The 54,460-nt window shown below is 67.7% G+C and carries 59 protein-coding genes and 1 pseudogene (2 of these 60 running past the window's edge); 26 read left to right on the top strand and 34 right to left on the bottom strand.

Annotation, left to right across the window (positions count from 1 at the left end):
• From ACJH6I_RS15325 to ACJH6I_RS15365, 9 genes and pseudogenes are all read right to left on the bottom strand, one after another.
• Positions 1-740, bottom strand: the 5' portion of a protein-coding gene (locus ACJH6I_RS15325) for a CPBP family intramembrane glutamic endopeptidase (RefSeq protein ID WP_064857622.1). The gene continues 19 nt to the left of window position 1, outside the view; 740 of the gene's 759 nt are visible here — the first part of the coding sequence; its start codon is at positions 738-740; its stop codon lies off the left edge, out of view.
• Between the two features lie 86 nt (positions 741-826).
• Complete coding sequence (locus tag ACJH6I_RS15330) at positions 827-1,075, bottom strand: Ada metal-binding domain-containing protein (RefSeq protein WP_318984968.1); 249 nt, start codon at positions 1,073-1,075, stop codon at positions 827-829.
• Between the two features lie 2 nt (positions 1,076-1,077).
• Positions 1,078-1,788, bottom strand: a complete 711-nt coding sequence (locus ACJH6I_RS15335) for a 2OG-Fe(II) oxygenase (RefSeq protein ID WP_318984969.1) — start codon at positions 1,786-1,788, stop codon at positions 1,078-1,080.
• On the bottom strand, positions 1,785-2,360 hold the full coding sequence (locus ACJH6I_RS15340) for a methylated-DNA--[protein]-cysteine S-methyltransferase (protein ID WP_318985113.1): 576 nt from the start codon (positions 2,358-2,360) through the stop codon (positions 1,785-1,787). Before ACJH6I_RS15340 ends, ACJH6I_RS15335 begins: the two co-directional genes overlap by 4 nt.
• Positions 2,361-2,391: 31 nt before the next feature.
• Positions 2,392-2,916, bottom strand: a complete 525-nt coding sequence (locus ACJH6I_RS15345) for an RNA polymerase sigma factor (RefSeq protein ID WP_318984970.1) — start codon at positions 2,914-2,916, stop codon at positions 2,392-2,394.
• An 83-nt stretch (positions 2,917-2,999) separates the two neighbouring features.
• Positions 3,000-4,256: pseudogene (locus tag ACJH6I_RS15350) on the bottom strand (HNH endonuclease signature motif containing protein).
• Positions 4,257-4,298: 42 nt separating this feature from the next.
• Positions 4,299-5,531 carry an FAD-dependent oxidoreductase gene (locus ACJH6I_RS15355; protein ID WP_318984971.1) on the bottom strand — a complete coding sequence of 411 codons (1,233 nt, stop codon included), beginning with the start codon at positions 5,529-5,531 and terminating at the stop codon, positions 4,299-4,301.
• A 30-nt stretch (positions 5,532-5,561) separates the two neighbouring features.
• Positions 5,562-6,197 carry an endonuclease gene (locus tag ACJH6I_RS15360; protein WP_318984972.1) on the bottom strand — a complete coding sequence of 212 codons (636 nt, stop codon included), beginning with the start codon at positions 6,195-6,197 and terminating at the stop codon, positions 5,562-5,564.
• A 35-nt stretch (positions 6,198-6,232) separates the two neighbouring features.
• Positions 6,233-6,565, bottom strand: a complete 333-nt coding sequence (locus tag ACJH6I_RS15365; protein ID WP_226518517.1) for a TfoX/Sxy family protein — start codon at positions 6,563-6,565, stop codon at positions 6,233-6,235.
• A gap of 79 nt (positions 6,566-6,644) precedes the next feature.
• On the opposite strand from ACJH6I_RS15365, the gene ACJH6I_RS15370 reads away from it, so the two are divergent.
• Both ACJH6I_RS15370 and ACJH6I_RS15375 read left to right on the top strand, forming a co-directional pair.
• On the top strand, positions 6,645-7,694 hold the full coding sequence (locus ACJH6I_RS15370) for an ABC transporter permease (protein ID WP_226518516.1): 1,050 nt from the start codon (positions 6,645-6,647) through the stop codon (positions 7,692-7,694).
• Positions 7,695-7,697: 3 nt separating this feature from the next.
• Positions 7,698-8,714 (top strand): ATP-binding cassette domain-containing protein, encoded by a 1,017-nt coding sequence (locus tag ACJH6I_RS15375; RefSeq protein WP_226518515.1) that lies wholly within the window; start codon positions 7,698-7,700, stop codon positions 8,712-8,714.
• Between the two features lie 87 nt (positions 8,715-8,801).
• Here ACJH6I_RS15375 and lon read toward each other — a convergent pair whose 3' ends face one another.
• The 4 genes from lon to ACJH6I_RS15395 all read right to left on the bottom strand — a co-directional run bounded on the left by lon (position 8,802) and on the right by ACJH6I_RS15395 (position 13,198).
• Complete coding sequence (gene lon / locus ACJH6I_RS15380; RefSeq protein ID WP_318984973.1) at positions 8,802-11,159, bottom strand: endopeptidase La; 2,358 nt, start codon at positions 11,157-11,159, stop codon at positions 8,802-8,804.
• A 29-nt stretch (positions 11,160-11,188) separates the two neighbouring features.
• On the bottom strand, positions 11,189-11,845 hold the full coding sequence (locus ACJH6I_RS15385; protein WP_346416217.1) for a VC0807 family protein: 657 nt from the start codon (positions 11,843-11,845) through the stop codon (positions 11,189-11,191).
• A gap of 174 nt (positions 11,846-12,019) precedes the next feature.
• On the bottom strand, positions 12,020-12,499 hold the full coding sequence (locus tag ACJH6I_RS15390) for a nucleoside deaminase (protein WP_212811320.1): 480 nt from the start codon (positions 12,497-12,499) through the stop codon (positions 12,020-12,022).
• Between the two features lie 18 nt (positions 12,500-12,517).
• Positions 12,518-13,198, bottom strand: a complete 681-nt coding sequence (locus tag ACJH6I_RS15395; RefSeq protein WP_346416216.1) for a LuxR C-terminal-related transcriptional regulator — start codon at positions 13,196-13,198, stop codon at positions 12,518-12,520.
• Between the two features lie 451 nt (positions 13,199-13,649).
• Here ACJH6I_RS15395 and ACJH6I_RS15400 point away from each other — a divergent pair, with 451 nt between their 5' ends.
• Genes ACJH6I_RS15400 through ACJH6I_RS15410 form a run of 3 tightly spaced genes read left to right on the top strand, consistent with a single transcriptional unit; the run spans position 13,650 to position 15,745 of the window.
• The gene (locus ACJH6I_RS15400) at positions 13,650-14,258 is read left to right on the top strand and encodes a PaaI family thioesterase (protein ID WP_371824572.1); all 609 of its coding nucleotides are present in this window, start codon (positions 13,650-13,652) and stop codon (positions 14,256-14,258) included.
• A gap of 12 nt (positions 14,259-14,270) precedes the next feature.
• Positions 14,271-14,978, top strand: a complete 708-nt coding sequence (locus tag ACJH6I_RS15405; protein ID WP_212811323.1) for an EthD domain-containing protein — start codon at positions 14,271-14,273, stop codon at positions 14,976-14,978.
• A complete protein-coding gene (locus ACJH6I_RS15410) occupies positions 14,975-15,745 on the top strand; it encodes an enoyl-CoA hydratase/isomerase family protein (RefSeq protein ID WP_212811324.1) in 771 nt (256 codons plus the stop codon). The genes ACJH6I_RS15405 and ACJH6I_RS15410 overlap by 4 nt, the downstream gene beginning before the upstream one ends.
• A gap of 2 nt (positions 15,746-15,747) precedes the next feature.
• Here the strand turns inward: ACJH6I_RS15410 and ACJH6I_RS15415 are convergent, their stop codons facing one another.
• Positions 15,748-15,936 carry a bacterioferritin-associated ferredoxin gene (locus ACJH6I_RS15415; protein ID WP_020100208.1) on the bottom strand — a complete coding sequence of 63 codons (189 nt, stop codon included), beginning with the start codon at positions 15,934-15,936 and terminating at the stop codon, positions 15,748-15,750.
• The gene (locus ACJH6I_RS15420; protein WP_212811325.1) at positions 15,936-16,571 is read right to left on the bottom strand and encodes a fatty-acid--CoA ligase; all 636 of its coding nucleotides are present in this window, start codon (positions 16,569-16,571) and stop codon (positions 15,936-15,938) included. Before ACJH6I_RS15420 ends, ACJH6I_RS15415 begins: the two co-directional genes overlap by 1 nt.
• A 271-nt stretch (positions 16,572-16,842) precedes the next feature.
• Here ACJH6I_RS15420 and bfr point away from each other — a divergent pair, with 271 nt between their 5' ends.
• Positions 16,843-17,322: a bacterioferritin gene (bfr, locus tag ACJH6I_RS15425; RefSeq protein ID WP_346416215.1), complete on the top strand. Its 480-nt coding sequence runs from the start codon at positions 16,843-16,845 to the stop codon at positions 17,320-17,322.
• A 113-nt stretch (positions 17,323-17,435) separates the two neighbouring features.
• Positions 17,436-17,918: a carboxymuconolactone decarboxylase family protein gene (locus ACJH6I_RS15430; protein WP_346416214.1), complete on the top strand. Its 483-nt coding sequence runs from the start codon at positions 17,436-17,438 to the stop codon at positions 17,916-17,918.
• Positions 17,919-17,925: 7 nt separating this feature from the next.
• Here ACJH6I_RS15430 and ACJH6I_RS15435 read toward each other — a convergent pair whose 3' ends face one another.
• Positions 17,926-18,369: a nuclear transport factor 2 family protein gene (locus ACJH6I_RS15435; RefSeq protein WP_020100212.1), complete on the bottom strand. Its 444-nt coding sequence runs from the start codon at positions 18,367-18,369 to the stop codon at positions 17,926-17,928.
• Positions 18,359-20,158: an amidohydrolase family protein gene (locus ACJH6I_RS15440; RefSeq protein WP_406784251.1), complete on the bottom strand. Its 1,800-nt coding sequence runs from the start codon at positions 20,156-20,158 to the stop codon at positions 18,359-18,361. Before ACJH6I_RS15440 ends, ACJH6I_RS15435 begins: the two co-directional genes overlap by 11 nt.
• 124 nt (positions 20,159-20,282) lie before the next feature.
• On the opposite strand from ACJH6I_RS15440, the gene ACJH6I_RS15445 reads away from it, so the two are divergent.
• Together ACJH6I_RS15445 and ACJH6I_RS15450 are read left to right on the top strand one after the other, a co-directional pair.
• Positions 20,283-21,194, top strand: a complete 912-nt coding sequence (locus ACJH6I_RS15445) for a dienelactone hydrolase family protein (RefSeq protein WP_406784252.1) — start codon at positions 20,283-20,285, stop codon at positions 21,192-21,194.
• Positions 21,191-21,577, top strand: coding sequence for a cupredoxin domain-containing protein (locus ACJH6I_RS15450; RefSeq protein WP_406784253.1), 387 nt, complete (start codon positions 21,191-21,193; stop codon positions 21,575-21,577). Before ACJH6I_RS15445 ends, ACJH6I_RS15450 begins: the two co-directional genes overlap by 4 nt.
• A gap of 4 nt (positions 21,578-21,581) precedes the next feature.
• On the opposite strand, the gene ACJH6I_RS15455 is transcribed toward ACJH6I_RS15450, so the two are convergent.
• Complete coding sequence (locus tag ACJH6I_RS15455; RefSeq protein ID WP_293019883.1) at positions 21,582-22,865, bottom strand: cytochrome P450; 1,284 nt, start codon at positions 22,863-22,865, stop codon at positions 21,582-21,584.
• Positions 22,866-22,946: 81 nt separating this feature from the next.
• On the opposite strand from ACJH6I_RS15455, the gene ACJH6I_RS15460 reads away from it, so the two are divergent.
• The gene (locus tag ACJH6I_RS15460) at positions 22,947-24,875 is read left to right on the top strand and encodes a flavin-containing monooxygenase (protein WP_406784254.1); all 1,929 of its coding nucleotides are present in this window, start codon (positions 22,947-22,949) and stop codon (positions 24,873-24,875) included.
• Between the two features lie 13 nt (positions 24,876-24,888).
• On the opposite strand, the gene ACJH6I_RS15465 is transcribed toward ACJH6I_RS15460, so the two are convergent.
• The gene (locus tag ACJH6I_RS15465; RefSeq protein WP_064859370.1) at positions 24,889-25,305 is read right to left on the bottom strand and encodes a DUF6188 family protein; all 417 of its coding nucleotides are present in this window, start codon (positions 25,303-25,305) and stop codon (positions 24,889-24,891) included.
• Between the two features lie 191 nt (positions 25,306-25,496).
• Between ACJH6I_RS15465 and ACJH6I_RS15470 the strand changes: the two genes are divergently transcribed.
• Entirely contained in the window at positions 25,497-25,949 is a 453-nt protein-coding gene (locus ACJH6I_RS15470) for a redoxin domain-containing protein (protein ID WP_064859373.1), read from the top strand.
• Positions 25,946-26,803, top strand: coding sequence for a cytochrome c biogenesis CcdA family protein (locus tag ACJH6I_RS15475; protein ID WP_226518499.1), 858 nt, complete (start codon positions 25,946-25,948; stop codon positions 26,801-26,803). Before ACJH6I_RS15470 ends, ACJH6I_RS15475 begins: the two co-directional genes overlap by 4 nt.
• 3 nt (positions 26,804-26,806) lie before the next feature.
• Here the strand turns inward: ACJH6I_RS15475 and ACJH6I_RS15480 are convergent, their stop codons facing one another.
• On the bottom strand, positions 26,807-27,013 hold the full coding sequence (locus ACJH6I_RS15480; protein ID WP_226518498.1) for a hypothetical protein: 207 nt from the start codon (positions 27,011-27,013) through the stop codon (positions 26,807-26,809).
• A 381-nt stretch (positions 27,014-27,394) separates the two neighbouring features.
• Between ACJH6I_RS15480 and ACJH6I_RS15485 the strand changes: the two genes are divergently transcribed.
• A complete protein-coding gene (locus ACJH6I_RS15485; protein ID WP_226518497.1) occupies positions 27,395-28,696 on the top strand; it encodes a hypothetical protein in 1,302 nt (433 codons plus the stop codon).
• Between the two features lie 104 nt (positions 28,697-28,800).
• Entirely contained in the window at positions 28,801-29,565 is a 765-nt protein-coding gene (locus ACJH6I_RS15490; RefSeq protein ID WP_406774817.1) for a L,D-transpeptidase family protein, read from the top strand.
• Here the strand turns inward: ACJH6I_RS15490 and ACJH6I_RS15495 are convergent.
• The gene (locus ACJH6I_RS15495; RefSeq protein ID WP_226522171.1) at positions 29,555-30,292 is read right to left on the bottom strand and encodes a helix-turn-helix domain-containing protein; all 738 of its coding nucleotides are present in this window, start codon (positions 30,290-30,292) and stop codon (positions 29,555-29,557) included. The two genes, ACJH6I_RS15490 and ACJH6I_RS15495, sit on opposite strands and share 11 nt — an antisense overlap.
• 139 nt (positions 30,293-30,431) lie before the next feature.
• On the opposite strand from ACJH6I_RS15495, the gene ACJH6I_RS15500 reads away from it, so the two are divergent.
• Complete coding sequence (locus ACJH6I_RS15500) at positions 30,432-30,773, top strand: hypothetical protein (RefSeq protein WP_226518496.1); 342 nt, start codon at positions 30,432-30,434, stop codon at positions 30,771-30,773.
• On the opposite strand, the gene ACJH6I_RS15505 is transcribed toward ACJH6I_RS15500, so the two are convergent.
• Positions 30,745-32,004: a cytochrome P450 gene (locus ACJH6I_RS15505; RefSeq protein WP_226518495.1), complete on the bottom strand. Its 1,260-nt coding sequence runs from the start codon at positions 32,002-32,004 to the stop codon at positions 30,745-30,747. The two genes, ACJH6I_RS15500 and ACJH6I_RS15505, sit on opposite strands and share 29 nt — an antisense overlap.
• A 282-nt stretch (positions 32,005-32,286) precedes the next feature.
• On the opposite strand from ACJH6I_RS15505, the gene ACJH6I_RS15510 reads away from it, so the two are divergent.
• Positions 32,287-32,751, top strand: a complete 465-nt coding sequence (locus ACJH6I_RS15510) for a hypothetical protein (RefSeq protein WP_226518494.1) — start codon at positions 32,287-32,289, stop codon at positions 32,749-32,751.
• On the opposite strand, the gene ACJH6I_RS15515 is transcribed toward ACJH6I_RS15510, so the two are convergent.
• Positions 32,748-33,479, bottom strand: coding sequence for a Crp/Fnr family transcriptional regulator (locus tag ACJH6I_RS15515; protein ID WP_226518493.1), 732 nt, complete (start codon positions 33,477-33,479; stop codon positions 32,748-32,750). The genes ACJH6I_RS15510 and ACJH6I_RS15515 overlap by 4 nt on opposite strands.
• Before the next feature lie 149 nt (positions 33,480-33,628).
• On the opposite strand from ACJH6I_RS15515, the gene ACJH6I_RS15520 reads away from it, so the two are divergent.
• The gene (locus ACJH6I_RS15520; protein ID WP_226518492.1) at positions 33,629-34,312 is read left to right on the top strand and encodes a PAS and ANTAR domain-containing protein; all 684 of its coding nucleotides are present in this window, start codon (positions 33,629-33,631) and stop codon (positions 34,310-34,312) included.
• 110 nt (positions 34,313-34,422) lie between these two features.
• Positions 34,423-34,983: a DUF1942 domain-containing protein gene (locus tag ACJH6I_RS15525; RefSeq protein ID WP_226522170.1), complete on the top strand. Its 561-nt coding sequence runs from the start codon at positions 34,423-34,425 to the stop codon at positions 34,981-34,983.
• A 6-nt stretch (positions 34,984-34,989) separates the two neighbouring features.
• Here the strand turns inward: ACJH6I_RS15525 and ACJH6I_RS15530 are convergent, their stop codons facing one another.
• Both ACJH6I_RS15530 and ACJH6I_RS15535 read right to left on the bottom strand, forming a co-directional pair.
• Positions 34,990-36,333, bottom strand: coding sequence for a cytochrome P450 (locus tag ACJH6I_RS15530; protein WP_406784255.1), 1,344 nt, complete (start codon positions 36,331-36,333; stop codon positions 34,990-34,992).
• Positions 36,324-36,707, bottom strand: coding sequence for a hypothetical protein (locus ACJH6I_RS15535; RefSeq protein ID WP_293019888.1), 384 nt, complete (start codon positions 36,705-36,707; stop codon positions 36,324-36,326). The genes ACJH6I_RS15530 and ACJH6I_RS15535 overlap by 10 nt, the downstream gene beginning before the upstream one ends.
• Positions 36,708-36,776: 69 nt before the next feature.
• Here ACJH6I_RS15535 and ACJH6I_RS15540 point away from each other — a divergent pair, with 69 nt between their 5' ends.
• The 3 genes from ACJH6I_RS15540 to ACJH6I_RS15550 all read left to right on the top strand — a co-directional run bounded on the left by ACJH6I_RS15540 (position 36,777) and on the right by ACJH6I_RS15550 (position 38,823).
• Positions 36,777-37,370 carry a TetR/AcrR family transcriptional regulator gene (locus ACJH6I_RS15540; protein WP_226518489.1) on the top strand — a complete coding sequence of 198 codons (594 nt, stop codon included), beginning with the start codon at positions 36,777-36,779 and terminating at the stop codon, positions 37,368-37,370.
• A gap of 143 nt (positions 37,371-37,513) precedes the next feature.
• The gene (locus ACJH6I_RS15545) at positions 37,514-37,888 is read left to right on the top strand and encodes a BlaI/MecI/CopY family transcriptional regulator (protein WP_226518488.1); all 375 of its coding nucleotides are present in this window, start codon (positions 37,514-37,516) and stop codon (positions 37,886-37,888) included.
• On the top strand, positions 37,885-38,823 hold the full coding sequence (locus ACJH6I_RS15550; RefSeq protein ID WP_226518487.1) for a M48 family metalloprotease: 939 nt from the start codon (positions 37,885-37,887) through the stop codon (positions 38,821-38,823). The genes ACJH6I_RS15545 and ACJH6I_RS15550 overlap by 4 nt, the downstream gene beginning before the upstream one ends.
• A 33-nt stretch (positions 38,824-38,856) precedes the next feature.
• On the opposite strand, the gene ACJH6I_RS15555 is transcribed toward ACJH6I_RS15550, so the two are convergent.
• The 4 genes from ACJH6I_RS15555 to ACJH6I_RS15570 all read right to left on the bottom strand — a co-directional run bounded on the left by ACJH6I_RS15555 (position 38,857) and on the right by ACJH6I_RS15570 (position 43,867).
• Positions 38,857-41,094, bottom strand: coding sequence for a molybdopterin-dependent oxidoreductase (locus ACJH6I_RS15555; RefSeq protein ID WP_226518486.1), 2,238 nt, complete (start codon positions 41,092-41,094; stop codon positions 38,857-38,859).
• Entirely contained in the window at positions 41,091-41,663 is a 573-nt protein-coding gene (locus ACJH6I_RS15560) for a TetR/AcrR family transcriptional regulator (RefSeq protein WP_226518485.1), read from the bottom strand. The genes ACJH6I_RS15555 and ACJH6I_RS15560 overlap by 4 nt, the downstream gene beginning before the upstream one ends.
• A gap of 153 nt (positions 41,664-41,816) precedes the next feature.
• Positions 41,817-42,950 (bottom strand): nitronate monooxygenase, encoded by a 1,134-nt coding sequence (locus ACJH6I_RS15565; protein ID WP_267317613.1) that lies wholly within the window; start codon positions 42,948-42,950, stop codon positions 41,817-41,819.
• A gap of 137 nt (positions 42,951-43,087) precedes the next feature.
• The gene (locus tag ACJH6I_RS15570) at positions 43,088-43,867 is read right to left on the bottom strand and encodes an HAD family phosphatase (protein WP_226518483.1); all 780 of its coding nucleotides are present in this window, start codon (positions 43,865-43,867) and stop codon (positions 43,088-43,090) included.
• Between the two features lie 54 nt (positions 43,868-43,921).
• On the opposite strand from ACJH6I_RS15570, the gene ACJH6I_RS15575 reads away from it, so the two are divergent.
• The 4 genes from ACJH6I_RS15575 (at position 43,922) to ACJH6I_RS15590 (ending at position 49,257) form a co-directional block, all read left to right on the top strand.
• Positions 43,922-44,659 (top strand): glucose 1-dehydrogenase, encoded by a 738-nt coding sequence (locus ACJH6I_RS15575; RefSeq protein WP_226518482.1) that lies wholly within the window; start codon positions 43,922-43,924, stop codon positions 44,657-44,659.
• A 154-nt stretch (positions 44,660-44,813) separates the two neighbouring features.
• Positions 44,814-47,681, top strand: coding sequence for a glycosyl hydrolase 2 galactose-binding domain-containing protein (locus ACJH6I_RS15580; protein WP_406784256.1), 2,868 nt, complete (start codon positions 44,814-44,816; stop codon positions 47,679-47,681).
• 34 nt (positions 47,682-47,715) lie between these two features.
• Positions 47,716-47,934: a hypothetical protein gene (locus ACJH6I_RS15585; protein WP_036420352.1), complete on the top strand. Its 219-nt coding sequence runs from the start codon at positions 47,716-47,718 to the stop codon at positions 47,932-47,934.
• 24 nt (positions 47,935-47,958) lie between these two features.
• Entirely contained in the window at positions 47,959-49,257 is a 1,299-nt protein-coding gene (locus tag ACJH6I_RS15590) for a competence/damage-inducible protein A (protein WP_406784277.1), read from the top strand.
• Between the two features lie 6 nt (positions 49,258-49,263).
• Here ACJH6I_RS15590 and ACJH6I_RS15595 read toward each other — a convergent pair whose 3' ends face one another.
• The 4 genes from ACJH6I_RS15595 to yaaA form a co-directional block, all read right to left on the bottom strand.
• Complete coding sequence (locus tag ACJH6I_RS15595) at positions 49,264-50,184, bottom strand: alpha/beta fold hydrolase (protein ID WP_406784257.1); 921 nt, start codon at positions 50,182-50,184, stop codon at positions 49,264-49,266.
• Between the two features lie 32 nt (positions 50,185-50,216).
• Complete coding sequence (locus ACJH6I_RS15600; RefSeq protein WP_406784258.1) at positions 50,217-51,650, bottom strand: amidase; 1,434 nt, start codon at positions 51,648-51,650, stop codon at positions 50,217-50,219.
• Between the two features lie 54 nt (positions 51,651-51,704).
• The gene (locus tag ACJH6I_RS15605) at positions 51,705-52,682 is read right to left on the bottom strand and encodes a TerC family protein (RefSeq protein ID WP_212811346.1); all 978 of its coding nucleotides are present in this window, start codon (positions 52,680-52,682) and stop codon (positions 51,705-51,707) included.
• Between the two features lie 165 nt (positions 52,683-52,847).
• A complete protein-coding gene (gene yaaA / locus ACJH6I_RS15610) occupies positions 52,848-53,594 on the bottom strand; it encodes a peroxide stress protein YaaA (RefSeq protein WP_212811347.1) in 747 nt (248 codons plus the stop codon).
• 181 nt (positions 53,595-53,775) lie between these two features.
• Between yaaA and ACJH6I_RS15615 the strand changes: the two genes are divergently transcribed.
• Positions 53,776-53,997, top strand: a complete 222-nt coding sequence (locus tag ACJH6I_RS15615; RefSeq protein ID WP_244872532.1) for a hypothetical protein — start codon at positions 53,776-53,778, stop codon at positions 53,995-53,997.
• A 6-nt stretch (positions 53,998-54,003) separates the two neighbouring features.
• Here the strand turns inward: ACJH6I_RS15615 and ACJH6I_RS15620 are convergent, their stop codons facing one another.
• Positions 54,004-54,460, bottom strand: the 3' end of a protein-coding gene (locus tag ACJH6I_RS15620; RefSeq protein WP_318984983.1) for an alkaline phosphatase family protein. The gene runs 695 nt beyond the window's last position; only the last 457 of its 1,152 coding nucleotides appear in the window; its start codon lies off the right edge, out of view — the gene reads right to left on this strand; its stop codon occupies positions 54,004-54,006.

Here is a 54,460-nt window from a genome sequence, read left to right on the forward strand (position 1 = left end):
GCGGCCGCGGCGAGTGCGCCCATGCCGTTGAGCGACCAGTGCAACGCGATCGGCGCGAGCAGGCTGCCGGAGCGGCGCCGCAGCCAGGTGAAGACGAATCCCGCGGCAGCGGTGGCGACGACGGCCATGGCCACGCCGGCGATCATGCCGACAACCCCGCCACCGAGAACCCGGGTGAATCCGACGTTACTGCTGGTCAGGCCGAGTGAGGTGGCGATGTGCCAGAGCCCGAACAGCAGCGAGCCGGCGGCGGCCACACCGCGGAAACCCCAGGCCCGGTCGAGCGTGCCGTGCAGTACGCCGCGGAAGGCCAGTTCCTCGGGGATGACGGTCTGCAGCGGAATGATGATCATCGAGGCCAGCAGGGCGCCGGAGATCGTCGCGTAGTGGTTGTTGAGGAACATCGGCCGGGTCCACGGCAGCAGCACGCCGGCGGCGATCACCGACCCGACGAGCAGGATGGCACCGAGCGCGTAGCGCATGCCGGTCCGCCAGTGCGCGCGGCCCAGACCGAGCTCGGTCCAACCGAGACCCCGTTTACGGACCAGGGCCACCAGACCGAGCGCCGCGAGCGGCACGACGACGATGTTCGCCCAGGGGGTCGTGAAGTGGGCCAGCAGGTTGGTCGCGACCAGGACGGCCACCACCACGGCCACATCGATGTAGACGCGCGGGTGCCGCACGGCTGGTGAGCCGGTCGGTAGGCATGGTGCAGCGGCGGCTGCCGAGGCGTCGATCATCTTTGGCGAGTGTACCGACGGGCGCCAAGGACCCAGGTCACATCGGTTGGCGGCGACCACTGCCGGATCGATGTGTCACGCGAGGATCAATGACGGTCCTTCCACCGCCGGTACATCTCGGGGAGGCACACCGCGCAGGGGCGGTATCCGGCAGCGACGGCGGCGGTCTCGTCGGCGAAGAACACCCGATGGGTCACGTAGCCGCCCTTGGCAATGGCCCGCAGCGCCGACGGGCAGTCCAGCCTGCCGTAGAGCTTGTTGCGCCGATGGCCGCCCAGGCGCCCCGGCGTCGCGCTGACGTAGGTGCGGCCCTGCGCATCGATGAGCGTGTACATGCTCAGGCGGCGTCGTGGAAGATCAGGCCGAGGGTCATCCGGCTTCCCGAGCGCAGCGTCGAAACACCATGGCGCACAGGGCCGACGGCCCACCCGCGTTTCGATGCCACCGGCCGTTCGCGCGTGGTGATGACCAGTCCGTGTCCGAACGGGATGGAGATCGCCGAGCCACGCGACTGCGCGCGGGGCCGCTGCTCGTACAGCAGGAATTCGCCGCCGGTGTAGTCGACCTCCGGCCGGGTCAGATTGATGACGACCTGCAGCGGAAAGACCAAGTCCCCGTACAGATCCTGGTGCAGGGCGCACCAGCCGCCGGCGCCGTACTTGAGCAACAGCGCGGTGGTGCGCGTCTGCCCGGCCCGGTGGCAGGTGTCCAGCCAGTCGTCGAAACTGTCGGGCCACGGCGGGTCGCGGCGCAGCCGCGTCCACCAGTCGCGGGCGATCGGCAGCAGCCGCGGGTACAGCGCGTACTTGAGCTCGGTGACGATCTCCGGGTAGGGCCGGTGGAAGTAGCGGTACTGGCCTTCGCCGAACCGGTAGCGGGCCATGTCGATGGTCGAGCGGAATCGGCTCGCGTCGGGGTAGATCGCCGCCAGCTCGGCGGCCTCGGCCGGCGTGACGAGAGGTCCGGTCAGCGCGCCGCCGACGGTCTCGAGCTCGGTACGGACGGCTCCCCAGTCGGTGGCGGCGACACGCTGCTGCCAGACGCTCATGCCGCGGCCTCCAGGTCCAGTAGGAGGCGCTTGGCTTCCGGACCACCGAGGTAGCCGCCCATCGCACCGTCGCTGCGGACCACGCGGTGGCACGGAACCACAACGGGCAGTGGGTTTTTCGCGCAGGCGGTCCCGACGGCGCGGACCGCCCTGGGGCTGCCGGCCAGCGCGGCGACAGCGGCATAGCTGGCCGTCTGCCCGTAGCCGATCTCCGGAAGGTGGTGCAGCACGGCGGCACGGAATCCGGCGGCCAGCCGCCAATCCAGCGGTACGTCGAAGGTTCGACGGGTCCGGGTGAAGTACTCGTCGAGTTCACGGGCGACCGTGTCGAGCCGGGCCGGTGCTCGCAGGATGCGCGGGCTCACCTTGTCGGCAAGCTGCTGCAGGACGGTGTCATGGTCTTCGATGGCGTAGGCGACACGGATGAGGCCCTGGTCGGTCGCCGCCAGCAGCAGCGGACCGACGGGACTGTCGACGACGCGGTAGGCGACGTCGAGGACGCCGTCGCGCCGGGCGGCGGCGGCCAGCCGGTCGTGCAATTCGGTCAACCGGTCCGGGCCGATGTCGGTCATGCGTGCCAGGTCGCCGGAGATGATTTCGCCGTTATTCATGGGTGTCTCTTTTCCCGGGCGCCGTCACTCCGATGAGTTCGGCGCGGTAAGTGCGTCGTAGCGTGGCGATGCCGTCGCTGGCGGCGCGGCGTGCGGCCGCGGCGGTGCCGCCGAGAATCTCGGCGACCTCGTTGTAGGGCAGTCCCGCGAGGTAGTGGTACGCGACGGCGTGCTTCTGTTTGGGTGGGAGTGCATCGACGGCGACCGCGAGATCGACTTCGATGGCCGCACTGTCGCGGACTTCGCCGGGACGTGCCGGCTCGGGTACGACGTCAGTGGGAATCGGCTGGCGTGTCCGGCTTCTGGTGATGTCGATGGCCTTGTGGTGCGCGATGGTCACCAGCCAGGCCTCGAGATTCGCATCCGCCGGCAGCTCGGGGTAGGCCTTGAGGGCCGCCAGGAACGTCTCTGACCAGGCGTCGTCGGCGTCGTGTGCGCCGACGATGGCGGCACAGACCCGGAAGACCGTAAGACCATGGTTGCGCACCACGGCCTCGAATGGCGGTTTGGCTTTCACACCCAGTAGACGCTCCGTCGCCGGTATTTGTGAGGTCGCGTTCCTCACCGATTTACCGATGCTAGGTGGCGCGGGTGGCGCGTCTAGTTGGTCGACGGTGTGGGTGGTGGTTCGAAGGGTTGGTACCACCACCATTGGGCGTGCTCCCCGGTCGGGCCGGGGCAGGGCGGCACAGCAGGGCGAGCTGAGGTGGGTGTCCGCGCAAGGGATCCGCCGTCGAGTTGTCGACCCGCGGCATCGGTGACGACCAGCCGATCGGCCGGCCCGGTGATCGTGATGACCCGCTCGTGATGCAGCCGGTGGTGCTACGGGCACACCAGCACCAGGTTATGCAGCTCGGTCTCCCCGCCGTTCTCCCAATGAATGATGTGATGGGCATGCAAACCCCGGGTCGCCCCGCACCCCGGTACCCGGCAGCACCGGTCCCGGTGTTCCAGCGCACGGCGCAGCCGCCGACTGATGGTGCGGGTACTGCGCCCGGCGCCAATCGGCTGACCATGGCGCTCCAGCCACACCTCGCACGTCGCATCGCACAACAGCAGTTGGCGTTCCTCCTCGGTGAGCACCGAACCCAGATGCAAGGCAGCCGTACGCTGTTCGAGGTCCGCATGCACGACGACGGTGGTGCGCTGCCCATGCGGCCGCCGTTCCACATCGCTGTCCCAGCCGGCCTCGACCACGCTCATGAACGCATCCACCTGGTTCGGGAACGGCGGTGCCTGCTCCGACACTTGCCCTTCGGTGTCCTCGTGGTCGCGCTTCCAGTCCGCCACCAGCGCATCCTGATGCGACGCCAGCGCCGCATCGAACTTCGCCGCCTCCAGCTTCGGTAGCCGGATCTTGTACGTCGTGGATCCGTCGTCATGGGTGGTCCTGGAGATCGACCGCTCCGGTTCCGGCTTCGGCTCAGGCTCCGGCCGCGGTTCCAGTTTCACCGCAGTGCGCAACTGCGTGACCGTGGCGCTCTCGGCGAACTGCGCGTAGTGCTCATCAGAACCGTCGGCCGCGTGTTCGGCGACCACCCCAACCTGATCCAGCGACAACCGCCCCGCACGCATCGCTTCGGCGCAGCGCGGGAACTCCTCGAGCCGGTGCGCCACCGCCACCATCACTTCCGCATTGCGCGGTGAGACACCGGTTTTCCATGCCATCAACGACGCCATCGACCGGGCGCCGGTGGCACCCCAGAGCCCGTCCCGGTCGATCTCGGCGGCAATCTGCACCAGTCGCGCGTCGATGGCGTTGCGCTGACCTGTCAGCTCACCGATCTCCGCGAGGTACGCATCCATGCGCTCGCACGGCGACGACTCAACATCGAAAGCCGTTGCGGCGCTGGACATAACATCATCAAACCAGAGGGGTCCGACAAAAACGGCGACGTGCTAACCGGCCAACGTCGACAACGAAACAGACGGATCGGCGAGTGCCCCGACATCCACCGGCCGCCGCGAGCGGATGAGCTTCTTGATGTCGTCGAGCCCTTCCCAGATGTTGACGTTCATGCCGGCCAGCACGCGGTGTCCACCGTCGAGCCAGAACATGGTGAACTCACGCGTGCCGAGATCACCGCGCGTGATGGCCATCTGGTACTGCGGCGCGTATCCGACGTACTCCATGCCGAGATCGAACTGGTCGGTGAAGAAGTAGGGCAGTTCGTCGTAAGTGGTTGCCGTGCCGAGCATTCCGTCGACGGCGACGGCCGGCTGCTTGAGGGCGTTGGCCCAGTGCTCGGTCCGGATCGGCACGCCGAACAGCGGATGCTCGGCGGCCGCGATGTCGCCGACTGCGTAGATATCGTCGTCGCTGGTCTTGAGGGACTCGTCGACGGCGACGCCGCCGTCGGCGATGACCAGTCCGGAGCGTTCCGCGAACTCGACATTCGGCTTGGCGCCGACCGCGACCAGTACCGCATCCGCCTCGACGGTGGAGCCGTCGCCGAGTCGCAGCCCCGTCGCCTTGTGATCAGCGGTGGTGATCTCGTCGACCGTGGTGCCCAACCGCAGATCGACGCCGTGGTCCCGGTGCAGCCCGACGAACACCTCGCCGGCTTCCTTGCCCAGGGAGGCCTGCAGCGGCAGCGCGGCGGTCTCCACCACCGTGACGTCGGCGCCCAGCCCCCGGGCACTGGCCGCCACTTCGAGCCCGATCCAGCCGCCTCCGACTATCGCGAGCCGCCGGCCTTCGGTGAGTTGGGCCAGCAGTGCGGTGGCGTCGTCGATGGTGCGCAGGTAGTACACGCCGTCGGCGTCGGATCCTGGGATCGGAGGCTTGCGGGGGCGGGATCCCGTGGCCAGCAACAACTTGTCGTAGTGCTCGTGATCGCCGTCGTTGAACGCCACCATGTGCGCGGTGCGATCGAGCGTGGTGACCTCGGTGCCGAGTTTCAAGTCGACGTCGTGCTCGGCGTACCAGCTCTTGGGCTGCACCGTGAATTCTTCGATGGTCTTCTTACCGGCCATGAATTCCTTCGACAGCGGGGGACGTTCGTAGGGCAGCCGGTCCTCGGCGCCGAACAGCACCACCTGCCCGTCAAAATCCTTGCTGCGCAAGGCCTCCGCGGCTTTGGCGCCCGCCAGCCCGCCGCCGATGATCACAAAAGTGGGTGAGCCGGCCATTCGGGAATCCCTTCATCGATCTGAGTTGGTCTACGCTTCGATGCGTTCGCGGACGGTGTCGTCGAGCGACGCCCGCACGAGTGCGGCAGCCAGCCGCGCGTTCCGGTTCGGGGCCAGGCTGCTGAGCTTGCCGGCGTCCGTCGGCAGGCCCAGATCTTTCGCCGCGGCGAGTGCCCGATCGTCGAAATACGGTTGCACCCAGGTCCAGACGTCCTGGATCTCACGCAGGAAGATGTCGGCGCCCGTGCGGCCGATACCGTCGAACCCCTGCAGGGCCTTGGCTGCGGCTTTCACGTCGTGGTGCGCCCTGATCCGCAGGTTGCGCAGATCGCCGCCGTACTCGTCGTTGACCCGGGTCGCGATGTGGGTCATGCGGGTCGCCGAGCTCTCGTCGTATCTGGCGTAGCCGGCGCGTCCGAATGCCCTTATCATCTGGCTGCGGTCGGCATCGAGTACCGCGGTGGGCGTGCGCAACCCGGCGCGGAACAGTTCTCGCGCCGCGGCGACCGCGGTTTCCGCGGCGATGGGCTTGCTCGCGAGCATGCACAGCGACAGCAGTTTGAACAGTGGCATCGGCTTGTCGCGGAGCGTGATCCCGGCTTCTTCGGCATACGTCGTACCGGCCGCGTCGAGCAGCCGCGCGACGATCTGTCGATCCCCTGCCATAACCCACGCATACCCAACGGCGCGGAGCGCAAACGCTACTTCGGCGGCAGGGTGCCCGCGTAATCGACGCCGCGGTCGACCCAAGTCTGCAGCTGGCGTTTGGTTTTCAGGCCCTCGGGCGCGACGCGCAGCCAACCCCGCATCTCGCGGCCGCCCATCACCATCAGCCCGACGTGCGCACGTCCCAGCAACTTCTCGGTGTCATCGGGCGCAACCCGCACCAGCAGGCCACCGTCGTGACTCGCGGCGACGGACATGTGGCCGTTCAGCAGGAACGCCAGCCCGCCGAACATCCGCTTCTCCTCGATGCCGCGGACCGTGCCGAGTAGTTCACGGATCCGGTTGGCCAGATCCTCGTCATAGGCCATGTCGCCAGTCTGCACCAAGAAGCCGTCGGCTTTGGCTATCTTGCCGCTGCACGGTCAGCGAACACGTTAGATTCCACACGTGCTGATCGCGGCGTTACGGGACCTGCAGTGGCGGCGCCGCCGATTTCTCATCGCGGTCGTCGGCACTTCCTTCGTGTTCGCGATGACGCTGGTGCTCACCGGACTGGCCAACGGATTCCGGGTGGAGGCCGGCAATACCGTCAACTCGCTGGGCATCGACTACTTCATGATCCAGAACGGGGCGGCCGGGCCGTTCCTGGGCTCGTCGCCGTTCGCGCAGACCGAAGTCGAACGCGCGCAAAAGCTTCCGGGCGTGCAGGCGGCCGCGGCGGTCGTGTACGCGGGGACCACCGCCCTCGACAACGGGACGCCGCGCACCATGAATCTGTTCGGCGCGCCGACGGGCGGGCCCGGCATGCCGGCGATGTCGCAGGGCCGCCCGCCCGCCACGCCCGACGAGATCGCGGTGTCGTCCACGCTGGGCCGCAAGATCGGCGACCAGATGCACATCGCGTCCCACAACTTGCAGGTCGTGGGGATCGTGAACAACTCGACGGTGCTGGCGCAGCAGCCCAATCTGTTCCTGACCACGGTGGGGGCGCAGCGCCTGGTGTACGGCGGCCAGCCCGTCATCGCGTCCGTGGGGATCCGGGGCAACCCGGCCAAGGCACTCGACGGCTACCGGCTGGTGGACCGGCACGGCGCCATCGACGACATGATGCGGCCGTTGAAAGTCGCCGTGGACGCCATCAGCATCATGGCCGTCCTGCTGTGGGTGGTGGCCGCGACGATCATCGGGATGTTCATCTACATGTCGGCGATGGAACGCACCCGCGACTTCGCGGTGTTCAAAGCCGTTGGGGTGAAGACGAAATCGATGATGGCCGGGCTGGCGATGCAGGCCGTGTTCATCGCCGTGTTCTCCGCGGCGATCGGCGTGCTGCTGGCGATGGTGCTCGGGCCGATGTTCCCGATGCGCGTCGACGTCCCGGCGGGTGCGTACCTGTTGCTGCCGGTCGTGGCCATCACGATCGGGCTGATCGCCAGCCTGGCGGGCATGCGCAGAGCGGTGACGATAGATCCGGCGATGGCATTCGGGGGGCCATAGACCATGAGCGGCTTACAGATTCGTGACCTGGTGGTGGAATACGGCAAGGGCGCCGACAAGGTCAGGCCCATCGACAATTTCGAACTGGAGCTGTCGGCCGGATCGCTCGCGATCCTGCTGGGGCCCAGTGGTTGTGGGAAGACGACGTTGCTGTCCTGCATGGGTGGAATCCTCAAACCCACGTCGGGCGAGATCCTGTTCGACGGTATCGACGTCACCAGACTCGGGCCCAAGGCGCTGACGGACTACCGCCGCAATACCGTCGGCATCGTGTTCCAGGCGTTCAATCTGGTGCCCAGCCTCACCGCCGCCGAGAACGTCATGGTGCCGATGCGGGCCGCGGGGATGAGCCGCGGCGCGGCCCGTCAGCGCGCCGCCGAACTGCTGGACCGGGTCGGCCTGTCGCACCGGATGACGCACCGCCCCGGTGACATGTCGGGCGGACAGCAGCAGCGCGTGGCGGTGGCCCGCGCCATCGCGCTGGATCCGCCGCTGATCCTGGCCGACGAGCCGACGGCCCACCTGGACTTCATCCAGGTCGAAGAGGTGCTGCGGCTCATCCGGGAACTCGCCGACGATCGCGTCGTGGTGGTCGCCACCCATGACAGCCGCATGCTGCCGCTGGCGGACCGGGTGATCGAACTCGTCCCGACGGTCGCCAGCACCGAGCGCGAACCCGAGGTCTTCGAACTCGACGCGGGGGACCTCGTGTTCGAGCAGACGACGATCGGCGACCTGATCTACGTCGTCAGGACGGGCCGGTTCGAGATCACGCGCGAGATGCCCGACGGCGAGACGATGCTGCTGTTCACCGCCGGCCCCGGCGAGTACTTCGGCGAGATCGGGCCCCTGTTCGGGATTCCGCGCACGGCGACGGTGCGCGCCCTCACCGACGGGGTCGTCGTCGGCTACACCGTCAAGGATTTCCGCGCCCGGCTGGGACCCGACCGCATCCACGAACTCATCGAGCACCGCGCGATCCATCTGGCCGACGAACCGCCGTCGGCCGACATCGCCTGAGGGTTCTGTTCTATCCGCGAGCAGACACAAAACTGTCGAATCTCGGTCGAACATGACAGTTTTGCGTCTGCTCGCGGTATTCGGTTGTCAGGCGGCGTTGGTCACGGCCTCCGCCGCCGGCTCCAATGCCTGGGCGATAATGTCGGCGACGTCGGTCATGGGCCGCACGTCGAGTGCGTCCAGGACCTCGGCCGGGACGTCGTCCAGATCCGGTTCGTTGCGCGACGGGATGAAAACCGTTGTCAGCCCGGCACGTTGGGCCGCCATCAGCTTCTGCTTGACCCCGCCGATGGGCAGCACCCGCCCGTTCAGCGTGACCTCGCCCGTCATCCCGACGTCGGAACGCACCTGCCGCCCGGTGGCCATGGAGACCAGCGCGGTCACCATCGTCACACCCGCGGACGGACCGTCCTTGGGCACCGCACCCGCGGGCACGTGCACGTGGATGCGACGGTCCAGAGCCTTCGGATCGACACCCAGCTCCGCGGCGTGCGACCGCACGTAGGACAGCGCGATCTGCGCCGACTCCTTCATCACGTCGCCCAGCTGACCGGTCAACTGCAGACCCGGGTCGCCGTCGTTCGATCCGGCCTCGATGTAGAGCACATCGCCGCCCATGCCCGTGACGGCCAGGCCGGTCGCCACGCCCGGGACCGCGGTGCGCTCCGCCGACTCCGGCATGAAGCGCGGACGGCCCAGGTACTCGACCAGATCCGGTTCATCCACCGTGACCGCGTCGGCACCCGACGCCAGCCGCGTGGTCACCTTCCGCAGCGCCTTGGCCAGCAGCCGCTCGAACTGCCGCACGCCCGGCTCACGGGTGTAGTCCGCGGCGATCTTGCGCAGCGCCGCGTCCGTCACCGTCACCTCGTCGGTGGTCAGCGCCGCCCGTTCGGCCTGCCGGGGCAGCAGGTAGTCGCGGGCGATGGCGACCTTGTCGTCCTCGGTGTAGCCGTCGATCTGCACCAACTCCATGCGGTCCAGGAGCGCCGACGGGATGTTCTCGATGACGTTGGCCGTCGCCAGGAACACCACATCGGACAGGTCCAGATCCAGGTCCAGGTAGTGGTCGCGGAACGTGTGGTTCTGCGCGGGGTCCAGCACCTCCAGCAGCGCCGCCGCGGGATCGCCGCGGTAGTCCGAGCCCACCTTGTCGATCTCGTCCAGCAGCACAACGGGATTCATGGAACCGGCCTCGCCGATGGCCCGCACGATGCGGCCCGGCAGCGCACCGACGTAGGTGCGCCGGTGCCCGCGGATCTCGGCCTCGTCGCGCACGCCGCCCAGGGCGACGCGGACGAACTTGCGGCCCAGCGCGCGTGCCACCGACTCGCCCAGCGACGTCTTGCCGACGCCGGGAGGCCCGGCCAGCACCATGACGGCGCCCGAGCCGCGGCCGCCGACGACGGCCATGCCGCGCTGGGCGCGGCGGGCCCGCACCGCCAGGTACTCGACGATGCGATCTTTCACGTCGTCCAAACCGTGGTGGTCGGCGTCCAGGATCTCCCTGGCGGCCTTCAGATCCGTCGAATCCTCGGTGCGCTCGTTCCACGGGAGCTCGAGCACGGTGTCCAGCCAGGTCCGGATCCAGCCGCCCTCGGGGGTCTGCTCGCTGGACCGTTCCAGCTTGCCGACCTCGCGCAGCGCCGCCTCCCGCACCTTCTCGGGCAGATCGGCCGCCTCGATGCGGGTCCGGTAGTCCGCGGGCTCCTCGGCCCCGGCGCTACCGTCCAGCTCGCCCAGCTCCTTGCGGATGGCATCCAGTTGCTGGCGCAGCAGGAATTCCTTCTGCCGCTTGTCCATGCCGGCGCGGACGTCCTCGGCGATCTTGTCGTTCACCTCGACCTCGGCCAGGTGCTCACCGGTCCACTCGATCAGCAGGTGGAGGCGACGACTCACATCTGAGGTCTCCAGCAGCTCGCGCTTCTGCACGTCCGTCAGGTACGACGCGTAGCCCGCGGTGTCGGCCAGTGCCGACGGCTGGCTGATCTGATTGACGGCATCGACGATCTGCCACGCCTCGCGGCGCTGCAGGATGGCCAGCAACAGCTTCTTGTACTCGGCTGCCAGGGTGCGGGTTTCCTCGGTCGCCTCGGTCTCGGCGATCTCGTCGACCAGAACCCACAGCGCACTGCCCGGGCCGGATGTGCCGGACCCGATGTGTGCGCGCCGTTCACCGCGGACAACGGCGGCGGTTCCGCCACTGGGCACGCGGCCGACCTGGACGATCGACGCCAGGACGCCGTGGGTGGGGTAGCGGTCGTCGAGGCGGGGAGCGATGAGCAGCTTCCCGGCCTCGCCGGCGGCTGCGGCGGCCTGGGCCGCGTCGACCGCGGCGCGTGCGGCCTCATCGAGTTCGATGGGCACGACCATGCCCGGCAGGACGATCGGCTCGGTGACAAACAGGACGGGAACAGCGATGGGCGCTGTTGTGGCGTCAGACATCCGTACCTCCAAAGTTGAATCTCCTGCGCTCAACCTTTGGGGGTGTCGATTTGTTCCAGGGTCATCGGCTCGCCCTGTTGGCGTTCTTCCCAGCGGTTCGCGGCCCGTTTGCCGACCACGAACGTCGCAGTCATCAGCAAGCCGGTGGTGACGAGCGACAACGCCGAGGTCAGGGCGTTGGCGACGTCCACCGGGGTGGAGAAGATGACCGCCAGATGCAGTGCGGTGCCGACGAGCAGACCGACGCCCCACATCGCTGAGAGCAGAATGTGCACGCGCCGCCGGTAAGCGACCGCGGCCGGGCCGGTGTCGTGTTCTCCGGTCTGAACTCGTTCCGACACGACCTGGGTGAGCGGTGTGCCGACCACGCAGCTGCCGAGGAAGACCAGGCCGCCGAGGCCGCCCACCAACGTGTTGCCCGCCAGCAGCATTCGCGGATCCGACGTGCTGACCCCGACGGCCAGGCTCAGGCCGAAATTGAGCATGAGGTAACCCGCGAACGGGTCCAGACGGCGCGCGCTGATCGCGTCGTAGGCGACCTTGCCGCCGGCCAGCACCGTGGCGGTGAGCAGCGCCACATATTCGGACACGCCGGCGGCCCGCAGTCCGTAGTACGCGATCAGTGGCGGAGCGATGTCGAGCAGGACGCCGCGGACGATCGGTCGCATGGACTGTGCCTGGCTCACGGCGACGACAGTATGCGGCGATCCTGAGTGGTAGCCAAAAGCGGGAGCCTGCCGTCTCGGGGGTAACGGCAGGCTCCCGTACTGAATAGTGAAGCACCCGGGACGTCCGGTTCCTCGTGTCGATGCCGAAGAGTGACGTCGCAGTTGGCTAACGGTTGGGACTCGGAACAGGGCTCACGGCCGGAAGCAGGCCGCGTACAGCTCCTTCATGGTGTCGGCGAATTCATCGACGGGGCCGTCGACGGGCACGCCGGGCGCCACGGCCGAAATGGGCAGCGCCGCAACGGGGGAGGGTGCCACGCCCCATTCGCCGAGCCAGCCGCCGAGTTGCGCCGACGACGTGGCGTAGACGATGCGGCCCAGCCCCACCCAGGCGTGCGCGGCCGAACACATGGGGCAATGCTCACCGGAGGTGTAGGTCACCGCGGCGGCGCGCTGCGCGGGATCGAGATTGGTTGCCGCCCAACGGGCGATGGCGAATTCGGGGTGCTGGGTCTGGTCTCCGCCGGAAACCCGGTTGCGGTCCTCGAAGACGACGACGCCGTCGGCATCCACCAGCAGCGAGCCGAAAGGTTGGTCGCCGTCCTCCAGCGCCTCACGGGCCAGCTCGACGCAGCGGTTCAGGTGGCGCAGATCATCGGCGGTGACGGTCATGGCGTGGAGTTTACGGAGTCACAGATCGTCGATACTGATGATCCGATCCTGGATGGCGCGTGCCACCAGCGCGGCTTTCGTGCCGGCCGGGCGGCCGGCGGCGATGTATTTGGCCCGGATGCGCTGCAGGTGGGTGCGCACGGTACTGGGCGCCAGGAACAGTTGCTGCGCGACGAGTTCCTTGCTGTCCGTCCGGAACCACGCCAGGAGCACCTCCTGCTCGCGTGGCGCCAGGATCGGGCGCAGACAGAAATCCCGGTCGTCGAGAGCGGCGGCCACGTTCGGCCCGACATAGGGGAACGGGGTCACGGCTGCCCGGATGGCCTTGAGCAGGTGCTCCCGGCCTTCGGTCTGGATGAGGTAGGTCCGGGCGCCCGAATCGATCGCGGTGCGGATGACGTCGCGGTCGGTGAGATGCGAATACACCACGACGTGGTAACCGCGGTTGTCGAGATCACGCACGGCGGCGAGACTGTTGGCTTCGTCCGCCTTGAGTCCCAGGACGACCACCTGGGCGTCGTCTTCGGGCACGGGCCGTCGCCGCAGGAACTCCTCGGTGTCGGCGAAGTAGGACGTGGCCGTCGCGCAGAGTGCGTGGTCGTCACGGAGCCAGGCCGCGATGCCGGCATGGACGACTTCGTACGAGTCGACGACGGTCACGCGTGAGACCTGACATCCAGCGAACGGATCGATCCGCATCGGCCTGAACTCCTTCACAACCGGATCCCGCCGGCTCGCCGGCAGTATCCGGGATCGCATTGCCGTGTTGTCCGTCGAAGTTTGCTGCGTGCACGCCGGCGGCACCTGTGCCGAACTCTAGTGCGCGGGTGTGACGATGTACAGCATTCCGGACAAAGGTGCGAATGTTTGGCAATTGCGCGGCACATCGACGTGGCGATGTGCTACCACGGCGCGTGATGGGCGCGGGATCGCGGAACGACGGTCTCGGTAAATCGGCTTTCCGGCATCCTGTATCGCATTTGCTGCATCCATGTTTCATGGTTGCTACGGCCAGTGCGATCCGCGGCGGTGGTTCGCCTGCCGATAGTCGCCGTGGCCACGGCGAAAACTGTTGGCGCGCAGGCAGTGGGACCCCACCCTCGACAGCCTGATTAGAACGTGTTCTAGTTCAAGGGTGCTCGAGGACACCATGCAGAAGCTGAGCGCCGACGAGGTGGCGCGGATGCGAGCCGTCTACGAACCGCTCACGCAGTCCGTACGCGAGCTCATCGATGCCACCATCCGGACAGAGGTCGGAGCCGCGGCCATCGCCGCCGTGCAGGCCGAGATCGACGCCGCCACCGCCCAGCTCCGCGCGCAGCAGCTCGAGGGTTCGTTCGGCATCAGGTTCGGCGCGCAGGGCAGTGAAATGCCCTGGGGCAATGCGGTGATCGGGGTTCGAAACCCGATCGCGCCGCCCGTCGTCCTCATCCGGGCTGCCGACGGCAGCGTGTCGGCCGACTTCCATCTGGGCGCCGCCTACGAGGGCCCGCCGGGCCACGTTCATGGCGGGGTGTCGGCGATGGTCCTCGACCACGTCCTCGGCGAGGGGGCGAGCCTGCCGGGACAGCCGCGGCTCACCGGCACCCTCACCATGCGCTACCGGCGCATGACGCGGCTCGGCGATCTGCACGCCGAGGCCCGCATCGTGCGGACCGAGGGCATCAAGACCTACGCCGTCGGGCACATCGCCGATGCCGAGGGCATCACGGTGGAGGCCGAGGGCGTGTTCATCACGCCGCGCTGGGCGCGGGACTGACGGGGAGATTCGATGGAGAAGGTCATGGTCACGCTGCGGCGTGACACCGCCGACGACGCCTGGTGCGAGCGGCTGCGCACCGAGGTTGCCGGGGAATTGCTGGCGCTGGGGTTGCCCGGATTGGCGGTCAACGTCAAAGACGGCGCCGTCCGGGACTCGCTGATGCTGCTGACGACGCTCGACCCGCCGGTGGTCGCGGTGATCAGCATCTGGACGCAGCAGTACTACGGCGCGCAGATGACGGCCGCGCTGGAGCGACTGCGGGCCGAATGCACCGAACTGGCCGCATATCTGGTCACCGAGTCGGTCCCGCTGGCCGGCCCGGCAATCGTCCTCGGGGAGCGCACCACCGGCCTGGCGAACATCGCGCTGCTGCGCCGTCCCGAAGACATCGACGAGCGAGAGTGGTTCCGCCGCTGGCACATCGACCACACCCAGATCGCGATCGACACCCAGTCCACGTTCGGCTACACGCAGAACGCCGTGGTCCGTTCGCTGACGCCCGACGCCCCGGAGCTCGGCGCGATCGTCGAGGAGCTGTTCCCCATCGAGGCGACGACGAGTCTGCACGCCTTCTTCGGCGCCGCCGACGATGCCGATCTGGCCGACCGCGCCGGAAAGATGGCCGCGAGTACGTCGGCCTTCGGCGCCAACGTCAACATCGACACCGTGCCCACCAGCCGCTACATCATGCGCAACCCGTTTGGAGACAACCTGTGACCGACCCCGCCGCGCTCGTTCAGATCGACGACACCAACCGGGTCCGGACCCTGACCCTCAACCGGCCCGACGCACTCAACGCGTTCAGCGAAGCGCTCTACGACGCCACGACGATCGCGCTGAAGGAGGCCGCGGCCGATCCGGAGGTCTCGGTCGTCCTGCTCACCGGCGCCGGCCGGGCCTTCAGCGCCGGCAACGATCTGGTCGAGATGCAGGAGATGGTCAACAATCCCGAATATCAGATGGGGGAGTACGGCTTCCCGGGCCTGATCGAGGCGCTGACGGCGTTTCCGAAGCCGCTGATCTGTGCGGTGAACGGCGTCGGCCTGGGTATCGGAACCACCATCCTCGGCTATGCCGATCTGGCGTTCATGTCGACGACGGCGCGGCTCAAATGCCCGTTCACCAGCCTGGGCGTGGCGTCGGAGGCGGCATCGTCGTATCTGCTGCCGCGGTTGATGGGCCGGCAGAACGCGGCCTGGCTGCTGTTGTCATCGGAATGGGTGAGCGCCGAGGAAGCGCTGCGCATGGGCCTGGTGTGGCGGGTGTGTGAGCCCGACGATCTGCTGCCGGAGGCCCGTCGTCATGCGGAAATCATTGCCTCGCGTCCGCTTTCGAGTCTCATGGCCGTCAAGCACGCGATGGTCGAGCCGACGCGCGACGCGATCGTCGCGGCAACGCAGCGCGAGTCCGGTCAGTTCGCCGAGTTGCTCGGTGGGGCCGCCAATGCCGATGCGCTGAGCGCATTCGTGGGGCGCAAGGGGTAGCGCTAACCCGCTTTGTGCACCGGACAGTCGGTGCGGGCCGCTTCGATGATGGCCCGCACGGTACGGCGGCAGCGGCCGCAGTCCAGGCCGGCGCCGCATTTCTCGGCGATCTGCTTCGACGTGGTCGCGCCACCCTCGACGAGTTCGGTGACGACCTGGCTCGTCACTCCGGTACACAGGCAGACGAACATCAGCCGGCCGCCTCGATCGACGTGATGTGCGCCAGGGTCCCGACGAAAACCGTTGGATAGACGCCGAATCCGGCGGCCGACATCCATTCGGCGGCGGCATCGGGGTGATCGATCCAGCGCCGGGCGGCAGTCTCGTTCACGATCTGCTGCAGGATCAGCACCTCGTGGCCGTCGTCGAAGGCCCGGTACACCCAGACCTTGCACACGCCGGCGTCGCGGAACCGGGCGGCGGCGTCGTGCACCTTGTCCATGAGGGCGGGGACGTCCTCGACCGCGGTCACGACGCCGACGACGACGGACGCGACGGCATGCTGGCCCGGCGGGGGCTCGGCGATATCGACCTTCTCGACCACTTCACCGGCGAAGATCGCGGGGATGTCGTCCACGCCCGAGGCATCGAAGAATTCGAATATCGCCGGCGAACGCAGAACTTCGCGGACGGAATTTGCATTACGAATTCCGACGGTGGCCAATACCCGGCCCGGTTCCCACAGTGATGAATAGACGACGACGTGGTGTGCGGAAAGCTCGGTGAGAATCGACCGATGCGATTTCACCCGCTCCCACATGGATTCCACATCGTCGACACGAAAATCAGCGGCAAGAATGAGCGAGTGCAACGGTTGCTCGCTCATCGGCTCCTGCCATTCCGGGTCGCTCGGGTCCGCGGACGGGCGCCGCGGGGGTTAGTGCAGTCTAACCTTACTTAGGGCAGCCAGTCCATAGCTGCTGGCCAGCAGTGGAGTCGTGGATCTGGATACCGGGGATTCGGGATCGAATCGGGGGCGAAACACCCGCCGAACCGGTCGCCGACAAAGGGTCACTCGACTAGGTTTGGAACAGGCACGTTGTTGTTCCGCGCCAGTGACACTTGACCCAGCCCGATGGTGTTTTAAAGGAGCCGAAATGCAAGGCGACCCCGAGATCCTCAAACTGCTCAACGAGCAATTGACGAGTGAACTCACTGCGATCAATCAATACTTCTTGCATTCGAAGATGCAGGACAACTGGGGCTTCACGGAATTGGCGAAGCACACGCGTGAAGAATCGTTCGAGGAAATGCGCCATGCGGAAACCCTCACCGATCGCATCCTGTTGCTGGACGGCCTCCCCAATTACCAGCGGCTGTTCTCGCTGCGGATCGGGCAGACCTTGCGCGAGCAGTTCGAGGCCGACCTGGCCATCGAGTACGAGGTGGTCACCCGCCTGAAGCCGGGCATCATCATGTGCCGCGAGAAGGGTGATGCCACGAGCGCGAACATCTTCGAGGCCATCCTCGCCGACGAGGAAGGTCACATCGACTATCTGGAGACGCAGCTGGAGCTCATGGACAAGCTCGGCGAGCAGCTCTACGCGGCACAGTGCGTGTCGCGCCCGCCGTCATAGGCGGTCCCGGTCGAACACGGCCTCGCCCTTCGGGGCGGGGCCGTTGTCGTTCGCCGGGAATTTGTCCGCCGAAAAACTAGAACTTGTTTCAGTTTTGGCGTAGCGTGCGAAAAGTGAGCCGAATCGGAGATTTCACCGACGAAGACGTAACCGCCTGGGTGGTCAAGTCGCCCGACATCGGCACGGCCATGGCCGGTTTCACCAACGCCGTCTACACCAAGGGCCGCCTGCCGCTGCGTGTGCGCGAACTGGCCCGCGTGGTGATCGCCCTAGACAACGAGTGCGTGGTGTGCCAGAACACCCGCGATTCGGCGGCCGAGGCGGAGGGCGTCGACGAAGACCTCTACAACCACGCCGGCGTGTGGCAGACCTGGCCCGGCTACTCCGAACAGGAGCGCATCGCCGCCGAGTTCGCCCACCGTTTCGCTTCCGACCACACCGGGCTGCGCGACGACGAGGACTTCTGGGCCCGTGCCGCAGAGCATTTCAGCGACGAGCTGATGACCGACCTGGCGCTCTCGTGCGCCATGTGGCTCGGCATGGGCCGCATGCTGCGGACCCTCGACATCGGTCAGGCCTGCAAGATCACCCTCTGAGAGGGGTCTAGACCAGACCGGTCGCGTCGAAGATCCACGACATGTCAGCGGTCGCGAAATTCTCCAGCCAGGACGGCGGCGCGAAGTTCGACAGCGCACCCATGTCCCAGTAGTCCTTCCACAGCGTCACCTTGCCGTTCTCGACGCGGTGCACGGTGACGAACTTGAGGATCGCGGATTCGCCGGTCTCCCAATGCCATTCCTCGTGATGCTCGTACATGGCGTCGGCGCCGTTGGTCAGCAGCAGGCCGTCGAAGTTCTCGTACGAGGCCAGCGGCTCCAGGCCGATCTTGAGCCGCTTGACGATGTCTTCGGGCCCGCGTGCGGCCGCGGCCGGGCCGACCGGCATGTCCAGGTAGATGCAGTCGTCGGACACGAAATCCTTCAGTCGCTCCCAGTCCCGCGCCGACAGCGCCTGCCACAATCCGTGGACCGTATCCTCAACCGACACTGGCGAACTCACCTTCCTTGGCGACGGGCAGGGCGGGGGTCTGACGGGCGAACCGCAGGAAGCGGCCGGTGCGGGTGGTGCCGACCAGGTCGGTCGGCACCCCGTCGCGGACGACCTGCTGGCCACCGACGAACACCGCGGCGACGGTGGCGTCGTTGCGGTTGACCATGCGGGACAGTCCGCCGTACTGCGCGACGGGCTCCTCGGCGTAGGCATCGAGCGAATCGTCCAGCCGCTCCGGGTCGATGACGACGAGGTCGGCGCGGTCACCGACGCGCAGATGTCCGGCGTCCAGGCGGTACCAGTCGGCGAGTTCGCCGGTCAGCCGGTGCACGGCCTGCTCGACGGTCAGGAAGGGCGTACCGGCGCGCTCGGCGTCGCGCACGTGCCGCAGCAGGCGCAGGCCCATGTTGTAGAAAGCCATGTTCCGCAGGTGCGCACCGGCGTCGGAGAAGCCGAGCTGGATGCCGGGGTCGCGCGCCAGTTTCTTGAGCACCTCGGGGCGGTGGTTGGAAATCGTTGTGCGCCAACGGACATCGCGGCCGTATTCGAGTACCAGGTCGAGGAAGGCGTCCACCGGATGCAGCCCGCGGTCGACGCCGACCTGACCGAAGGTCTTGCCGACGAGGGATGCGTCGGGGCAGCCGACGATCTCGGCGTCGAAGAAGTCGCGGTGCCACACCCGCACGCCGAACTTGTTCTCGTAATCCTTGCGGAACTGGCGGCGGTACTCGTCATCGCGCATGAGGTCGTTGCGCTCGACCTCGTCGCGCAGGTGCAGAGCCGCTGCGCCTGAACCGAATTCCTCGAACACCACGAGGTCGATACCGTCGGCGTACACCTCGAACGGTACGGGCAGGTGCTGCCACCGGAAGTTGCCGCCGAGCTTGTTCACCAGCCTCGCGACCGGCCCCATGATGGTGATGGCGTACGGGTTGGCCTTGATGTCGGCGGCCGACAGCAGGCTCGTCTTGAGGTTCTCGCGGAACAGACCCAGCGACTGGGCCAACTGCGACACCAGGTTCAGCGGGTTCTGCAGGTCCGGGCCCGACTGCAGGATGCGGCCCGAGCGGCGCAGCTGCGTCTTCAGCCGGCGGAGCTCGCGAGCCTTGGCGTAGGTGGACGGCAGCGTGCGTGACCGGCAGGTGTCGCCGTCGATCTTGTCGAAAAGCAGTTGCTGCGAAGACATTCCGACGAACCCGGCCTGCAGCGCGGCCGCCAGCATCTGTTCCATCTCGGCCTGCTCGCCGCGGGTGGGCCGGACGTCCTTGCGGGTGGCGCGGTCCAGGCCCATGACGGCGGTGCGCATGTCGGAGTGGCCGATGAACGCGGCCACGTTCGGCCCCAGCGGCCGGTCCTCGAGTGCGTTGACGTAACCCTCTGCGGTGTCCCAGGTCTTGTTCTCGTCGACGGCGGTGATGACGTGGTCGCGCGGGATGGCCTCCACCCGGCCGAACAGGTCACCGGCGTCTTCACCGCCGACATGCACCGTGGACAGCGAGCAGGAGCCGAGCATCACGGTGGTCACGCCGTGCCGCAGCGACTCGGCCAGGCCGGGGCCGGCCAGTACCTCGACGTCGTAGTGCGTGTGGATGTCCAGCAGGCCCGGCGTCACCCATTTGCCGGTGGCATCGACGACGTTCGGGCATCCGGTGTCGTCGAGGTCCACGCCGATCGCCACGACGTGTCCAGCGCGGATTCCGATGTCCCGGACCGCGGAAGGCGCGCCGGTTCCGTCGAACCAACGGCCATTGCGGATGATCGTGTCGAACGTCGTTGCAGAGGTCACCTAACTATAGAAGCGTGCCGCTCAGGCCCATGTCAATGAAAAAGTGAACACATTCTAGAAAATGTCTACTCGTCCTGGGGAAACCTTGTGACGTCGCTCAGGATCAGGGCGGATACTGGCTCGGGTGACCCCCTTGCAGCGGTACATCGCCGAGGAAATCGCCACCGACCACGTCGACGGATTGCTGTCCCGTCGTGAGGCGCTGCGCAGGCTCGCGCTCCTGGGCGTGGGTACTGTGGCCGCCAGTGCGCTGATCGCGGCCTGCGGTGAGAATCGGAGCCCCACTGCGGCCACCACGTCGAGCCCGACGTCGGGCAAGCCGTCGACCGAGCCCGGCCCACCGCCCGGTATGGAGAACGCCATCCAGCCCGCGCCCATCACCTGGGCCGACGGCAAGCTGCAGGGATCGTGGGCCGCGGCCGCCCAGCCACGCGGCGGCGTCCTGGTGATCCACGAGAACAAAGGCCTGAACGATTGGGTGCGGTCGGTCGTCGGCCGCCTCGGCGGTATCGGGTACTCGGCGCTGGGCATCGACCTGTTGTCGGCGCAGGGCGGCACCGCGGCCTTCGCCGATCCGGCCGAGGCCACCGCGGCGCTGGGCAAGATTCCGCCCGACCAGTTCGTCGCCGACCTGCGGTCCGGGCTCGACGAACTGCAGCGGCGGACGCCCGGCGGGAAACTCGCGGTGCTCGGATTCTGCTTCGGCGGTGGGCTCACGTGGCAGCTCCTGGCCGCCGGCGAGCCGAGGCTCTCGGCGGCGTTGCCGTTCTACGGTCCGCTGCCCGACCCGCACGACTTCGTCGGCTCGAAACAGGCTGCGGTGCTGGCCTTTTACGGCGCCAAGGACGCGCGCGTGACGGCGAGCAAGGACGCGGCGGCAGCCGCGCTCGAGCAGGCCGGCATGGTTCATCAGATCGTCGTGGAGCCCGACGCCGATCATGCGTTCTTCAACGACTCGGGCCAGCGGTACAACCCCACCGCGGCCGCCGACGCCTGGGCGCAGACGCAGTCCTGGCTGCAGAGGTACCTGGCATGACGACGAGACGCGTCCCGGCGGCGCTCGTGGTTGCCGCGGCAGTCGCCACCGCGGTGACCGCCGCGTGTTCGGCTCCGGTCCCGGCGCCGAACAGCACTCCGACGACCAGCGCGGTGCCGGTGACCGGCCCGGTGCAGGGACCGGCAATCACCATCACCGCGCTCAACTTCGGCGACCCGCTCACCGTGCCTCCCGGCGCAAAGATCACCGTCGTCAACAGTGACGATGTCGCGCATACCGTGACGTCAAAGGTGAAGGGGCAGTTCGACGTCAAGGTCGGCGGCAACGCGCAGGCGACGTTCACCGCACCCACCACGCCGGGCCGCTACCCGTACTTCTGCGTGTACCACCCGGGGATGGTCGGTGTCCTGATCGTCCAGTAACCGGTCAGCGCGGGGGTGTCCAGCTGACCGGCAGGCGCTTGATGCCGTGGATGAACTGCGACCACAACCGGTCGGGCTCGTCGGTGGCCGTCAGGTCGGGTACGCGGCGGTGAATCTCCTCGAACGCCACGGCGATCTCGCGACGGGCCAGATTCGCGCCCAGGCAGAAGTGTGCGCCACCACCGCCGAAGCCCAAGTGCGGATTGGGGTTCCGGTGTACGTCGAAAAGCCAGGGCCGGTCGAATTTCGCCTCGTCCCGGTTGGCCGAGCCGTACCACAACGTGACCTTCTGCCCGGCTTGCATTTTCACGCCGCTCAGCTCGAAGTCCTGCGTCAGGGTCCGGCGCATGTAAGCGACGGGGGAGGCCCAGCGGATGATCTCCTCGACGGCGGTGGGTGCCACCGCGTCGTAGTCGGCCCACCACTGTTGGCGCTGTTCAGGGAACCGGCTGAGCGTCAGCACCCCGTGGCTGATCGCGTTACGCGTGGTCTCGTTCCCCGCGACCACCAGCAGGATGAAGAACGACGCCACCTCGCTCGACGTGAGGCGTTCGCCGTCGACCTCGGCCTGCACCAGGGCGGTGGTCAGGTCGTCGTGCGGGTTGACGCGCCGGTCGTCGGCCAGTGCCGTGGCGTAGGCGCCGATGTCCATGGCGCACCGGAAGAACTCCTCGTAGTCGGTCGTCAGATCGGGATCGCCGAATCCGAGAATGATGTTGGTCCAGTGGAAGATCCGCTCGTGATCCTGGTCCGGGATGCCCATCATGTCGCAGATGATCTGCAACGGCAGGGGACCTGCGAGGTCGGCGACGATGTCGCCGTGGCCGTCGGGATGACGCTGGATCATGGACTCGACCAGGCTGCGGGCCCGGTTGCGCACCGACGCTTCCGTCCGCGCCACCACTTTCGGGGTGAACGCGCTGCGCACGATGTTGCGCAGCCGCGTGTGCCGCGGGTCGTCCATAACGATCATCGAGCCGAAATACTCGGCCAGTTCCGGCGTCTGCTCCGGGATGGTGATGCCGTCGGCGGAGCTGAAGATGTGCGGGTGGCGGCTGGCGAAGAAGACGTCGTCGTAGCGCGTCAACGCCCAATGGCCGGGACCCGTCTCGAACCCCTCCTGGGCCAGTTCGCCGTGGAAGGATATCGGTGCTTCGCGCCGCAGCGTGGCGAACGCACCGTCGCGGAACCAGTCGTTCCGGCCCCAGAACCGGACCGAACCGAGATCGATGTCCGACAGTGCGAGGTCCGCCGGCGGTGCGCCGTTGTCGAGTAACGCGATGGCCATCTTCGGAGCGTAGAGCCCCGTCGTACCGCATGGCGGGAGAATCGGCTGCGAAGAATCCGCCGGACGTGATAGCACCTTCTGGTGCGCAACCCACATGCAGGACAACCGTTTACGACCTCCGACGAGGACATCGCCCGTGCGCTGCTGGACGTCAGCATCCCCACGCTGATGCTGTCGCTGGTGCACATGTCCGGTGATCCGGAGCTGATCCGCGGTGCCCTGCGCCCTGCCGGGCTGTTCCTCAACGAGGTCCAGGGCTACATGTCCGAGGACGACAAGGCCACGGTCCGCACCCTGGCGCTGAAGATCATCGCCGACTACCGCGACCGCGGCTGCCCCGAGCCGGAACCGATCGGCGCGGAGTTGCTCAAGGAGATGATGGAGTGGCTGGTCTGCGAACCGGTGCCGGATGAGTACGTGCCGATGGTGCTGGAGGAGATGGAGCTCGACGGAACCGATGTCCGCGCCGGCGCGGCGGGTCGCGACGCCGAATCGGCGGCCGACTTTCCCGTGCTCGTCATCGGCTGCGGCGAATCGGGACTGCTGGCCGGTATCCGCCTGAAAGAGGCGGGGATTCCGTTCACCATCATCGAACGTGCCCCCGGCGTCGGCGGCACGTGGTGGCACAACAGCTATCCCGGCGCCCGCGTCGATGTCGGAAACCACTTCTACTGCTACAGCTTTGAACCCAGCGACCACTGGACGCAGTTCTTCGCCGAACAGCCGGAACTGCAAGCCTATTTCGAAGGCATCCTGGACAAGTACGGCATCCGCCCGCACGTCCGGTTCGAAACCGAGGTCACCGGCGCACGATGTGATGAGGCGACCGCGCTGTGGCAGGTCACCGTCCGCAACGCGGACGGCACGTCGGACACGGTCTCGGCGCGCGCCGTGATCAGCGCCGTCGGGCAACTCAATCGGCCTTATCTGCCGCCCATCTCGGGGCGCGCCGACTTCGCGGGCCCGTCATTCCATTCGGCGCAGTGGGATCACGACGTCGACCTCACCGGCAAGCATGTCGCGATGGTCGGCGCCGGTGCCAGCGGCTTTCAGATAGCGCCGTCGATCGCCGGAAAAGTGGCTTCGCTCAATATCTTTCAGCGAACCGCGCAATGGATGTTCCCCAACCCCAACTACCACGCCATGGTCGGCGACGGCGTCAAGTGGGCACTGAAGCACCTGCCGTTCTACGGACGCTGGTACCGCTTCCTGCTGTTCTGGCCCGGCTGCGACAAGGGCCTGGCCGCGGCCCGCGTCGACCCGGACTACCCGGACCAGGGGCGCGCGGTCAGTGAGATCAACGACGTCACCCGAATCATGTTCACCGAGTGGATCAAAGGCCAGATCGGTGACGATCCGGACCTGCTGGCGAAGGTCATCCCGGACTATCCGGCGACCGGTAAGCGGACATTGCAGGACAACGGCAGCTGGCTCCAGACGCTGACTCAGGACCACGTCGAACTCATCCGCACGCCCATCGCGCGCATCGAGCACGACGCCGTCGTGACGGCCGACGGGCAGCGACATCCCGCCGATGTGATCGTGTACGCCACCGGATTTCACGCCGGAAAGGTGCTGTGGCCCATGACCATCGTCGGCCGCGACGGCCGGGTCCTGGCCGAGCAGTGGGGTGAACGGCCCACGGCATATCTCGGCATCACGGTCCCGGGCTTCCCGAACTTCTTCTGCATGTACGGTCCCGGCACCAACCTCGCCAGTGGCGGCAGCCTGATCTTCCATTCGGAATGCCAGATGCGTTACATCTCAGAGTGTTTGGACCTACTGCTGGCCGGTCACGGTCGGTGGATGGAACCGCGGCCCGAGAAGCTCGACGACTGGGTGCAGCGCAGCCAGGCCGAGATGCGCACCATGGTGTGGTCGCAGCCGTCCATCAAGCACTCGTTCTACAAGAACGCCGACGGCGACGTCTACACGCTCAGCCCGTGGCGGCTGGTCGACTACTGGACCTGGACGCGGAACGCCGACCCGGAGGACTACACCTTCGGGTGAGCGGCCCGCGCGGTCAGGTGTTGACGGCCTCGTCGTCCGGCAGATCGTGCCGGACGACCCGCACCCGCCCGTGGGGCAGGCACGCGGCGTAGCCGTGGTGCTTGCCGTAGAGCTCCCACGAGGTGTGCTCCTGGTCGGTGGGCACGTCGATGCGGTGTCCGTCGGCGAACGCCAGATGCAGGCTGCCGTTGTCATCCCACTCGGCGTGCGTGCACTTCTGGCCGGCGAAATCGAACAACGGCCGTTCCTGCTTGCGCACGTCGGCCGGGTTGATCGCGACGACCTCCTGCGGGTCGGTCTCGGTGGCAGGCAGGGTCAGGGCCAGCGGTGCCGAGATGACGAGCTCGTTGTAGTCCTCCATGTCCAGCACCAGTCCGTCGCGGAAGGAGATCCGCTGCACTGCGCATCCTGTTATCCACTGTTCGGTCATAACCCACTGTGTTACGACCTGGCCCGGTGCGCAACATCGTGCGGTGAACTCGTCCGGTACGGGGTACGTGTACCTGATACCGGTCGGCTGAACTGGAGGTACTGACCATGGTCACCATCGCATCGCCGTCGACATACCGACTGCCGCACACCGCGGTCTGGCGCCTGGCCGTCACGATCGTCGCGGCGCTCATGTTGCTGGTCCTGACGAGCGTGAGCGTCCCGAAAGCCCGCGCCGACGACCGGCTGCAATTCACCGGCGCCCTGCTCAGCGGTGGGACGTTCAACGGCGCGAGCCTGGCCGGGCGTCCGGCGGTGCTGTGGTTCTGGACGCCGTGGTGCCCGTTCTGCAACGCCGAGGCCCCCGGCGTGCATGCGGTGGCAGCGGCCAATCCGAACGTCGCGTTCGTCGGGATCGCGGCGCACGCCGACCCGGGCGCGATGAGCGCCTTCGCCGGCAAGTACGGACTGAACTTCCCGACCATCAACGACGCCGACGGGTCCATCTGGGCGCGCTACCAGGTGCCCTGGCAGCCGGCCTATGTCTTCTACCGGGCCGACGGCACCTCGACGTTCGTCAACAATCCGACGTCGGCGATGCCGGAATCGGAACTGGCCGAACGGGTTTCGGCATTGACCAGGTGAACGGGCTGTCGCTGGCCTTCGTGGCGGGCGTCGTCGCCGCGCTGAACCCGTGCGGTTTCGCGATGCTGCCCGGCTATCTGGCGCTGGTCACGCAGGGCGGCCGCACCGGCCCCGCGCCGGCGCTGATCCGTGCGGTCACCGCCACCATCGTGATGGCGCTCGGTTTCGCGACGGTCTTCGCCGCGTTCGGGGTGCTGGCCGTGTCGGTCGCCGACCTGGTGCAGCGATACCTGCCGGTGGCGACGCTGCTGATCGGCGTCGTCCTGGTGATAGTCGGGGTGGGTCAGGTGCTGGGCCGGCCCCTGTTGTCGTTGCGGTTGGCGGGGGCGGCGGCGGCCGGCGCACCCGACGCCCGGCTCGGGTCGATGTTCGGTTACGGCATCGCGTACGCGCTGGTATCGGTGTCCTGCACCATCGCCCCGTTTCTGGCGGTGACCGGGATCGGCTTGCGGGACAAGAACATCGGTGCGTCGGCCGGCTATCTGGGCGCCTACGTCGCCGGCTTCGCGGCCCTCGTCGGGGTGCTGGCGGTGACCGCGGCGGTGTCCGGGTCGGCGGTTGCGGACCGGTTGCGGGGCTGGACGCGCTGGGCACCGATGATCGGCGGTGTCCTGCTGGTGATTTCGGGTCTCTACGTCGCCTACTACGGCGGCTACGAGTTGAGATTGCGGGGGAGTGTCGGGACCGATCCGGTGATCGCGGTCGCCGGCCGGATCCAGCAGCAACTCGCCGGCTGGGCGTACCGCCTGCCGTGGCCACTGGCCGCCGCGGCAGTTATCGCAGCCGGCGTGGCCGTCATCCTGGGTATCCGGAACCGGCGACGACGCAACGTCGCCCGCGGCCGCGACAGCTGAGCGCTACCGGTTGACGAGCGGGAAGGCCAGCGCGCAGCCGGATTCGATGGAGTGTGCCCAGGCGTCTTGCTCGGCAGAGGCCCGCAGGTGCCGGGGTCGTGCGGTCCAGCCGCAGGTGCAGGTGGCGTAGGAGCAGCCGAGGCCGCGGACATGAACGCCCACCTCGCCGTGGGACACCGAAGTCGGTGTGGTGAGTGGCGGTGCCGTCATGATGCTGACCTCCTGGCTGGTCTTGTCGACGATTCTCCCGCCGCCCCATCACGGGAAGCAGTAGCGACAGGTCACAACTAGGCCACTGCATACCTCCGCCGGCCGGCCTTCAACGTGCGGCGCACAATCGGGCCACGCCGTGCAGCATCGGCGAAGATGGCAAATACTGATAACGGTTTGAACACAGCGCCGTGGCCAACTGGCAAATCACCGCAGGTCGGTGGCTTATGGACGGGTGCATTGTGGCGCAGGTTACGGGTAAAGTCACCGGTCAAAGGGTGGCTTGTCTCACCGCGATTCCGGATAGTTCCCGCACGCCGAAGCGCGCGTCATCGCCGGTCGTGCGCCGCCGTTATGCGTTTTTCTGAAGGGGTTGTTTGCGTGGACGCGGTGCTCGGGTTGGCCATGACTCCGTCGTCCATCGGCCTGGTCCTGGTCGAGGGCAATGACGTGGACGGTTTCACCATGGACCACGACGCCGTGGAGATCATGAACTCCGACGACGCCACCGCGGCCGTGCTGCGCAGCGAGGCCCTGGCGGCGACGCGGGGGCTGCGGCTCAAGTCGATCGGGCTGACGTGGAGCGACGACGCCGACGCCGAAGCCTCGATGCTCATGCAGTCGCTGTCGGAGTCCGGTTTCGACAATGTGGTGCCGGTGCGCTTCCCGGAGGCGAACGAGGCGGTGGTCCGCGGAATCGCCGACGCGCTGGGCTGTGGCACCACCGCCGTGTGCACGATCGAGCCGGAATTTGCGATCACCATGATCGTGCACGCGGCCAGCGGCGCCGTCCACACGGCCGTGAACCACTCCATCGGCTCGCGAGCGGGGCTCACCAGCTGGCTCAGCGCGGTGTTCGCCCGCGCGGACTGGCAGCCGGAGGCCCTGGTGGTGATCGGCTCCGCCGGTAACTTCGAGGCCATCCTGCCGGGGCTGCAGGACGCGCTGTCGGTGCCGGTGTTCACGCCGGAGGAAGCTGATCTGGCCCTCGCCCGTGGTGCGGCGCTGGTGTCGGTGCGGTCGGGCGACTCGGACCTGTCGGAGCCGTACTACTTCGGCGACGTGCCGCGTCCCGACGAATGGGCCGGACAGGATTTCGGCTGGGACCCGACGTTCGATGCTTTCGAGGAGGAGTTCGAGCGACCCGCGTTCGCGCCCGCCGGTCGGCACCGGTCGAGCGGTTCGTCGCGGTGGGAGAAGGTGCCGAGCTCGCCCGCGCTGCCCCTGACCATGCTGGCCGTCGGGTCGACGGCGTTCGTGGCATCGGTGTCGATGGCTGTCACGCTGCAGTTCCTGCCCTCGCGCGGCGCTCCGTCGACGTCGGTCACCAAGAGCCCGCGGCCCGCGGCCGCCGAGCAGGCCGTCGCGCCGGTCGAGCCGCCGACGGTGCACGTGGCGCCCGCCGCCGAGCCGTCGGCCGAGCTGTCGGCACCCGTCGAAGCGCCACTGTCCGATGCGCCGGTGGTCGAGCCGCAAGCGGCTCCCGTCGTCGAACCCGAACCGGCAGCGCACCCCGACGGCCTGCCGCCTGCCGAGGTGCCACCTTCCGCCACGGACATCCCGCCGGTGGAGATGCCGTCCAACGCGGTCGCGGTCGCCGTACCGGCGGACGGCCCGGCACCGGCCGTTCCGGCGCCTGCCGATGCCGCGGCGCCGGCCGAGCCCGCCGCCCCGCCGCAGTAAATCCTCAGGTCGTTCCACATTCGCCGGGCCGGGCGCGTGCGGCTGACCGAAGTAACGTCCGGAGCCGAACTACGATATGTAGTGAACGTATCCCGGACCGGAGGATGGACCCCTTGCCCAAAACTGTGCGTTATGCGCTGGCCGTCGCCGCATCTGCGGTGATGATGCTGAGCGGCTCCGTGGGTGCTGCTGTCGCGGCGTTGCCCGAGTCCCTTCCGGTCGCCACGATCAGCCCGAGTGGCGGCCCCGCCGTCGGTGTCGGGATGCCCGTCACGGTGACGTTCAGCCGGCCGGTCGCAGACCGGGGACGCGCCGAGCGGACCATCGAGTTCTCGTCGCCGAAGATGACGAAGGCGCCCGCCGGGACGTTCTCGTGGCCCGCGGACAACAAGATGCAGTTCACGCCCAGCACGTACTGGCCGGCGCACTCGTCCATCATGGTGTCGGTCGGCGGGGTCAAGCAGTCGTTCGAGACCGCCACGGCCACCCTCGGTGTCGCGAGCATCAGCGGGCACACCTTCACGGTGAGCATCGACGGGCAGGTCGTGAAGACGATGCCGGCGTCCATGGGCAAGCCCAAGCATCCGACACCGGTGGGGTCGTTCACCGCGATGTCGAAGGAGAATCCTGTCGTCATGGATTCGCGGACCATCGGCATCCCGCTCAACGACCCCGAGGGCTACAAGCTGACGGTCTACTACGCCGTGCGGGTGACCTCGGGCGGCGTCTACGTGCACGCGGCGCCGTGGTCCGTTGCGCAGCAAGGCAGTTCGAACGTGAGTCACGGCTGCATCAACCTGAGCACCGACAACGCGCAGTGGTACTACAACCAGGTCAACATCGGCGACCCGATCATCATCAACTCCTGAGCGCCTGCGCCGTCACCTCGTCGGCGGGCAGGAACGCTTCGATGCTCAACTCCACCGCCGTGAGGTCCAGCGCGGTGCCGAAAGTGGTGACGGTGCTGATGAAGGTCAGTACCCGGCCGTCCGGGCCGTCGACCTCCAGCGGCACCGCGACCCCGCCGAGATCGGACGAGTCGACGTCGCCACCGGGGTAGGCCTCGATCTCGGTCAGCAGGTCGTGGAGCTCCTCCGACGCGCTGGCGGAAACCTCGCGGCGCAGCCTGCCGAGCACGTGGTGCCGCCACTGGCCGAGATTGCGAATCCGGGGCGCCAGGCCGTCTGGGTGCAGTGAGATGCGAAGCGCGTTGGGCGATTCGAGCAACCGCGGAGCGACGTCCTGGAGCAGTACGGCGATGCCGGCGTTGGCGGCGACGATGTTCCACAGGTGGTCGACGGCCAGGCACGGAAACGGTTCGTATGCGGCGAGGACGCGATCGATCCCGGTGCGTACCGCGCTCATCTCCGGATCGTCGAGTGACCGCTCGGCGAACACGGGCGCATGACCCGCCGCCAGCAGTAGCCGGTTCTGTTCTCGCGCAGGGACATCGAGCACGCTGCCGAGCTTGAGCACCATGGCGCGGCTCGGCGTCGATCGGCCGGTCTCGATGAAACTGAGATGGCGCGCCGAGACGTCGGCCTCGATCGCCAGGTCGAGCTGGCTGATGCGCCGCCGCTGGCGCCACTGCCGCATCAGCGTTCCGAAAGGTTGCGGCGATCGTGTCGGGGCAGCGCTGGCGGCGGTCACGATCCCAGTGTCGCGGTTGGCCGTCCCGGTGGCGACTACCTGTCAGGTAATTGCGGCAATTACCTGATGCGGACAGCCTCGAATCATGCGCACGAACCACACAACCCAACCACCGCCGCAGTCCCCGCCAGTGTGGCTGCGTGCCGTCATGGCGGCCGACCGAACCGGATCGGCGTGGTACGTCGGTACCGGATTCTTCTTCGCGCCGGTGTTGATGCTGGTGTCGCCCTGGCCCGTGCTGACGACCGTGCTGTGGGTGGTCATCGCCGTCACCGGCTTGTGGCTGGGCCTGCTCGGTGTCGCGATGGCGACGGGCCTCGCCATGGTGCTGCGCTCCGGCGAGGAGCTGTCCGACGACTACTGGCAGTCCCTGCTCGACTATCCGGGCGGGCCCAAGATCACTGCGCGACAGCTGGTTTCGCGTTAGCGCCGGTGTAGTCGACCTGCCAGTGCTTGATGCCGTTCAGCCAGCCGGACCGCAGCCGCTCCGGCTCGCTGAGCGGACGCAGGTCCGGCAGGTGGTCGGCGATCGCGTTGAACATCAGGTCGATCGTCATGCGGGCCAGGTTCGCCCCGATGCAGTAGTGGGCGCCGGTCCCGCCGAAGCCGACGTGCGGGTTCGGATCACGCATGATGTTGAACGTGTACGGGTCGTCGAACACCTCTTCATCGAAGTTGGCCGACCGGTAGAACATCACCACCCGCTGGCCCTTCTTGATCGGCACTCCGCTGAGTTCGGTGTCCTGCGTCGCGGTGCGCTGGAACGAGGTGACCGGCGTCGCCCAGCGGACGATCTCGTCGGCTGCCGTCGCCGGGCGTTCGCGCTTGAACAGTTCCCACTGGTCCGGGTGCTCGGCGAAGGCCATCATGCCCTGCGTGATGGTGTTGCGGGTCGTCTCATTGCCCGCCACCGCCAGCAGGATGACGAAGAATCCGAACTCGTCGTCCGAGAGCTTGTGTCCCTCGACGTCGGCCTGCACCAGCCGGGTCACCAGATCGTCGCGCGGGTTGGCGCCCCGGTCGGCGGCCATGGCCATGCCATACATGATCAGTTCGACCGACGCCGTGATGGCGTCATTGCCGGCGAATTCGGGGTCCATGTCGCCGACCATCTGATTGGACCAGTGGAACAGCTTCTTCCGGTCTTCCTGCGGCACGCCCATCAGTCCGGCGATGGCCTGCAGCGGCAGCTCACACGACACCTGCTCGACGAAATCGCCGTAGCCCTGCGTGGCTGCCTCCTGCACGATCTGTTGTGCGCGCCGGCTCAGTTCGTCGCGCAGTAGTTCGATGGCCCGCGGCGTGAACATGCGGGAGATGATCTTGCGCAGGTGGGTGTGGTGTGGCGCGTCCATGTTGAGCAGCACGAATTTGCCGCGCTCGATCTGCTCGGTGACAGTGCCGTCCTGGTACCGCGGGATGGCCGTCTTCACCTGGCTGGAGAACACGTCGCTGCGGCGCGACACCTCCTTGACGTCTTTGTGCCGCGTCACCACCCAGTAGCCACCGTCGTCGAAGCCACCCTTGCCCATGGGCTGTTCGTTCCACCAGATCGGCGCGACGTGGCGCAGTTCGGCCAGCTCCGTGACCGGCAGCCGCTGCGCGTAGATGTCGGGGTCGGTGAAGTCGAATCCCGCTGGGATGTTGGGTGCCGCCATGTGACGCTCCTCACTCTGCAACGTGTTCCAATTTAGTACCGCGTGCCGGTCGGAGCCGCAAGGTTATGCCGATAATTCGGCCCGGATTCTGGGCGAATGGCGATGCCCGCCGAACGTACGGGCACTATTCGTCGTAGCCGATCCGGCTGTTGCAGGTCCGCCGCGGCGCGGGACGCCAGCCGGGATTCGTACGGCCGCACCACATTGATCCGGCAAATTCCCAGCAATACCGCAGTCACCTGTAGCACCATTGGTTACCGGAGACGGACGGGAGGGCAACACATGAGAATCCTGGACAGCGTCAAATTCCGCGCCGTAGGTCTGGCCTGCGCAGCGTTGCTGCTGCCGGTCACGCCGGCCGCCGCCGCGTGGGCCGACGACACCGCGCCGGTCGACCTCTCGGCCGCGCCGATCGATCCGCCGCCGCCCGTGGATCCCAAGCCGGCTCCGGTCGGGAAGCCGGTCCCGGTGGCGAACGCCGCACCGGTGCCGCACCTGTCCAGTCCCGAGAATCTGCCGCCGTACACCACGACCACTGCGGAAGGTTCGCAGGACACCGACCAGCTGTCGTATCTGCGCGATGTGTGGCACGCCGTCCAGGAACGCGAGATCAGCCCGAAGCAGGCCCTCGTGCTGCTGGCGCAGCGCCCGATGGACGCCGACGCGGCACCGCCCGCGGGGATGCCCGCCGGTCCGCAGGCACCGGTCGCAGCTCCGGCGCCCGCGCCGGAGGACCCGGTCGGCTAGTTCGGCCGGCCCGCGTCGCGCACGGCCGTGAGTGCCTGGTCGACAATCCGATAGCACTCGCACGCGATCTGCCGGAGTCCGACGCGGTCGACGATCTCGATGTTGCCGCGCCGGTAGGTGATCAAACCCTCGCGCTGCATCCGCGCCGCCGTGTCCGAGATGGTCGGACGCTGCACACCCAGCATCTGCGACAGGCTTTCCTGGGTGCTCGAGAATTGTTGGCAGTCGTATCGGTCATGGGCGGCCAGGAGCCAGCGCGCCAGCCGTGCCCGCACCGAGTGCTGGCTGATGCACAGCACGTTCTGGGCCGTCTGGATGAGCAGATAGTCGGTGAACCTGTCGATCGCGTCGTGCCACGGACCCCCTTCTGTGGTCGCCCGGAGAAATTCGGCAACCGGTACGTAGGCGGTGTCGCCGGCACACCAGCAGATGACGGTCTGGCGGCTGTTGCGGGCACCCAGGTGACCGGCGATGCCGACCAGGCCTTCTGATCCGACGGTTCCCACTTCGATACCGGTGCCGTGTTCGGATTCGGCCAGCACCGAATAGACCGAGTCGAGGGGAAAGTGGATGTGGCTCAACGGGGTTCCGGCCCGTTGCGCGACGTGGCCGATGGGGCTGAAGTCGACCTGGATGTGCGGCAGCAATCGATCGAGGCGGTCGCTGTCGAAGGTTGCAAGCACCGCGTTGCGGTGCAGATCGCTCACCGAACCCCCAAGCCCACTCATGCAAGCTACTCGACAGGTGTGCCGTGCCGATATGAACTCGCCACTTTGGCGTTTGCTATGTCAGAGAGCTGACATAGCGGCTAGTATTTGCGGGCCGACCGTCAGCGCGGCCCGGCTTAGCCCTCATAGAGATCGACGATTGGTTCTGTATGCCTGATGCACTGGCCGATGCCGCCGATGCCGCCGATGCCGACAACGCGTCCGAGCACTGGGAGGTCGCCGCGGTACTGGCCGGCGGGGATTCGCCGAAGGCCGGGGGATTCAAGTTCTTCGTCGCCGATCAGCGGTGGGTGTGGTCCGCAGAGGTGGCCCGCATGCACGGCTACGCGCCAGGACAGGTGGAGCCCACGACCGAGTTGCTGCTGAGCCACAAGCACCCTGACGACCGGGCCCGGGTGGCAGAAATCCTGGACCGCGTGCGGTCGGGAGGCCTGTTCAGCAGTCGGCACCGGATCATCGACGTCGATGGCAAGACCCACTGGATGGTGGTGGTCGGTGACCACGTGACCGACGAGTCGGGTCGGGTGATCGGGACGCAGGGCTACTACGTCGATGTCACCGAGACCATGCAAGCCGACCTCACCTCGGAGATCAAAGAGGTCGTGAAGTCCCGCGCCATCATCGAGCAGGCCAAGGGCATCCTGATGGCGGCATACGGCATCGATGCCGACCGCGCGTTCGACATCCTGACGTGGCGCTCGCAGCTGACGCACGTCAAGGTCAAGGCCGTCGCGACACAGTTTCTCGAGGCCGTCATGCGGGAGGGGTTGTCGCCCGAGAGCGTCAGCACGATCGACCGGCTGCTCCTGCCGACCGACCCGGTTGCTACCTAGGTGTGATGTCCGGCGAGGTCTGCGCACAGGCCTGGTACAAATAGATCTACGTAGTAAGTACGTAGATCTATTTGTCGGAGGAGGCACAGGTGCGCATTGAGGCAAGGGTGATGGTGGCGGGAGCGGCATTGGCGGGTCTGGCTGCTCTCGGGGCGCCGCCGGCAGGTGCGGCTGCCGAAAAATGCCCGCATGAAGTGGGCTCACATCAACGGCTGACCGATGCAGGCGGCGCAGTGGTGCAGGATTGGACGCTGACCGGGCTGCACGCCAGCGCCGACGCCGCTCCCGGGTACCCCCTGGCAGGGCGGCTGTGGGAGGCGACGGTGACGGTCCGGGCGGTCAGCGGCGCGGTGACCCCGGTGATTCCGAACTTCTCGGCCATGGGGACCGACCACCGGAGCTACCCTGTGTTGTGGCAACTGGCCAGCCCGGCAGGGGTGTCCGGCGCAACACTGGCCGAAGGTCAAACTGCCACCGGCAAAGTGTATTTCGACGTCACCGGCGCCGATCCGGCGATGGTGTCCTACTCGTCCGGTGGCCCCAAACCTGCGATGATGTGGTGTGACATGGCCGCAATGGGACCGATGATGAACATGCCGATGGACGACTGCCCGTGCTGTGGCCCCGACTGCGCATGCTGTGGTCCTGGCCGCAATGGCATGGGCGGATAACCGGACTCAATCCTGACCTGTTGCCGAATTGCCGGCGGTGATCCGCAGTACCGCGCCGTGGCGCGGCACGGTGGTGATGTTGCGGACGCGCTCGGGCTCCTCGGGCCTGGTGGTGCGCAGTTCCCAGCGGGTCAGAATTTCGGTGAGGATGACGGTGGCCTCGGTGGTGGCGAACCCGGCGCCCAGACAGCGGCGGACGCCGCCTCCGAACGGCAACCAGGTGTTCGGCGGCGGGTTCGTCCCGAGGAAGCGCTCGGGACGGAATCGGTCCGGTTGCGCGTGGTTTCGAGGATCCTTGTGGGCCAACAGAATTGACGTATTGACTACCGTTCCGCGGGGGAGCGATTCACCACCGATCGTCATTGGCTCCGTGAGCTTACGGGCAGTGGAGACGATGACGCTGTGGCGGCGCAGACCTTCCCGGAACACCGCGTCGAGGTACTTGTCGTCGCCGCGGTACGCGGCGGCCCGTGCTGTGGACTGAATTTCGGGGTGCGAGGCCAGTTCCCACAGTGTCCAGGCCAGTGCGGCGGCGGTCGTCTCATGACCGGCGAGCAGCAGCGACACCAGCTGGTCGCGCAACTCGGCGTCGGTCAGCGGGTCGCCGATCGCTTCACCATCGGCTCGGATCAGCCGTGACAGGACATCGCTGCGACTGGCGAGATCAACAGCCGTACGGCGCGACTGAATCTCGCGGTAGAAGATGGCATCGATGCGTTGCTGATTGGCTGCGAAACCCTTCCAGGGCGAAAACTGTTGCAGAAGAGGGAATCTGAATCCTGCGAAGATGGCCGGTGAAATGTTGATGATGGTGCGCAGCCGGTCGACGAGTTCGGCCTTGACCGTCGGATCGGTGACCCCGAACACGACCGTGATGATGATCTCCAGGGTCAGCCGGTTCATCGCCGTGAGCATGGCGACGTCGGTGTTCGGCGCCCATGCCGTCACTTCGGTCCGAGCCCGATCGGTGATCATCGCGCGGTATTCACGCAAGGCTGCGCCGTTGAACGCGGGCATCAGAAGTCCGCGCACCCGGCGATGCGCCTCCTCGTCGACGAGCAGCACCGAATGCTCGCCCAGCACTGCCCCGAGAATCTGGTTGCCTTCGCCGGCGTGCAGCTGGCGCGGGCCGGCCCGGAAGATGTCACCGATGGCCGCAGGCGTGGAGAAGACGACGAGGTCGTCGGCATAAGGCGGTACGTGCAGGCTGAAGACATCGCCGAATCGCTTCCGCAACAGCGGAAGAAACCACTCCCGGTACCTCAGGTACAGCATGCTCTGGAGGTACTTCGGAAGCCGGGGGCCGGGCGGCAACGTCCGCTGGCGTGGCGTCGTCCTCGTCACGCCCATGCCAGCCCCGCCTCGGATACCCGCTCGCGCAGCACGCGGACAAACGTGGCCGCGTCCGTTCCTGTGCCGGCGAAATCGTTCGGGCCCATGACGAGTCGGTGTCCGTCATCGGTGACCGCGACGACAGCGGGGGTGGCATCGCCGGTCAGCTGTGCGACTTCGGCTGTGCGTTCGTTGCGGTGTACCAGGTCGAACGGCACTGCGAGATTGCAGACGACGTCCTTCCACTCCGGGTTGGACCGGAGACCGCGGTGGGTGATTTCGCAGAGCGCGCATTCGGTCGTGCCGCGCAGCTTGCCCAGGACGTAAGCCAGCTCGCCTCGAACTCCGCCATCGCCGTTGTATACGCCGACCAATCCACGAACGACAGTCATCGCCGCCCTCCCCTTTGGTAAACAAATGTTTATGTCAACAAACGTATGTTTACCTGCTAAGGTCCGAACATGCAAGCGGTGGGTAATCGGGACAAACTTCTCGGCGGTGCGCTGGAGTGCATCCGCACCCTCGGGTACGGGGCCACGTCATCCCGCGACATCGCCCGTGCCGCCGGCGCCAATGTCGCATCGATCAACTACCACTTCGGCGGCAAGGACCAGCTTCTCGAACAGGCCCTGACCGCGTGCTTCGAGGGCTGGACCGAACGTCTCGAAGCGGCGCTCGCCGCAGGTGGCGAGGGCGGCAGTTTGCGCGAGCAATTGGTCGGCATCTTCCGCGCCACCGTTGACAGCTTCGCCGAAACGCGCCCCGCGGTCGTTTCCTGCATTGAATCCTGGGCGCCGGCATTGCGATCGGACACCATCCGCGCCGCGCTTGCCGACGGATACGCGCGGGTGCGGGATCGCGCCGAAGAACTAACCCGCCAGGCCCTTTCGCCGCGTGACGGTGATACGTCACTGAACCTCAAGGTGATCACATCGGTCACCCTCGCGGTCATCGACGGGCTCATGGTCCAGTGGATCGCGGACCCCGCCGCAACCCCGAACGCCGAGGAGATCGTGGACGCACTGGCAGCACTTGGTGCCATTGCCGCGTCGTAGCCGGCGGCGCCCGCTGGTCGTGGTGGCGACTCCGATCGCTCGCGACTACTGTCGAACTGCGTAAATCGGGCGGTTCGGCCGGGCCACGTGCGTGGCGAGTCGCGGACGCCTGCGCCTCGCAGTCACGGTGGGAAAGGGATTCAGTGGCACGCGGATTCGGTGATCTGGAGAAGGTCGTGATGGATCGGCTGTGGACCCGCGCGGGCGCCACGTCCGTGCGGGAGGTCTTCGAGGAACTGCTTACGGACCGTGAGATCGCCTATACAACCGTGATGTCGACCATGGACAACCTGCACGGCAAGGGCTGGCTGACGCGCGAGCGCAGCGGCAAAGCGTACCTCTACGCCCCAGCCATGACGCGCGAGCAATACAGCGCCCAACTGATGCGCGAAGCTCTCGACGCCGGCGGCAGCACCGAACTCGTTCTCACGCATTTCCTCGACCACATCTCCGACGACGAATCCACACAACTGCGTAAAGTGCTGCAGCGTTCGCGAACCCGAAAGACCAAACCGTGAGTGTCGCGGCCTGCCTACTGCTCTATGCGGTACTGGCGGCCACTGTCGCGCCGCCCCTGCTGTCGTGGCCGGCGCGGACGGGTTGGGCCCCGCGCGCCGCCGTCGCGGCGTGGCTCGCAGTCGTGGGCAGCGTTGTGACGAGTTGGACGGCCGGCGCGGTCGGCATGACCGTCGACGTCGTGGACAACTGGCGCCAACCCGACCCGATGGGCCTGTCGGTGTGTCTGGCGCGGCTCTTTTCCGTCAGTACCGGCACCGGACTGCTCATCGAAGCCGTGCTGGCCACCCTCTCGCTTACCGTCGCTGTCGTTGCGGCGGTCCGCGTCATCCGGGTGATGCACGGCGGGCGCGTGCGCGGTCGCCGTCACGCCGAGTCGGCACGCATGGTGGGCCGACAGCTCGCCGGCCTCGACGGCATCCTCGTCGAGGCGCCCAACAAACTGGTCTACTGCGTCGGTGGCAAGGCCGGTGTGGTCGTGGTGACCAGTGCGGCGCTGGACGCATTGTCCCGTCCCCAATTGCTGGCAGTCCTGGACCATGAACGCGCCCACGTCTCGGGCGGGCATCACGGACTGATCGCGGTCACCAAAGCTCTTGCCGCGGCGATGCCCAGAATGAAGCTGTTCACTGTCGCACACGCCGACATCGCCCAATTGGTGGAAATGTGCGCAGATGATGCCGCCGCCCGGCGCCACGGAACCCCGGTGCTGTTGGCGGCGATGCTCGCCCTGGCCGGCGGGGGTCCGATGCCGGTTGGGGCGTTGGGCGCCAACGGAATCGGGATCGTGGGCCGCATCAACCGGCTTCACCGACCGGGTACCGCCACGCAACGCTGGGGCAGCCGCATCACTCTCGCCGCGTCGTCGTGCGCCTTCATCGCCGCACCGTTGTGGGTTGCCGTGGGCCTGGGGACCTGCGTCCTGATGGTCGCGTGATGGTGCCGCGCGCAAAGCCACCCAGGCATCCGGCTAGACCGTCAGCGCCTCGATCCGGGCCGGCACGTGCTTGTGCCACGGGGTCCCTGCGAACGCATCGCGCCAGTCCGCCGAGGTGAGGTTGTTGGGTGCCACACCGGGCACCCGCTTCTCGCCGTCGGCCTCGGTGAAGTCGACGCCGAACCCGTTGGGCAGCGACGCATGGCCGGGCAGCATGACGTCGGTGACCTCCACCGAGGCTTCCGCGGTACCGGCGGCCGTCGTGATCCGGGCCCGCCCGCCGTCGACCAGGCCCAGCGCCGCGGCGTCTTCCACGCTGACCCGCAGCGCGCCGTCGGCGTCGCGCTTGCGCCAGCCCGGATCGCGGATGATGTCGTTGGCGGTGAACGCCCGGCGCTCACCGGCCGACAGCACGATCGGGTACTCGTCGGAGATCAGCGGCGGCCGGTCGGTGGCGAGCGCCGCGAGTTCGGTGAGCATCTCGGGTATCTCGAGGACGAACCGGCGGTCGGCATGGGTGACCAGACTCCAGTCGTCCGCGTACTCGTGCTCCGTGAACGTCACCCCGGAGCGGCCTTCGAGGATCGCGGTGAACAGCGCGTTGCCGTCGGCATGGCCGGCCCGCCGGACCGCATCGGGATACGTCATCGCCGTCTTCTGCGCCAGCCCCCACAACGCGGCCGCACCGGCCAATCCATCCGGCAGCGTCGGGCCCAGGGTTTCGTAAAGTACGTACGGCAACACCCGGCCGAGCGACGGATTGGCGCCGACCGCCCCGAAGAACGCTCCGAGGTACGCGTCGAGGCCCTCGCGGGCGGCCCGGCGCAGCGGGTCGAGTTCAGCGTCGTCGACGACGCCGAGCGCGCGCACCAGCCGCGCCCAGATCTCGGGTTCGGGCAGGGTGCCGGGCAGCGGCGTCATCAGGGGGTGGCGCAGATGAAAGGTGTTGTGCGGGAACTCGAGATTGAAGAACGTGGCCTCGGGCTTCTCGAACTGGCTCGCCGCCGGCAGCACGTAGTGGGCGAGTCGGGCGGTCTCGGTCATCGCGACGTCGATGACCACCACCAGTTCCAGCGCGCCGAGTGCGTCGCGCACGGCGTTCGAGTCCGCGATGGAGTGCGCCGGATTGCTGCTCTCGACGATCATGGCGCGGAAGCGGTCCGGATGGTCGGTCAGGATCTCCTGCGGCACGACGTTGGACGGCAGCAGCCCGGCGATGATGGGTGCGCCTGTCACCGGCGAGCGGCCCACGCCGCCCGCCGCGAACAGCGGCGCGAACGACGAATGCAGATGCTGCGCACCGCGTTTGGCGAAGTTGCCGGTCAGGATCCACAGCATCTTGTTCAGGTAGGAGCACAAGGTGCTGTTGGGCGCCTGCTGAACGCCGAGGTCCTCGAACACCGAAACGCTTGCCGCCCCGGCAATCCGGCGCGCCGCGGCGCGCAGCAGCTCGGCGTCGACGCCGCAGCGCCGGGCGAACTCGTCGACGTCCACGGCGCGCAGGGCGTCCCGCACCGGTTCGACGCCGGTGACGTGTTCGGCGAGAAACGCCTCATCGCAGAGGTCTTCCTGGACCAGTACCGCAGCCAGGGCCGACAGGCACCACGCGTCCGTCCCGGGTCGGACCCGCAGGTGGAAGTCGGCCATCTTGGCGGTGTCGGTGAGTACGGGATCGATGACGATCATCGACCGCTGCGGGTCTTTCGCGATGTCCTGCAGCACGGTACGGGCGCGCGGGAAGCTCTGCGACATCCACGGGTTCTTCCCGATGAACACCGATACCTCGGCGTGCTCGAACTCGCCGCGGGTGTGTCCGCCGTAGAGCTGTGCGTCGACCCAGAATTCACCGGTCTTCTCCTGCGCCAACGCATTTGACCGGTATCGGCTGCCGAGTGCCTTGAGGAACGCGCCGCTGTAGGCGCCGCCCAGGTGGTTACCCTGGCCACCGCCACCGTAGTAGAAGATTTTGTCGCCACCGTACTCGTCGCGGATCCGCGAGAAGCCCTCGGCGATCTCGGAAATGGCTGTGTCCCAGTCGATTTCCTCGTAGGTGCCGTCGGGCCGCCGGCGCATCGGCGAGGTCAGGCGGTCGCGGTTGTTCTGATAGTGGTCCAGCCTCAGTGCCTTGTTGCAGGTATAGCCCTGCGAGGCCGGATGTGCCTTGTCCCCACGGATTTTCGACAGCGTCCGGCCCTCCAGCTGGACGACGATGCCGCAGTTGCACTCGCACAGGATGCATGCGGTGGACTGCCACTCCTGGGTTTCGGTCATGACAACGCCTTCCGTTCCGGGTCGGTTGCGGCAGTCACGAGGGCGCGCAGCTGCCGATGCACGAGGTCCAATGGGGTGGTGGTGCCGGTGGTGCGCGCCACCAGCACGGCGCCTTCGATGGCGGTGGTGGCGAGCATGGCCAGTTCGGCGGCTTGTTCGGCGGACACGCCTTCGGTCCGCAGCTGCGCTTCGAGCCGGCCGAGCCAGCGGGTGAAGGCGGCGGCGGCGCGTTCGATGACGGGCGGGTTGTCGGCCTCGACGGCGACCGCGACCACGGGGCAGCCGGCCCGAAACCCGGTCTCGGTGAGTTGGGTCCGGAAGCCGTCGACCAGCACGTCGAGTGCCTCGAGTGCGGTGCCGGCCTTGTCGATCCGGCGGGCGATGTACTCGCCGGCGAAATCGATTGCCTCGCAGAGCAGTTGGGTACGCCCGCCGGGAAAGTGGTGGTATGCCGAGCCGCGGGGTGCCCCACTGTGGGCGAGCACGTCCGCGATGGCCGTCGATTGCGCGCCGCGCTCACGGATGAGCAGTGCCGCAGACACGATCATGCGTTCACGTGGACCAGCCATCCGCGCCCTTCCGTCGGATTATGTATGTAACCATACATAATCCGTGGGCACGGGTCTATGCTCACGTTGAAGCGTTACGCCGCGGATTGCAGCCACATGTTGGCTGCGATCCGCGGCGTAAGCGGCGTTGTGCCCGGAAAAGCCCGGCCTCGATCACACGGACGCGGCCGCGTTCAGTTCCTCGAGCCGACCGGTGGCCTCCAGGTACTCCCGCACCCAGCGCTCGATCACCGCGGCGGTCTTCTCGACCTTCGTGAACTGACCGACCACCTGGCCGACGGGGTTGAACGCGACGTCGACGCTCTCGTTGGGGTACTTGTGCGTGGCCGCCACCGCCATGCCGGAAACCATGTACTGCAAGGGCATTCCGAGCGGCTTCGGGTTGCCTTCCTTCTCCCAGGCCTCGGTCCAGTCGTTGCGCAGCATCCGCGCCGGCTTGCCGGTGAACGACCGGCTGCGCACGGTGTCCTTGCTGCTGGCCTTGGCGTAGGCGGCGTGCTGCTGCTCGGAGTGTTCGCTCTCCTCGACCATCACCCACTGCGAACCGGTCCACGCGCCCTGTGCGCCGAGCGCCAGCGCCGCGGCGATCTGCTGGCCGCTGCCGATGCCACCGGCGGCCAGCACCGGGACGGGCGCGACCTCCTTGACGACCTGGGGCCACAGCACGATCGAGCCGATCTCACCGCTGTGCCCGCCGGCCTCGCCGCCCTGGGCGATGATGATGTCGACGCCGGCGTCGGCGTGCTTGCGGGCCTGCGACGGCGAGCCGCACAGCGCGGCGACCTTGCGGCCCTCGGCATGGATGTGGTCGATCATGTCCTTCGGCGGGGTGCCCAGCGCGTTGGCGATCAGCGTGCACTTCGGGTGCTGCAGCGCGACCTCGACCTGCGGGGTCGCGGTGGCCTCGGTCCAGCCGAGCAGCTGCAGGGCGTCGTCGTCGCTGTGGTCGACCGGCACGCCGTGGTCGGCGAGGAGTTTCTTCGCGAAGTCCAGGTGCTCCTGCGGCACCAGCGCGTTGAGCTGCTTCTTGAGCACCTCGGGATCCAGGTCGACCTGGTCCATGCCCTCGTACTTGTTGGGGATGACGATGTCGACGCCGTAGGGGTGGTCGCCGATGTTCTCGTCGATCCACTTCAGCTCGATCTCGAGCTGTTCGGGGGAGAAGCCGACCGCGCCCAGGACACCGAAGCCGCCGGCTTTGCTGACTGCCACGACCACGTCGCGGCAGTGGGTGAAGGCGAAGATCGGGTATTCGATGCCGAGTTGGTCGCAGATAGCGGTACGCATTGGGGTTCCTTGTGCTGGGGCCGAGGCGGAAGCGGCAAAACTGAAACGTGTTCTAATTTAGTACCGCGTGACGGTCCGGCGCGCAAGGCTACGCGCGGATTCGGGCCCAGATTTCGGGCGACGGCCGTTCCAGAAGCTCAGCGACGGGTGAGTCGTCGTAGCCAGCCCGGTCGAGCGCTGGGCGCGGCCGCCGCGCGGACCACCGTCCACCCGAGTCGCTCCGCTTCGGCTGCCAGCCCGGGCCGTGGATTGACCGGAATCGGGTGCCCCACGACGCGCATCAGGGGCAGGTCCTCGTCGCCGTCGGCGTAGAAGTAACTCTGTTGCAGGTCAACCTGATTCGCCTGACTGAACGCCTCGACCGCAGCGGCCTTGCGGTGGCCCCAGACGATGGGCCGCACGATGTCACCGGTGAGGGTGCCGTCGGCATCGACGGTGAAGTGATTGCAGATGACGTGCTCGACGCCGAGATAGCGGGCCAGCGGCATGACGTGCATGGTCAGCGCCGACGAACTCAGCACCACCGTGTGGCCGGACCGCTGGTGGGCGCGCACGACCTCGCGCATGGTCGGGAAGATCCTGGCCTGTACGTGACTGTGGAACAGCTGCTCGCCGAGTGCCTCCTGCTCGGCGAGGGATTCGCCGCGCAGGTAGCCGGCGGCGCGCACCAGCAAGCGCTCGAACTCCATGCGGCGCAACTTGTATCGCACCGTCGCCTCGAGAATTCCGGTGAGCTCGCCGAAAGCCGCCTGCCGCTGCCGGAACCGGTGGGCGGCGTGCACGGTCGCGATGAAGCCGGACACCAGCGTGCCGTCGACGTCGAAGAAAGCACCGACGCGCGAGCTTGTCTCGCCGAGGTCATCGGCGTCGACCGCTGTGATGGGCCCGGTGATCGGCTCTGCGTTCAGCGCAGACATGCTGACCAGTATGCCGGGATTTTCTTCATCCGCCGGACGGTAGCGTGACCCGTCATGGGACGCGTGGACGGAAAAGTTGCACTGATCACTGGCGGCGCTCGGGGGATGGGCGCGGCACATGCCCGGATGCTGGTCGGCGAGGGCGCCAAGGTCGTCATCGGCGACATCCTCGATGAGCCCGGCGAGGCACTGGCCGCCGAACTCGGGGACGCTGCCCGCTATGTCCACCTCGACGTCACCGACGCCGACCAGTGGGCAGCGGCAGTGGCCACGGCCACCGAACAGTTCGGCCTGCTCAACGTCCTGGTCAACAACGCCGGAATCAGTGCCCTCGGCAAGATCGGCGAGTTCGACATGGCCAAGTGGCAGAAGTGCATCGACGTCAACCTCACCGGCACCTTCCTGGGCATGCAGGCCGTGGTCGCGCCGATGCGGGAGGCCGGCAGCGGCTCGATCATCAACATCTCATCCATCGAGGGCATGCGCGGTGCGACGCTGCTGCATGCATACGTCGCGTCCAAGTGGGCGGTGCGCGGCCTGACCAAATCGGCGGCCATCGACCTGGGCAAGGACAAGATCCGCGTCAACACGATCCTGCCGGGCTTCATCCGCACGCCGATGACCAAATACTTTCCCGACGACATGATGATCGCGCCGCTCGGCCGGCCCGGCCAGTCCGATGAGGTAGCGACCTTCGTGGTCTTCCTGGCCAGTGACGAATCGTCGTTTGCCACCGGCAGCGAGTTCGTCGTCGACGGCGGCCTGACGACCGACGTGCCACACAAGTTCTGACCTCAGCGATTCCGGAACTGCCGGTCTGACGGGGCACAATGAGGTGCCCCCACATCGCGCGTTCGGTTGTAGAAGCGCGTTCAGATGCTGTCGTTTCGGAGGGAGCAGGGCTATCTCGACCGAGTTGCGCCGCGGTGCAGTGCTGGGTGCCGTCATGTCTCTGGTGCTGCTGTTCGCGTGCACCGGCGATCTGCCGCGCCTGCTGAGGCCCATGAGCGCGGCCGCCGAAGTAGAACTCGCACAAGGCTGGCAGCTGTCCTCCGCGCAGGGCATGGTGGCCACCGGCGCGCAGCTCAGCCTCGACGGATTCCCCGCTGCCGGGCCCGGCTGGCACCAGGTGCGGCACATGCCGGCGACGGTGCTCGAGGCACTGCAGGACGACGGCACGTACCCGGACCTCTACTACGGCGACAACCTGCTGACCAAGGTGCCGCAGGACCTGTACAAGCAGGACTGGTGGTACCGCACCACTTTCGTCGCGCCGGCGGGGCACTCGACGTACCGCCTCAACTTTCCCGGCATCAACTACCGGGCCGAGATCTGGCTGAACGGGCATCAGATCGCCGACAGCCGGCAGATCGCGGGCATGTACGTCGACCACACCCTCGACGTGTCGAGGTGGATCGACCGCGGCCGCACCAACACACTCGCCGTCAAGGTGACCCCGGAGCGCGCGCTGCAGGACGTCGACGGCGTGGAGCTGGCCGACAGCTGGTTCGACTGGATTAACTGGAACTATCTCGGCTATCAAGGGCCTGGCAAGAACCCGGCCAACGGCAACTCGTTCGTGGCGGACCGCAACGCCGGCATCCTCAAGCCCGTCACCCTGAAGATGTCCGGCGACGTGGCGATCACCGACGCGACCGTGAACAGCCAGCTGCCGCTGCCGCGCACCGACAGCGCCCAGCTGAGCGTCCGGTCGGGCCTGACCAATTACTCCGACCAGCGCGTCAACGGCGTCGTCCGGGCGACCATCACCCGCGCCGGCAAGGCGGACATCGACATCGAGCGGCCGGTCTCGCTCGGGCCGGGGGAGAGCCGCGACGTCACGTTCAGCCCCGGCGACTATGAGGCGTTGCGCGTCTCCCATCCGGACCTGTGGTGGCCGTACACCATGGGCAGGCCCGACCTGTACGACCTGCGTATCCAGTTCCTGCAGTACGGGCAGGCCACCGACGAGCTGAAGCAGCGCTTCGGCATCCGGTCCATCGAACAGGGCCGCGACGGCAGCGAGGAGTTCCCGCAACTGGGCTCCGGCGGCAACTTCTACCTCAAGGTCAACGGCCGCGACTTCCTGGCGCGCGGTGCGACCTACACCCCCGATCTGCTGTACCGCGACGATCCCGACCGCGACAACGCGATCCTGCGCTACGTCAAGGATCTGGGTCTGAACATGATCCGGATGGAATCGAAGATTCCCGGCGCCCGGTTCATCGAGCGGGCCGACGAACTGGGCATCCCGCTCATGGTGGGCTGGATGTGCTGTAACCAGTGGGAGAAGTGGCCGCAGTGGGGCCAGGAGGACCATCGGGTCGCGCAGGACAGCCTGCGCTCGCAGATCACGATGTTGCGATCGCACGCGTCGGCGTTCGTCTGGGCCAATGCCAGCGACGGGCACCCGCCCGCCGACATCCTCGAGCAGTACCACGAGATTCTGCGAAAGCTGCACTGGCAGAACGCCGTTGTCGACACGGTGTCGTCCTACACGACCGATTCGTCGGGCAACCGTCTGTGGGACGGCATCCAGATGGCCGGCCCGTACACGTGGCGGCCGCCCGCGTACTGGTTCGACGGTGCGTATGCCGCCGCGCGCGGCGCGTCGGCCGAACAGGGCGACAACGAGCACATCCCGCCGTTCGCGAGCCTGCGCAAGTTCATCCCGCCGGACAAGCTCTGGCCGATCAACGACATGTGGTACTTCCACGCCGGTTCCAATCCCGGCAACGAGGCCCTGGCCAGCATCCGCGACGCCGTCGTGCAGCGTTACGGATCCTCCAGTGGCGCCGAGGAATTCACGCGCAAAGCCCAGCTTGCCCACTACGAGGCGACGCGGGCCCAGTTCGAATCGTTCGCCGCGCTGGGCTGGGCGGACCACAAGATGACGATCTACTGGATGCTCAACAACCACTGGCCGTCGTTCTTCGGCAACATCTTCGACTACTACCTGCGGCCCGGTGGTGCGTACTACGGCGCGAAGAAGGGCCTGCAGCCGCTGTCGGTGACGTTCGACTCGTACGCCACGGGCGACCACAGCACCGCCAAGGTCAGCATCACCAACCAGAGCCCGGAGAACGCGGTGGGCCTGCGTGTGCGCACGCGGGTGTACGACATCAACGGGAACCTGCGCGACGACCGCACCAGTGACCCGTACGACGTGGCGTCCGGTGCCGCCGCGGTGGCGCTGACGCTGCCGCGGATGGTGCCCGATTCCCGGGTGTTCTTCGTCCGGTGCGAGCTGGTGAACCCCGTCGGCGAGGTCATCGCCGACAACGACTACTGGCAGTCGCAGCAGGACGACATCGGAGACCCCCGCAAGGACGTCGCCTTCGAGCTGCATCAGACCGCGTGGGCCGACATGACGCCGCTGAACTACATGACGAAGGCCCGCCTCGAGGTCAGTGCCGCCGGCACCGTGAACGGGGACGGCCAGCAGGTCGTCGACATCACGCTGCGCAACCCGACCAAGCAGGTCGCGTTCTTCGAGCGGGCCGAGCTGACCACCGCGCCGGACGCCGACGAGATCCTGCCCATCGAGTACAGCGACAACTACGTCACGGTGTATCCGGGGGAGACCGCGCATGTCCGGGGGTTGGTGCCGAAACCGGGTGTGAACGCCGGCTGGGTGCGGGTCGGCGGCTACAACACGCCGCCCGTGACGGTCCCGGTGACCGGTGGCCGGCCACCTCAGGACGCGGCGGAGGCGGCCGCGCGGGCCTCGGTGACCGACCCTGGTCTGGCCGAGCCGGACGTCCGGCCCGCGGCGCCCGACGCGGTACCGCGGGTCCCGAGACCGGGCGCATAGGACATGATGGTGAGTCGACGTGAAGGAGAAACACATGGCTGACGAACGCTCCGCACTGGCCGAGCGCACCGCCGCAAGCGGGTGGCAGCGGCACACGGACGACCGCGTCGACGTCTACCTGCGTGGCGCGTCCCGGGTCCGCGTGATCTGGCGCGGTGACGACGCGATCAGCGGCGGCACGCGGTTCCAGGACGACATCATGGAGCAGTACACGCGCGAGCTCGACACCGTGCGCGCCTGGCTGGCGGTCTGACCGAGCCCGCAGCGCCGTACCCTGATCGCCATGGGCGTGCGTGCGGGCATCGTGGTGACCGGGACCGAAGTTCTCACCGGCCGGGTCCAGGACCTCAACGGGCCGTGGCTGGCCGACCGGCTGCTCGAACTCGGCGTCGAGCTGGCGCACATCACCATCTGCGGTGACCGGCCCGAGGACATCGAAGCGCAACTGAATTTCCTTGCCGCACAAGGTGTCGACCTGATCGTCACCAGCGGCGGCCTGGGGCCGACGGCCGACGACATGACCGTCGCCGTGGTGTCGAAGTTCTGTGGCCGCGAGCTGGTGCTCGACGAAGCGCTCGAGGAGCGCATCGCCGAGATCCTGCGGTCCTTCATGGGCCGGTTCCCGGGCGCCGATTTCGAGGCGGTCCGGGCGGCCAACCGCAAGCAGGCCCTGGTGCCGGCGGGCGACGGCGTCGAGATCCTCGACCCCGTCGGCACGGCACCGGGTGTCGTGGTGACCCGGGCCGGCGGCGCACCGACGGTGATCGTGCTCCCCGGACCGCCCCGCGAGCTGCGGCCGATGTGGAGCCGGGCCATCGAGACGGCGACGGCGCAACGTGCGATCGCCGGCCGCACCGTCTACCGCCAGGAGACCATCCGGATGTTCGGCCTGCCCGAGTCCGGACTGGCCGAGACGCTGCGGGAAGCCGAGACCCTGGTGCCCGGTTTCGCCGGGCTGGAGATCACGACGTGCCTGCGTCGCGGCGAGTTGGAGATCGTCACCCGCTACGAACCCGACGCCACCGACAGCTACCGGCGACTGGCCGCGCTGCTGCGTGAGCGGCATCCGCACGACGTCTTCTCCGAGGACGGTGCGCTGGTCGATGACCAAGTGGCGCAACTGCTTTCGGGTCGCACCATCGCGACGGCCGAGTCGTGCACGGCGGGCCTGCTGGCGGCCCGGCTGGCCGACCGGCCCGGCTCCTCGGCCTACCTGGCCGGCGGCGTGGTGTCGTACTCGAACGAAGCCAAGGCGGACCTGCTCGGCGTCGACCCCGCGTTGATCGCGGCCCACGGTGCGGTGTCCGAACCGGTCGCCGAGGCCATGGCGGCGGGTGCACTGCAGCGGTTCGGCGCCGACGTCGCCGTCGGCATCACCGGCATCGCCGGCCCCGGTGGCGGCAGCGACGAAAAGCCGGTCGGCACAGTGTGTTTCAGTGTCGGGCTGGCCGACGGTGCGACGCACACGCGCACGATCCACCTGCCCGGCAACCGGGCCGACATCCGGGAGCGGTCGACGACCGTCGCCATGCACATGCTGCGCCGCGTACTCAGCGGTCAGCCGGTGACGGTCTGAGGGGCCTTACTGGCCCGCGAGGTCGGCGTCGTCCCAGACCTCGAGAATCTTGGTCAGGATGTCTTCGGGCACACCGAGACCCGCGAGGTGACTCTCACCCGGCAGCGTGTACATCTCGGCGTCGGCGATGCGCGCCACCGCGTGCTGACCGTGGGCGTAGGGCACGATGTGGTCGGCATCGCCGTGCCACCAGCGCACCGGCACCGTGATGTCCGCCAACCTGAAGCCCCAGTCGCGGGCGAACACGACGATGTCGGCGAACGGTGCTGCCAGCTGCTTGCGGCTGCCGTTGAGCAGGTCGTCGAGGAACATCGCCTTGAACTCGGGGCGGCTCAGCAGGTTGCGGTCGCCGTCCGGGGAAATCCGGGCATACAGGTCGAGGGCGGGGGAGCCGAACGGGCCGATCAGCTTGATCAGTGAGCCGGCCACCCAGCGGATGGGGGTGTCGGCGACCTCGAGGACGGGCCGGACGATCTTGGCCAGTTCCATCAGGCCGCTGCTGATGCCGTCCTCGCCGATCAGCGGTGCGACGCCGCCGAGCACGGCGGCCATCACCACCCGGTCGGGCATGGCGGCCGCGGTGGCCAGCGTGTAGGGACCGCCGCCGGACAGGCCGATCACCGCGAACCGGTTGATGCCGAGGGTGTCGGCGATGGTCCGCAGGTCCTCGGTGAACCCGAGCACGTTCTCGTACTGGTACGGCGTCGAGGATCCGATGCCGGGCCGGTCGATGCCGATCAGCCGGATGTTCTTCTGGGCGGCGAACGCGCGGGCCTCGGTCGGGATCTGCCGGCGTGCGCCGGGCGTCCCGTGCAGCCAGAAAACCGCGCGTCCCTGCGGATCCCCGAACTCGGCGAAACCGATCTGGCGGTCCTCGCCGACGGCGATGTTGCCTTCCAGCTTCGGGCGATCGATCGACATGACCATGCCCGAATTGTTGCACGGCGCGGTGGGCGGGCTCAGGGGCGTGGGTAGCGGTCGGCCCAGGGCGCGGCGTGCTCCAGCTGCCGGGCCAGTTGCAGCAAGATGGTCTCGTCCGGCGCCATCAGTTGGACGCCGATGGGCAGTCCGTCCGCGGTGCGGCCCAGCGGCAGGGAAATGGCGGCCCAGCCCGTCACATTGGCCAGTGACGTCCAGCCGGTGGTGGCGAATTCGACGTCGAAGAATTCCCGGGTGCCGGCGCGGGCCTGATTGAGCAGGCCGTACGGCGGCGGTCCGGACAGCAGTGTCGGCACCAGCAGGACGTCGTGGCCGGCCATCCCGGCGGCGAACCGCCGGGTCTGGTCGTGGACGGCCGCGATGGCTTCGGCGTAGGCCAGGCCGGTGGTGGCGAATCCCTCGCGGATCATCATCCAGGTGCTCGGTTCGAACTCGTCCTCGCGCGGCGGGCGGCCCAGGTGCGCCGCGGCCAGCTCATGCAGTTGGACGTTGCTGACCCGGTGCAGCACCGCGACGGCGTCGGCGACAGCGTCTGGATCGATGGTCGGCGCCGACGGCTCGACGTGGTGGCCCAGGCCCGCCAGCAGCGCGCCGGTGGCCTCGACGGCAGCGGCGACGTGCGGGTCGGTGCCAGGCCCGGGGAACGGCGAATCCACCGCGATCGCGATGCGTTGCGCCGCCGGGGTCTGCGCGATGGCGTCGAGGAACGGCCGGGCGGGCCGGGGCGCCGAGTACGGGTCGCCCGGTGCGCCACCGGTGACGGCATCGAGCAGCGCCGCGCAGTCGCGGACGGTGCGGGTGAGGGCGTGCTCGTTGACCAACCCCTCCAGCCCGTGCCCGGCGCCGGGCGCGAACGAGGTCCGGGCGCGGCGCGGTTTGAGACCCACGACGCCGCAGCATGACGCCGGCACCCGGATCGAGCCGGTGCCGTCGCCACCGGAGGCGGCGGGCACGATGCCGGCCGCGACGGCGGCGGCGGACCCGCCGCTCGAGCCGCCTGGGCTGACCTCCGGTGACCACGGGTTCACCGTCGGCCCGAACAGGGACGGCTCGGTGGTGCAGTGGTTGCCCCATTCCGGGGTGTTGGTCTTGCCGAAGATCACCAGCCCGGCGTCCAGATACCGCTGCACGATCCAGGCGGTCTGGTCGGCGACATGGCTGCGCAGCGCCCGTGACCCCATGGCCTCCGGGGCGCCGGCCAGCGACGCCCCGAGGTCCTTGAGCAGGAACGGCACCCCGGCCAGCGGTCCGGCCGTGCCGGTGCGCAGCACCCCGGACTCATCGAGCCGGCGGGCCTGTTCGCGGCCGCGGTCGAACAGATCGGTGACCACGGCGTTGAGCCGGCGCGCCGACTCGAGCCGGGTGATCGCGGCCTCCAGCAGTTCTGCGCTGCTCACCGCGCCGCTGGCCACCAGTTGCGCCTGCCCGACGGCATCGTCCACGAGATCGGTCACCAGGGCATCCTGCTGGCGCGCAAGCGATCTGGCAACCGTGCCCGGTTGCCGCGGTCAGGCGGCGCCGGCCTTGCTGTCGACGCGGGTCTTCCACAGGCTCGCCACCGTCGTCACGACGAGCGTGACGATGATGACCGCCAGCGACAGCAGCGTGGGAATCTGCGGCACGTGCACGGGCTCACCGCCGTTGATGAACGGCAGCGTGTTCTCGTGCAGCGCGTGCAGCACCAGCTTCACGCCGATGAACGCGAGGATGAAGGCCAGGCCCTGCGACAGGTAGACCAGCCGCTTGAGCATGTCGCCGAGCAGGAAGTACAGCTGACGCAGACCCATCAGCGCGAACACGTTGGCGGTGAACACCAGGTACGGCTCCTGGGTCAAGCCGTAGATCGCCGGGATCGAGTCGAGCGCGAACAGCAGGTCGGTGGTCCCCAGCGCGATGATGACCAGGATCATCGGGGTCAGGACCCGCTTGCCGTTCACCACGGTGTGCAGCTTGCTGCCGTCCCACTGGTCCGAGGCCTTGAGGTACTTGCGGGCGAACCGCACCATCGAGTTCTCGGCGTCGTCGTCGTGCTCGGTGTCGCGGGCCAGCTTGATCGCGGTGTACACCAGGAACGCGCCGAACAGATAGAAGATCCACGAGAACTTCGAAATGGCCACGGCGCCAAGGGCAATGAAGATGCCACGGAAGATCAGCGCCAGGATGATGCCGATCAGCAGCACCTCCTGCTGCAGGATCCGCGGCACCTTGAAGCTGGCCATGATGATCAGGAAGATGAACAGGTTGTCGATCGAGAGGCTGTACTCGGTCAGCCAGCCCGCGAAGTACTCGATGCCGTACTGGCCGCCGTGGAACTGCCATACCCAGATGCCGAAGGCGACGGCGAGGCCGATGTACAGCGCCAGGTATCCGGCGGTTTCCCGGGTGGTGGGTTCATGCGGGCGGCGGCCGATCACCACCACGTCGAAGAGAAGCACGGCGATCGTCACCCCGAGGGTGATGGACCATTCCAGCGTCGAAACATTCATATGAGGGTGCCTCCGGGCGTCAGTGAACGACCGAGGTCTCTACCACCGTCGCCCCGATTCAGGCGGCCGGCCCACAGCACCGGCTGCCCGACATTGGACAACGTGATGACGACACCGTGGCGAAGGAATACTCCCCTCACGAACCATTATCGCAGACCGTCGGCGTCACGCCGTGACCACCACCGTCAACTGCGCCCCGTCGCGTTCGACGCGCATCCCGGCACGACGCGCAACCGCGGCAACGGCGGCGGCGTCGGTCGGTTCGGCGCGGCTGCCGGCCAGCGCTCGGGCCAACCGGCCCTTGTGGGCCTTGTTGAAGTGGCTGACGACGGTGCGCCGCCCGTCGGGGTGTTCGGTGTAGACGTCGACGGTCACCGCGCCGGGGATCTTGCCGAGGGCCTCGTATGAGCCGGAGCGCAGGTCGACGATGAGCTCCTGCTGTTGCAGCTGGGCCAGTACAGGTTCCAGGACCGGCTTCCACCGGCTGGCCAGTGTCCCGCCGGCGGGCAGTTTCGATGATGCCGACAGTCGGTACGCCGGAATCGGGTCGTCGGCGCGCAGCAGGCCGAAGAGCGCCGACCCGACGGCCAGCCGGGCGCGCGCCCGGGTTGCGGTGGCGCCGCGCAGTGAGCTGATGTCCAGGGCGTCGTACAAGACCCCGGTGTAGCGGTCGATGGCCGGCATCGTCGGGGCGCTGCGCAGTTCGGCATTGCGCTGGATTTCGGCGTCCTGCGCGGCGGAGATGGCGAGGGCCTTGCGGCTGGCTTCGGGGTCGGCAGCGAGGGTGACGAGTTCGTCGATCAGCGCTGCGCGCAGCGGCGTGAGTTCCGGCACACCGAGCGTGCCGAGCTGCAGGGGCGGTCCGTCGCCACCTGGGCGCTTGGTCTCCGAGGGCGGCAGCAGCACGATCACGGCGAAGACGGTAGCCGACGCCCGTTGGTACGACACGTACCATCTACCTGTCAATCAGGGGTGTTTGCTTTGCCGCTGTGGTCACGGTGGCCTAAAGTTCGGTACCTACTGACGTCGGGGCAGAGGTCGGTGGGCCGAGGTTCCGTACCTGCGGTGGTTACCAGGGAATGCTGGGGTGGTTATGGGTAGGAACGCCAAGTTCGCCGTTGACATGCGGGTTCGCGTCAACCGTGGCGACGCCAAAGACGTGCGTGGTGTGATCGTGGAGGACTACGGCGATCACGCGGGCTATTCGGTCGATGTCGGCGACGACCATATTGTCGACGCGGCGCGCCGCTGGGCCGTCCTGCTGGACAGTGGCACCCTCGTTTTCGCCGACGACGCACATCTGAAGCCCGAATAGTCCCGGCTAACCGGAAGCGATGAGCAGCGGAACCAGCTGCTCGGCATCTGTCCACGATCCGTGCTGCCCGATGAGGGCAGATTCAAGAGGCTCGACCGTCCGACGTACCAATCCGGCGTTGTCCCGGGCCGCTGCCACGACATCGCCGATGCGGCTGCGCGCCGCGTCACCGACCCGCGCGCCGAACCACCCCTCGGCGATGGCCTGCTCCTTGGTGCGCACCCAGGCATTCGCGCCCAACGTTTCTCGCCACGCGTCGGCGACCGCATCCGCCGCGCCCCCGGCGACATAGACGTGCCGCGCCCGGGCCTCACCGGCGACGGCGACGACGCCGTCCAACAGCTCGGGACGCGCATCGATGTCGACGACGTCGGCGTCGGCGAGGTTGACCATGCCGTGGTCGGCGACGACGGCCAGCAGCCCGCCGGCCGGCAGGGCCTCGACGATCGATTCGACCAGCCGG

The organism is Mycobacterium sp. SMC-13 (assembly GCF_045311035.1).
In the GTDB taxonomy this organism is placed as follows: domain Bacteria; phylum Actinomycetota; class Actinomycetes; order Mycobacteriales; family Mycobacteriaceae; genus Mycobacterium.

Bases quoted from the DNA above. Each gene is read 5' to 3' on its own strand.
- ACJH6I_RS15500 (WP_226518496.1), top strand. From the start codon at position 30,432: ATGCGCACGAACCACACAACCCAACCACCGCCGCAGTCCCCGCCAGTG.
- lon (WP_318984973.1), bottom strand. From the start codon at position 11,159: ATGTCTGACGCCACAACAGCGCCCATCGCTGTTCCCGTCCTGTTTGTC.
- ACJH6I_RS15450 (WP_406784253.1), top strand. From the start codon at position 21,191: ATGACGACGAGACGCGTCCCGGCGGCGCTCGTGGTTGCCGCGGCAGTC.
- ACJH6I_RS15615 (WP_244872532.1), top strand. From the start codon at position 53,776: ATGGGTAGGAACGCCAAGTTCGCCGTTGACATGCGGGTTCGCGTCAAC.
- ACJH6I_RS15570 (WP_226518483.1), bottom strand. From the start codon at position 43,867: ATGTCTGCGCTGAACGCAGAGCCGATCACCGGGCCCATCACAGCGGTC.
- ACJH6I_RS15595 (WP_406784257.1), bottom strand. From the start codon at position 50,184: ATGGTCATGTCGATCGATCGCCCGAAGCTGGAAGGCAACATCGCCGTC.
- ACJH6I_RS15390 (WP_212811320.1), bottom strand. From the start codon at position 12,499: ATGACCGTCACCGCCGATGATCTGCGCCACCTGAACCGCTGCGTCGAG.
- ACJH6I_RS15585 (WP_036420352.1), top strand. From the start codon at position 47,716: ATGGCTGACGAACGCTCCGCACTGGCCGAGCGCACCGCCGCAAGCGGG.
- ACJH6I_RS15555 (WP_226518486.1), bottom strand. From the start codon at position 41,094: ATGACCGAAACCCAGGAGTGGCAGTCCACCGCATGCATCCTGTGCGAG.
- ACJH6I_RS15530 (WP_406784255.1), bottom strand. From the start codon at position 36,333: ATGGGCGTGACGAGGACGACGCCACGCCAGCGGACGTTGCCGCCCGGC.
- ACJH6I_RS15520 (WP_226518492.1), top strand. From the start codon at position 33,629: ATGCCTGATGCACTGGCCGATGCCGCCGATGCCGCCGATGCCGACAAC.
- ACJH6I_RS15335 (WP_318984969.1), bottom strand. From the start codon at position 1,788: ATGAGCGTCTGGCAGCAGCGTGTCGCCGCCACCGACTGGGGAGCCGTC.
- ACJH6I_RS15465 (WP_064859370.1), bottom strand. From the start codon at position 25,305: ATGACCGAACAGTGGATAACAGGATGCGCAGTGCAGCGGATCTCCTTC.
- ACJH6I_RS15360 (WP_318984972.1), bottom strand. From the start codon at position 6,197: ATGGCAGGGGATCGACAGATCGTCGCGCGGCTGCTCGACGCGGCCGGT.
- ACJH6I_RS15400 (WP_371824572.1), top strand. From the start codon at position 13,650: ATGCAGAAGCTGAGCGCCGACGAGGTGGCGCGGATGCGAGCCGTCTAC.
- ACJH6I_RS15340 (WP_318985113.1), bottom strand. From the start codon at position 2,360: ATGACCGACATCGGCCCGGACCGGTTGACCGAATTGCACGACCGGCTG.
- ACJH6I_RS15415 (WP_020100208.1), bottom strand. From the start codon at position 15,936: ATGTTCGTCTGCCTGTGTACCGGAGTGACGAGCCAGGTCGTCACCGAA.
- ACJH6I_RS15405 (WP_212811323.1), top strand. From the start codon at position 14,271: ATGGAGAAGGTCATGGTCACGCTGCGGCGTGACACCGCCGACGACGCC.
- ACJH6I_RS15420 (WP_212811325.1), bottom strand. From the start codon at position 16,571: ATGAGCGAGCAACCGTTGCACTCGCTCATTCTTGCCGCTGATTTTCGT.
- ACJH6I_RS15580 (WP_406784256.1), top strand. From the start codon at position 44,814: ATGTCTCTGGTGCTGCTGTTCGCGTGCACCGGCGATCTGCCGCGCCTG.
- bfr (WP_346416215.1), top strand. From the start codon at position 16,843: ATGCAAGGCGACCCCGAGATCCTCAAACTGCTCAACGAGCAATTGACG.
- ACJH6I_RS15535 (WP_293019888.1), bottom strand. From the start codon at position 36,707: ATGACTGTCGTTCGTGGATTGGTCGGCGTATACAACGGCGATGGCGGA.
- ACJH6I_RS15525 (WP_226522170.1), top strand. From the start codon at position 34,423: ATGGTGGCGGGAGCGGCATTGGCGGGTCTGGCTGCTCTCGGGGCGCCG.
- ACJH6I_RS15510 (WP_226518494.1), top strand. From the start codon at position 32,287: ATGAGAATCCTGGACAGCGTCAAATTCCGCGCCGTAGGTCTGGCCTGC.
- ACJH6I_RS15330 (WP_318984968.1), bottom strand. From the start codon at position 1,075: ATGTACACGCTCATCGATGCGCAGGGCCGCACCTACGTCAGCGCGACG.
- ACJH6I_RS15575 (WP_226518482.1), top strand. From the start codon at position 43,922: ATGGGACGCGTGGACGGAAAAGTTGCACTGATCACTGGCGGCGCTCGG.
- ACJH6I_RS15515 (WP_226518493.1), bottom strand. From the start codon at position 33,479: ATGAGTGGGCTTGGGGGTTCGGTGAGCGATCTGCACCGCAACGCGGTG.
- ACJH6I_RS15375 (WP_226518515.1), top strand. From the start codon at position 7,698: ATGAGCGGCTTACAGATTCGTGACCTGGTGGTGGAATACGGCAAGGGC.
- ACJH6I_RS15480 (WP_226518498.1), bottom strand. From the start codon at position 27,013: ATGACGGCACCGCCACTCACCACACCGACTTCGGTGTCCCACGGCGAG.
- ACJH6I_RS15605 (WP_212811346.1), bottom strand. From the start codon at position 52,682: ATGAATGTTTCGACGCTGGAATGGTCCATCACCCTCGGGGTGACGATC.
- ACJH6I_RS15455 (WP_293019883.1), bottom strand. From the start codon at position 22,865: ATGGCCATCGCGTTACTCGACAACGGCGCACCGCCGGCGGACCTCGCA.
- ACJH6I_RS15490 (WP_406774817.1), top strand. From the start codon at position 28,801: ATGGACCCCTTGCCCAAAACTGTGCGTTATGCGCTGGCCGTCGCCGCA.
- ACJH6I_RS15565 (WP_267317613.1), bottom strand. From the start codon at position 42,950: ATGCGTACCGCTATCTGCGACCAACTCGGCATCGAATACCCGATCTTC.
- ACJH6I_RS15355 (WP_318984971.1), bottom strand. From the start codon at position 5,531: ATGGCCGGCTCACCCACTTTTGTGATCATCGGCGGCGGGCTGGCGGGC.
- ACJH6I_RS15470 (WP_064859373.1), top strand. From the start codon at position 25,497: ATGTTGCTGGTCCTGACGAGCGTGAGCGTCCCGAAAGCCCGCGCCGAC.
- ACJH6I_RS15495 (WP_226522171.1), bottom strand. From the start codon at position 30,292: ATGCGGCAGTGGCGCCAGCGGCGGCGCATCAGCCAGCTCGACCTGGCG.
- ACJH6I_RS15505 (WP_226518495.1), bottom strand. From the start codon at position 32,004: ATGGCGGCACCCAACATCCCAGCGGGATTCGACTTCACCGACCCCGAC.
- ACJH6I_RS15395 (WP_346416216.1), bottom strand. From the start codon at position 13,198: ATGCGGATCGATCCGTTCGCTGGATGTCAGGTCTCACGCGTGACCGTC.
- ACJH6I_RS15365 (WP_226518517.1), bottom strand. From the start codon at position 6,565: ATGGCCTATGACGAGGATCTGGCCAACCGGATCCGTGAACTACTCGGC.
- ACJH6I_RS15560 (WP_226518485.1), bottom strand. From the start codon at position 41,663: ATGGCTGGTCCACGTGAACGCATGATCGTGTCTGCGGCACTGCTCATC.
- ACJH6I_RS15540 (WP_226518489.1), top strand. From the start codon at position 36,777: ATGCAAGCGGTGGGTAATCGGGACAAACTTCTCGGCGGTGCGCTGGAG.